Source organism: Bifidobacterium sp. LH_230, assembly GCF_056357555.1.
Window position 1 is genome coordinate 1 of sequence record NZ_JBKEWJ010000008.1, and the last position, 54,435, is coordinate 54,435.

General features: G+C 59.5%; 66 protein-coding genes. 20 read left to right on the forward strand and 46 right to left on the reverse strand.

Features of this window, described 5'->3' with window-relative positions; translation table 11 throughout:
• Both AC1A0G_RS05055 and AC1A0G_RS05060 read left to right on the forward strand, forming a co-directional pair.
• The coding region (locus AC1A0G_RS05055) for a hypothetical protein (RefSeq protein WP_476528033.1) at positions 1–462 on the forward strand (462 nt) is incomplete at its 5' end.
• Between the two features lie 174 nt (positions 463–636).
• Positions 637–1,113 carry a hypothetical protein gene (locus AC1A0G_RS05060; RefSeq protein WP_476528035.1) on the forward strand — a complete coding sequence of 159 codons (477 nt, stop codon included), beginning with the start codon at positions 637–639 and terminating at the stop codon, positions 1,111–1,113.
• Positions 1,114–1,330: 217 nt separating this feature from the next.
• On the opposite strand, the gene AC1A0G_RS05065 is transcribed toward AC1A0G_RS05060, so the two are convergent.
• From AC1A0G_RS05065 to AC1A0G_RS05225, 33 genes are all read right to left on the reverse strand, one after another.
• A complete protein-coding gene (locus AC1A0G_RS05065; protein ID WP_476528037.1) occupies positions 1,331–1,621 on the reverse strand; it encodes a hypothetical protein in 291 nt (96 codons plus the stop codon).
• A gap of 67 nt (positions 1,622–1,688) precedes the next feature.
• Positions 1,689–2,693: a hypothetical protein gene (locus tag AC1A0G_RS05070; RefSeq protein WP_476528039.1), complete on the reverse strand. Its 1,005-nt coding sequence runs from the start codon at positions 2,691–2,693 to the stop codon at positions 1,689–1,691.
• Positions 2,693–2,911 (reverse strand): hypothetical protein, encoded by a 219-nt coding sequence (locus AC1A0G_RS05075; protein ID WP_476528041.1) that lies wholly within the window; start codon positions 2,909–2,911, stop codon positions 2,693–2,695. The genes AC1A0G_RS05070 and AC1A0G_RS05075 overlap by 1 nt, the downstream gene beginning before the upstream one ends.
• Positions 2,908–3,132 (reverse strand): hypothetical protein, encoded by a 225-nt coding sequence (locus tag AC1A0G_RS05080; protein ID WP_476528042.1) that lies wholly within the window; start codon positions 3,130–3,132, stop codon positions 2,908–2,910. Before AC1A0G_RS05080 ends, AC1A0G_RS05075 begins: the two co-directional genes overlap by 4 nt.
• Positions 3,129–3,380, reverse strand: a complete 252-nt coding sequence (locus AC1A0G_RS05085; protein ID WP_476528044.1) for a hypothetical protein — start codon at positions 3,378–3,380, stop codon at positions 3,129–3,131. Before AC1A0G_RS05085 ends, AC1A0G_RS05080 begins: the two co-directional genes overlap by 4 nt.
• Entirely contained in the window at positions 3,377–3,913 is a 537-nt protein-coding gene (locus AC1A0G_RS05090; RefSeq protein ID WP_476528046.1) for a hypothetical protein, read from the reverse strand. The genes AC1A0G_RS05085 and AC1A0G_RS05090 overlap by 4 nt, the downstream gene beginning before the upstream one ends.
• Before the next feature lie 11 nt (positions 3,914–3,924).
• The gene (locus tag AC1A0G_RS05095) at positions 3,925–4,668 is read right to left on the reverse strand and encodes a BRO-N domain-containing protein (RefSeq protein ID WP_476528048.1); all 744 of its coding nucleotides are present in this window, start codon (positions 4,666–4,668) and stop codon (positions 3,925–3,927) included.
• Between the two features lie 2 nt (positions 4,669–4,670).
• A complete protein-coding gene (locus AC1A0G_RS05100) occupies positions 4,671–5,582 on the reverse strand; it encodes a hypothetical protein (protein ID WP_476528050.1) in 912 nt (303 codons plus the stop codon).
• A gap of 50 nt (positions 5,583–5,632) precedes the next feature.
• Complete coding sequence (locus AC1A0G_RS05105) at positions 5,633–6,115, reverse strand: hypothetical protein (protein ID WP_476528051.1); 483 nt, start codon at positions 6,113–6,115, stop codon at positions 5,633–5,635.
• Between the two features lie 69 nt (positions 6,116–6,184).
• Positions 6,185–6,661 (reverse strand): hypothetical protein, encoded by a 477-nt coding sequence (locus AC1A0G_RS05110; RefSeq protein ID WP_476528052.1) that lies wholly within the window; start codon positions 6,659–6,661, stop codon positions 6,185–6,187.
• Positions 6,648–7,595, reverse strand: a complete 948-nt coding sequence (locus AC1A0G_RS05115; protein ID WP_476528053.1) for a hypothetical protein — start codon at positions 7,593–7,595, stop codon at positions 6,648–6,650. Before AC1A0G_RS05115 ends, AC1A0G_RS05110 begins: the two co-directional genes overlap by 14 nt.
• The gene (locus tag AC1A0G_RS05120) at positions 7,576–8,115 is read right to left on the reverse strand and encodes an HNH endonuclease (protein ID WP_476528055.1); all 540 of its coding nucleotides are present in this window, start codon (positions 8,113–8,115) and stop codon (positions 7,576–7,578) included. The genes AC1A0G_RS05115 and AC1A0G_RS05120 overlap by 20 nt, the downstream gene beginning before the upstream one ends.
• Entirely contained in the window at positions 8,108–8,509 is a 402-nt protein-coding gene (locus AC1A0G_RS05125; RefSeq protein ID WP_476528056.1) for a DUF3310 domain-containing protein, read from the reverse strand. Before AC1A0G_RS05125 ends, AC1A0G_RS05120 begins: the two co-directional genes overlap by 8 nt.
• A 416-nt stretch (positions 8,510–8,925) precedes the next feature.
• Positions 8,926–9,318 carry a hypothetical protein gene (locus AC1A0G_RS05130; RefSeq protein WP_476528057.1) on the reverse strand — a complete coding sequence of 131 codons (393 nt, stop codon included), beginning with the start codon at positions 9,316–9,318 and terminating at the stop codon, positions 8,926–8,928.
• 181 nt (positions 9,319–9,499) lie between these two features.
• Positions 9,500–9,685 (reverse strand): hypothetical protein, encoded by a 186-nt coding sequence (locus tag AC1A0G_RS05135; RefSeq protein WP_476528059.1) that lies wholly within the window; start codon positions 9,683–9,685, stop codon positions 9,500–9,502.
• Positions 9,682–10,074, reverse strand: a complete 393-nt coding sequence (locus AC1A0G_RS05140) for a hypothetical protein (RefSeq protein WP_476528061.1) — start codon at positions 10,072–10,074, stop codon at positions 9,682–9,684. The genes AC1A0G_RS05135 and AC1A0G_RS05140 overlap by 4 nt, the downstream gene beginning before the upstream one ends.
• Positions 10,075–10,370: 296 nt before the next feature.
• A complete protein-coding gene (locus tag AC1A0G_RS05145; protein WP_476528063.1) occupies positions 10,371–10,598 on the reverse strand; it encodes a hypothetical protein in 228 nt (75 codons plus the stop codon).
• Positions 10,595–10,831, reverse strand: coding sequence for a hypothetical protein (locus AC1A0G_RS05150; protein WP_476528064.1), 237 nt, complete (start codon positions 10,829–10,831; stop codon positions 10,595–10,597). The genes AC1A0G_RS05145 and AC1A0G_RS05150 overlap by 4 nt, the downstream gene beginning before the upstream one ends.
• Entirely contained in the window at positions 10,825–11,022 is a 198-nt protein-coding gene (locus tag AC1A0G_RS05155) for a hypothetical protein (RefSeq protein ID WP_476528066.1), read from the reverse strand. The genes AC1A0G_RS05150 and AC1A0G_RS05155 overlap by 7 nt, the downstream gene beginning before the upstream one ends.
• Positions 11,016–11,306 carry a hypothetical protein gene (locus AC1A0G_RS05160; RefSeq protein ID WP_476528067.1) on the reverse strand — a complete coding sequence of 97 codons (291 nt, stop codon included), beginning with the start codon at positions 11,304–11,306 and terminating at the stop codon, positions 11,016–11,018. Before AC1A0G_RS05160 ends, AC1A0G_RS05155 begins: the two co-directional genes overlap by 7 nt.
• Positions 11,303–11,482: a hypothetical protein gene (locus tag AC1A0G_RS05165; protein ID WP_476528068.1), complete on the reverse strand. Its 180-nt coding sequence runs from the start codon at positions 11,480–11,482 to the stop codon at positions 11,303–11,305. Before AC1A0G_RS05165 ends, AC1A0G_RS05160 begins: the two co-directional genes overlap by 4 nt.
• The gene (locus tag AC1A0G_RS05170; RefSeq protein WP_476528070.1) at positions 11,475–11,924 is read right to left on the reverse strand and encodes a hypothetical protein; all 450 of its coding nucleotides are present in this window, start codon (positions 11,922–11,924) and stop codon (positions 11,475–11,477) included. Before AC1A0G_RS05170 ends, AC1A0G_RS05165 begins: the two co-directional genes overlap by 8 nt.
• A 455-nt stretch (positions 11,925–12,379) precedes the next feature.
• A complete protein-coding gene (locus tag AC1A0G_RS05175; RefSeq protein ID WP_476528072.1) occupies positions 12,380–12,976 on the reverse strand; it encodes a single-stranded DNA-binding protein in 597 nt (198 codons plus the stop codon).
• A 129-nt stretch (positions 12,977–13,105) separates the two neighbouring features.
• Positions 13,106–13,987: a hypothetical protein gene (locus tag AC1A0G_RS05180; protein WP_476528073.1), complete on the reverse strand. Its 882-nt coding sequence runs from the start codon at positions 13,985–13,987 to the stop codon at positions 13,106–13,108.
• On the reverse strand, positions 13,971–14,531 hold the full coding sequence (locus AC1A0G_RS05185; RefSeq protein ID WP_476528075.1) for an ERF family protein: 561 nt from the start codon (positions 14,529–14,531) through the stop codon (positions 13,971–13,973). Before AC1A0G_RS05185 ends, AC1A0G_RS05180 begins: the two co-directional genes overlap by 17 nt.
• Positions 14,522–15,376, reverse strand: a complete 855-nt coding sequence (locus AC1A0G_RS05190; RefSeq protein ID WP_476528077.1) for a PD-(D/E)XK nuclease family protein — start codon at positions 15,374–15,376, stop codon at positions 14,522–14,524. Before AC1A0G_RS05190 ends, AC1A0G_RS05185 begins: the two co-directional genes overlap by 10 nt.
• Positions 15,354–15,617: a DivIVA domain-containing protein gene (locus AC1A0G_RS05195; protein WP_476528079.1), complete on the reverse strand. Its 264-nt coding sequence runs from the start codon at positions 15,615–15,617 to the stop codon at positions 15,354–15,356. Before AC1A0G_RS05195 ends, AC1A0G_RS05190 begins: the two co-directional genes overlap by 23 nt.
• Positions 15,601–15,879, reverse strand: a complete 279-nt coding sequence (locus AC1A0G_RS05200) for a hypothetical protein (RefSeq protein WP_476528080.1) — start codon at positions 15,877–15,879, stop codon at positions 15,601–15,603. Before AC1A0G_RS05200 ends, AC1A0G_RS05195 begins: the two co-directional genes overlap by 17 nt.
• A 287-nt stretch (positions 15,880–16,166) precedes the next feature.
• On the reverse strand, positions 16,167–16,529 hold the full coding sequence (locus tag AC1A0G_RS05205; protein ID WP_476528082.1) for a hypothetical protein: 363 nt from the start codon (positions 16,527–16,529) through the stop codon (positions 16,167–16,169).
• A 479-nt stretch (positions 16,530–17,008) separates the two neighbouring features.
• Positions 17,009–17,452, reverse strand: coding sequence for a hypothetical protein (locus AC1A0G_RS05210; protein ID WP_476528084.1), 444 nt, complete (start codon positions 17,450–17,452; stop codon positions 17,009–17,011).
• 98 nt (positions 17,453–17,550) lie between these two features.
• Entirely contained in the window at positions 17,551–17,874 is a 324-nt protein-coding gene (locus AC1A0G_RS05215; protein WP_476528085.1) for a hypothetical protein, read from the reverse strand.
• A 22-nt stretch (positions 17,875–17,896) separates the two neighbouring features.
• Entirely contained in the window at positions 17,897–18,097 is a 201-nt protein-coding gene (locus AC1A0G_RS05220) for a hypothetical protein (RefSeq protein WP_476528087.1), read from the reverse strand.
• 3 nt (positions 18,098–18,100) lie between these two features.
• On the reverse strand, positions 18,101–18,370 hold the full coding sequence (locus AC1A0G_RS05225) for a helix-turn-helix domain-containing protein (protein ID WP_476528089.1): 270 nt from the start codon (positions 18,368–18,370) through the stop codon (positions 18,101–18,103).
• Between the two features lie 120 nt (positions 18,371–18,490).
• Between AC1A0G_RS05225 and AC1A0G_RS05230 the strand changes: the two genes are divergently transcribed.
• Positions 18,491–18,763, forward strand: a complete 273-nt coding sequence (locus AC1A0G_RS05230; protein WP_476528091.1) for a hypothetical protein — start codon at positions 18,491–18,493, stop codon at positions 18,761–18,763.
• A gap of 273 nt (positions 18,764–19,036) precedes the next feature.
• Positions 19,037–19,522 (forward strand): hypothetical protein, encoded by a 486-nt coding sequence (locus AC1A0G_RS05235; protein ID WP_476528094.1) that lies wholly within the window; start codon positions 19,037–19,039, stop codon positions 19,520–19,522.
• 48 nt (positions 19,523–19,570) lie between these two features.
• Here AC1A0G_RS05235 and AC1A0G_RS05240 read toward each other — a convergent pair whose 3' ends face one another.
• From AC1A0G_RS05240 to lepB, 4 genes are all read right to left on the reverse strand, one after another.
• Positions 19,571–20,272: a DUF1206 domain-containing protein gene (locus tag AC1A0G_RS05240; protein ID WP_476528096.1), complete on the reverse strand. Its 702-nt coding sequence runs from the start codon at positions 20,270–20,272 to the stop codon at positions 19,571–19,573.
• Complete coding sequence (locus AC1A0G_RS05245; RefSeq protein WP_476528099.1) at positions 20,269–20,640, reverse strand: tyrosine-type recombinase/integrase; 372 nt, start codon at positions 20,638–20,640, stop codon at positions 20,269–20,271. The genes AC1A0G_RS05240 and AC1A0G_RS05245 overlap by 4 nt, the downstream gene beginning before the upstream one ends.
• Positions 20,633–21,595 (reverse strand): hypothetical protein, encoded by a 963-nt coding sequence (locus AC1A0G_RS05250; RefSeq protein ID WP_476528101.1) that lies wholly within the window; start codon positions 21,593–21,595, stop codon positions 20,633–20,635. Before AC1A0G_RS05250 ends, AC1A0G_RS05245 begins: the two co-directional genes overlap by 8 nt.
• A 249-nt stretch (positions 21,596–21,844) precedes the next feature.
• On the reverse strand, positions 21,845–22,465 hold the full coding sequence (gene lepB / locus AC1A0G_RS05255; protein ID WP_476528102.1) for a signal peptidase I: 621 nt from the start codon (positions 22,463–22,465) through the stop codon (positions 21,845–21,847).
• 335 nt (positions 22,466–22,800) lie between these two features.
• On the opposite strand from lepB, the gene gltB reads away from it, so the two are divergent.
• From gltB to AC1A0G_RS05275, 4 genes are all read left to right on the forward strand, one after another.
• Positions 22,801–27,372 (forward strand): glutamate synthase large subunit, encoded by a 4,572-nt coding sequence (gltB, locus tag AC1A0G_RS05260; protein WP_476528221.1) that lies wholly within the window; start codon positions 22,801–22,803, stop codon positions 27,370–27,372.
• A gap of 1 nt (position 27,373) precedes the next feature.
• Positions 27,374–28,906 carry a glutamate synthase subunit beta gene (locus tag AC1A0G_RS05265; RefSeq protein ID WP_476528105.1) on the forward strand — a complete coding sequence of 511 codons (1,533 nt, stop codon included), beginning with the start codon at positions 27,374–27,376 and terminating at the stop codon, positions 28,904–28,906.
• A gap of 162 nt (positions 28,907–29,068) precedes the next feature.
• Positions 29,069–30,004, forward strand: coding sequence for a C39 family peptidase (locus tag AC1A0G_RS05270; protein WP_476528107.1), 936 nt, complete (start codon positions 29,069–29,071; stop codon positions 30,002–30,004).
• Positions 30,005–30,168: 164 nt separating this feature from the next.
• Positions 30,169–30,555, forward strand: a complete 387-nt coding sequence (locus tag AC1A0G_RS05275; protein ID WP_476528109.1) for a hypothetical protein — start codon at positions 30,169–30,171, stop codon at positions 30,553–30,555.
• Positions 30,556–30,651: 96 nt separating this feature from the next.
• Here the strand turns inward: AC1A0G_RS05275 and AC1A0G_RS05280 are convergent, their stop codons facing one another.
• From AC1A0G_RS05280 to AC1A0G_RS05290, 3 genes are all read right to left on the reverse strand, one after another.
• Positions 30,652–31,302, reverse strand: coding sequence for a response regulator (locus AC1A0G_RS05280; protein WP_476528111.1), 651 nt, complete (start codon positions 31,300–31,302; stop codon positions 30,652–30,654).
• The gene (locus AC1A0G_RS05285; RefSeq protein ID WP_476528114.1) at positions 31,302–32,366 is read right to left on the reverse strand and encodes a sensor histidine kinase; all 1,065 of its coding nucleotides are present in this window, start codon (positions 32,364–32,366) and stop codon (positions 31,302–31,304) included. The genes AC1A0G_RS05280 and AC1A0G_RS05285 overlap by 1 nt, the downstream gene beginning before the upstream one ends.
• Positions 32,367–32,742: 376 nt before the next feature.
• A complete protein-coding gene (locus tag AC1A0G_RS05290) occupies positions 32,743–33,570 on the reverse strand; it encodes a hypothetical protein (RefSeq protein WP_476528116.1) in 828 nt (275 codons plus the stop codon).
• Between the two features lie 389 nt (positions 33,571–33,959).
• Here AC1A0G_RS05290 and AC1A0G_RS05295 point away from each other — a divergent pair, with 389 nt between their 5' ends.
• The 5 genes from AC1A0G_RS05295 (at position 33,960) to AC1A0G_RS05315 (ending at position 39,531) form a co-directional block, all read left to right on the forward strand.
• Complete coding sequence (locus AC1A0G_RS05295) at positions 33,960–34,424, forward strand: tripartite tricarboxylate transporter TctB family protein (RefSeq protein ID WP_476528118.1); 465 nt, start codon at positions 33,960–33,962, stop codon at positions 34,422–34,424.
• Between the two features lie 142 nt (positions 34,425–34,566).
• On the forward strand, positions 34,567–35,814 hold the full coding sequence (gene glgA, locus AC1A0G_RS05300) for a glycogen synthase (RefSeq protein WP_476528120.1): 1,248 nt from the start codon (positions 34,567–34,569) through the stop codon (positions 35,812–35,814).
• A 95-nt stretch (positions 35,815–35,909) separates the two neighbouring features.
• On the forward strand, positions 35,910–36,758 hold the full coding sequence (locus AC1A0G_RS05305) for an ABC transporter ATP-binding protein (RefSeq protein ID WP_476528122.1): 849 nt from the start codon (positions 35,910–35,912) through the stop codon (positions 36,756–36,758).
• 164 nt (positions 36,759–36,922) lie between these two features.
• On the forward strand, positions 36,923–38,407 hold the full coding sequence (locus AC1A0G_RS05310; protein WP_476528123.1) for a class I SAM-dependent DNA methyltransferase: 1,485 nt from the start codon (positions 36,923–36,925) through the stop codon (positions 38,405–38,407).
• A complete protein-coding gene (locus AC1A0G_RS05315; RefSeq protein ID WP_476528125.1) occupies positions 38,407–39,531 on the forward strand; it encodes a restriction endonuclease subunit S in 1,125 nt (374 codons plus the stop codon). Before AC1A0G_RS05310 ends, AC1A0G_RS05315 begins: the two co-directional genes overlap by 1 nt.
• A 48-nt stretch (positions 39,532–39,579) precedes the next feature.
• On the opposite strand, the gene AC1A0G_RS05320 is transcribed toward AC1A0G_RS05315, so the two are convergent.
• From AC1A0G_RS05320 to AC1A0G_RS05340, 5 genes are all read right to left on the reverse strand, one after another.
• Entirely contained in the window at positions 39,580–39,924 is a 345-nt protein-coding gene (locus AC1A0G_RS05320; protein ID WP_476528126.1) for a hypothetical protein, read from the reverse strand.
• The gene (locus tag AC1A0G_RS05325; protein WP_476528127.1) at positions 39,921–40,436 is read right to left on the reverse strand and encodes a hypothetical protein; all 516 of its coding nucleotides are present in this window, start codon (positions 40,434–40,436) and stop codon (positions 39,921–39,923) included. Before AC1A0G_RS05325 ends, AC1A0G_RS05320 begins: the two co-directional genes overlap by 4 nt.
• Entirely contained in the window at positions 40,433–41,164 is a 732-nt protein-coding gene (locus AC1A0G_RS05330) for a DUF4417 domain-containing protein (protein WP_476528129.1), read from the reverse strand. Before AC1A0G_RS05330 ends, AC1A0G_RS05325 begins: the two co-directional genes overlap by 4 nt.
• 143 nt (positions 41,165–41,307) lie before the next feature.
• Positions 41,308–42,048 carry a hypothetical protein gene (locus AC1A0G_RS05335; protein WP_476528131.1) on the reverse strand — a complete coding sequence of 247 codons (741 nt, stop codon included), beginning with the start codon at positions 42,046–42,048 and terminating at the stop codon, positions 41,308–41,310.
• A 297-nt stretch (positions 42,049–42,345) separates the two neighbouring features.
• Complete coding sequence (locus AC1A0G_RS05340) at positions 42,346–42,900, reverse strand: hypothetical protein (protein ID WP_476528132.1); 555 nt, start codon at positions 42,898–42,900, stop codon at positions 42,346–42,348.
• Positions 42,901–43,032: 132 nt separating this feature from the next.
• Here AC1A0G_RS05340 and AC1A0G_RS05345 point away from each other — a divergent pair, with 132 nt between their 5' ends.
• Together AC1A0G_RS05345 and AC1A0G_RS05350 are read left to right on the forward strand one after the other, a co-directional pair.
• Complete coding sequence (locus tag AC1A0G_RS05345; protein WP_476528134.1) at positions 43,033–44,331, forward strand: ATP-binding protein; 1,299 nt, start codon at positions 43,033–43,035, stop codon at positions 44,329–44,331.
• A gap of 88 nt (positions 44,332–44,419) precedes the next feature.
• Positions 44,420–47,866 carry a DEAD/DEAH box helicase family protein gene (locus tag AC1A0G_RS05350; RefSeq protein WP_476528136.1) on the forward strand — a complete coding sequence of 1,149 codons (3,447 nt, stop codon included), beginning with the start codon at positions 44,420–44,422 and terminating at the stop codon, positions 47,864–47,866.
• Positions 47,867–47,984: 118 nt separating this feature from the next.
• On the opposite strand, the gene AC1A0G_RS05355 is transcribed toward AC1A0G_RS05350, so the two are convergent.
• Positions 47,985–48,833: an aldo/keto reductase gene (locus tag AC1A0G_RS05355; RefSeq protein WP_476528222.1), complete on the reverse strand. Its 849-nt coding sequence runs from the start codon at positions 48,831–48,833 to the stop codon at positions 47,985–47,987.
• 567 nt (positions 48,834–49,400) lie between these two features.
• Here AC1A0G_RS05355 and AC1A0G_RS05360 point away from each other — a divergent pair.
• From AC1A0G_RS05360 to clpX, 5 genes are all read left to right on the forward strand, one after another.
• Positions 49,401–50,192: a DUF1295 domain-containing protein gene (locus tag AC1A0G_RS05360; RefSeq protein ID WP_476528137.1), complete on the forward strand. Its 792-nt coding sequence runs from the start codon at positions 49,401–49,403 to the stop codon at positions 50,190–50,192.
• Between the two features lie 300 nt (positions 50,193–50,492).
• Positions 50,493–51,323, forward strand: a complete 831-nt coding sequence (locus tag AC1A0G_RS05365) for a nitrilase-related carbon-nitrogen hydrolase (protein WP_476528139.1) — start codon at positions 50,493–50,495, stop codon at positions 51,321–51,323.
• Between the two features lie 266 nt (positions 51,324–51,589).
• Positions 51,590–52,195, forward strand: coding sequence for an ATP-dependent Clp protease proteolytic subunit (locus tag AC1A0G_RS05370; protein ID WP_476528224.1), 606 nt, complete (start codon positions 51,590–51,592; stop codon positions 52,193–52,195).
• 5 nt (positions 52,196–52,200) lie between these two features.
• Complete coding sequence (locus AC1A0G_RS05375) at positions 52,201–52,926, forward strand: ATP-dependent Clp protease proteolytic subunit (RefSeq protein ID WP_476528140.1); 726 nt, start codon at positions 52,201–52,203, stop codon at positions 52,924–52,926.
• A 101-nt stretch (positions 52,927–53,027) separates the two neighbouring features.
• The gene (gene clpX / locus AC1A0G_RS05380) at positions 53,028–54,386 is read left to right on the forward strand and encodes an ATP-dependent Clp protease ATP-binding subunit ClpX (protein ID WP_476528142.1); all 1,359 of its coding nucleotides are present in this window, start codon (positions 53,028–53,030) and stop codon (positions 54,384–54,386) included.
• The last annotated feature ends 49 nt before the right edge of the window (positions 54,387–54,435 follow it).

The window sequence follows — 54,435 nt, forward strand, 5'->3', positions numbered from 1 at the left end:
TCATCAGGCGCTTTTTGGTTGTTTGTTTATCTTGGTCGAAAACATCCTACCCAGGAAGCGCTCTTCTCTTACTCCCTCAACGGCTCAACGACGAACCCACACCCACGAAAACAACACAAGCGCCACATTAGTAATATCAGCCAAGGTGAGTCCGATTGTACGAAACGCCGATTGTTGACAGTGACAACATTTAATATATTATTGTCACTGTCAACGGTTTACCCGCTGGCAATAACTGAAAAACCATCGAAAGGTTCATCCGACATCAAGGACAAACGGATCGAACCGCTCCTTGAAAAGCTCAAGGAACAGGGCTGGCAGGTCAAGCCGATGAAAAAAGGCTGGATGTGCTACCCGCCCGACAAGTCAAAGGCCGGCGTTGCCATCCACAAGACACCTTCGGATGTCCGGTGGTATGACAACTGCCTGAAATACCTGCGACGCGGCGGATTCCAAGAGTGAGCGGCACGGTGGCCTTGCTGTAGACAGTTTCCTAGGCTGCTACGGCAAGGCTACCACAATCATGGTTCGTTTGGCAATCTCTCAATGGCCTAGGAACAGTGCAAAACAAAGCATGCGCCGGCCCCTGCGTGGGGGCCGGCGTCGGCTTTAGTAACGGATAGGCGGGGCATGGGCATGGAATGGCAGGTTTCCCTTGACTTCAAGGCGAAGCTCGATGAGGATACGGCGTTTGATCTGATGGACGCGCTCGGCGGGTACGGTGCGAGCGTTGCCGTCAACCCGGACGGGAACGGCGGTGGCTTGACGCTGGCCGTGAAGGCGGACAGTGGCGAAAGGGCGCTCGATGCGGCCGAAGAGCTGTTGCGCGGCGTGCTGCCCGGTGCAGTCGTCTCAGGCTTCGAGGTGCATGACTGGGATACGGCTATCAGCATGAACCGTGAGCCGCTGTATCCGCCGGTAGTTGGGTATGCTGAGATAGCGAACATGGCAGGGGTGTCGCGGCAGCGGGCGAGGGAGTTCCGCAAGATACCCTCGTTCCCGAAACCGGTCATTGAGACCGCTCAAGGGCCGTTGTATTCCGAGCATGCGGTGCGTGCGTGGGCGCAGACGCGTAACACAAGCGCTGGCCGTCCGTGCGAAAGCGTGCGCTGACATGGTGAAACCCTCGAAACTGGTATGTCGTATACCGTTTTCGAGGGTTTTAACTGATTAGTCGCGGCTTGTTAACGCGTTATGCAGACGTATGAGCCAGAGAGGATCGCTGACTAGCGGGCGCAGGTGGATGTCGTACTGATGCCGGTGGATGATACCGGCCATCATCAGTTTTACCGTCCGAGCGCAGTACGGCAGCATGTCGTCGCTAAATAGGTCAGGCTTCATTTGACGCCAGTCCCAGTTCGGTGATGGCTTTATACCAGAGTTCGAGGTCGGGCAGTTCGACGCTCGTGTTCGCGGCGACGGGGATGCCGTTGTCCACGAACGGGATGCGCCCGTCATCCACGCGCCTGCACGTGAGACGCCTGTATCCTTGTTTGGCGGCTTGGATGAGTTCGCTCAACGGTTTGCCGCTGATCTTCTGCGCCGTGTACAACGCGTTGATCGTGTTGCGGACGATCATCACGTTCTGATAGTCCTGTTGTTTCTGGGTGAGAGTGGTCAACGTTTCCTCGATTCCTCGATGATGATCGCCGCGAGCAGCAGCATGACTAGTGCGAGCGGGATGAGAATCACAGTTCCCCCTTGATCTTGCGCGTATAGTATTCCTTGGCGGGCAGCACGTCGATCACATGATTGGCGGTGATAATGGATTCCCAGTCCGTCCACGCGTTCGGAAACAGGTTCGTTGTGGCGTCCATCCAAGGTTTGTCGTATCCGGCGAAATCTACGAGCATCATTGCCCTGCGGATCAGCTTGCACCATACGCGGGGTTGGTCATAGGTCGGTCCCAGGTCCACTTGCACCCAGTATTCGCCCGGCATTGTCGGTTCCTTGAGGGGCTGCATCGGTTGTTTGGGCGCTGGTCGGGTCGCGTACGCGAAATCGTCGTCCATGACAAAAGACCTAGTGGGGTGTAATCCCGGCGTCTTGACTGTGATGAACTCGTGTTGCCGGCTGTTTGCCGTGTCGTCGTGTTTCTCGAACCTGTACGTGTTCGTAGTGCCCTTGACGTGGATGAGGTCGCCGGGCTGCAAGTCCTTCCATGCGACGCGAATGTTCTTACGGCTCATTACTTCTTCCTCCGTTTCTTGGTGAGTCCGCTGATCTGGATGCTGGGGTATTTGCGGTGGACGGCCGCGCGAACCTTGGCCTTCTCTGTAGGGGTGCCGTGTTGTGCCACCCGCGAGAGAGCCGAAATTGCGTGTGCCCGGTCTTGGATCGGATAAGCGCGTTTCGACGGCAATGCGAACGAGCTGGCCTTCATGCGTTTGCGTCCGCGACTCGTGAGCTTCGCCATCAGTCACCGCCCCCCCCACTCCGACCCACGTGCCGGCGTCGATCTCTTTCGCCGTGTCCAACAGGCCGCGGGTCAGGATGCCGCGCTGATATTCAGGCGTAATGATGTAGATGTTCTCCGTGTCTTCTTTCAGATCGTCCAACGTGCTCGCATCCACGACGAGCACGTACGGTTTCATACCCAACACGGGGGAGAGCGCCTTACGTACCTGTCGGCGCAGCTCCTCGTACGCGGAATCATCGTCGTCGGATTGCGGCGGTTCCTGCATGTCCTGCATCAGTCTTTTACCTCCAGTTTGTAGTCGGTCTTGTCGGCGGACGTGAACCGTGTCGTGGTCATGCCGTCGAATTTCAGGTCGGCCCAATACTCGCCATGCCTAGCGCTTACGTTGATGTCGGTGAGCTGACCGGTGATGTGCGGCAGCCCGTCCCGGTACAGGGTGACGGTATGGCCGACGATCGTCAGTGGAATATCCGGGAGCCGGTACACGCTCATGACATGTCCTTCTGGAACGCGGCTTGGAATGCCTCGCACGCGCTGTTGAACGCGTAGACGAGCCGGCGTGAATCATCCACGTAGCCGGTGGTCCCGTTGATGTCGCAATAGCTGTCCGATGTCTGGCCGTCCGTGATGTACGGCAGGCTCAACGTGAGCGTCCCCGTATGCTCATTTCCAGTAGGGGCGAGGGGGATACTGACCGTACGCTTGAGTTTCATTTTGTCTCCTTGATTTTCATGTCGAACGCGGTCTGGAACGCTTCGACACCGGCCTTGACGGCCGATTCCAACAATCCGTCCGGCAATGGTTCGACTTCGATCCTCGCCCTGTACGGGGTATTGCCGAGCACCAGTTCGTTCGTTACCACGTGTCCTCGTACCGGCACGTCCACGCTGAACGAGGCGAGACTACAGCCCTTGTAGGCGAGGTCAAGGTCGATCTCGACGGTTCCCATATCGACACTCATGCGTTCGCGTCCTCGTCCAGGTCGATGCCGAGCTTGCCGGCGCAGTCATACAGGGCTTCGCGCATTTCGCCGCTGACGCGGATAAGACGGTTCACGACGTCCTCGGGTACGGGCAGCTTGTGTTCCTGCGGGTTGTTGTCGTGCAGCAGGGCGACGCTGTTGAGCCGTTTCCACGCGTCGTCCAACTGCCAGACGGCCTCTTTGATCTGCGTGGCGTCATCGAGCGTGTCCACGAGTTCGCCGGGAACGCGCTGGACGGCACCGATATTGGAGAACGGGACGAGCATGGTGAGCATGCCGTCGGGGTCGTCATCCTGCTCGTAGTCGTCGGAATCGTCACCCCACTGGGTTTCATCCAGCAGCAGACCGACGTTGGGCAGGAGGGACATGCCGGCCGCGAACACGACGCGATGCCCCTTGACGGGCGTGACGAGGTGAACGAGCACGGCTTCCACGTCGTAGTACTTCGGCAGGTCAAACTCTTCGATCTCCGGTCGCGGGGTGATCGTGAGCTGGGGGATGATGGTTGTCATGATGGTTCCTTTCATGCGGTGATTGACAGGGGATTGAGTTCAAACCATGCCTGATCGAAAAGCTGGCGGTCGGCTTCCGTGTAGGCGTAGACCTTGGTGATATGACCGTTCGGTAGTGTCAGATCGGCGCGTTGCGGATCTACGCCGTACTTGGCCTTGTACAATGACTTGAGCTTCTTGCCGAACACGCCGCCCTTGGACTTGGCCTGCTTGCCGCTCAGGTTCTTTTCCTTGAGATAGTCCTGTACATACAAGGGGCGAGTCTTCGGGTCGATCTCCGGTAATTCTCCAAGCTCCTGAGCGATGACGATACGCGCCTTCGCTTCGAGGAAGTCCTTGTGCACGAGTCCTTCCGACGCTTTCAGCAGCTCGATCTTGCCCATGCGCTCATGGTGCTTGGCCTCGAGCAGGTGCTGATCGCGTTGCATCGTGTAGCTGCCGGTCTTGCGGATGGACGGCAGCACGTCATGCTTGACCCAGCGCTTGAACGCCTTGGCTTCCGGCTTGCGTGACTTCCATACCAAGTCGTACAGGCCGGGTTCTGAGATGATGGTCTTGTTGGGGTTGCCGGAGGTTCCGTCGGTAATGGCGACGGTATTCCTTTCGTCGTCGTCAAGCTGGGACACGGCGTCGCGATTGTTGGCGATGCCGAGGATGTCGCATACGTCCTTGGCGATGAACCAGACTTCGCCGTTCTCGTCAGTCAACGCCCTGAGCGCGTAATCGTTGAAATCGTAGGTTTGGATCTGGTTCATGGTTACTCCTTCGTGTTGATCGTTTGCCAGATGTTGTCAGCTTGTGTGGTTGGTGGTGTGGGGCCGTCGGTGGCGAGACGGTAGGCGTCCGCCAATCGGTAGACGGGTTTGGAGAGGCTGTTTTCGCCGGCTTGGGGCAACTGTCCGCGGTGTACCCATTGGCGCATGGTTCCCTTGTTCACGTGCACGCCGCATGCCTTCAACAGTTCCGCCAGTTCCGACTGGGTTCCGAGCTTCGGACTGTGGAGGATGCGTTCGCGTCGTTGCGCAATGAGATAGCCGGTCGCCCATCTGCTGTGGCAGTGGGGGCATTGCACGTCCTTCGCGTCCGCGCGTCCAGACAACGGGGTGCCGCAGTCCTTCGCGGGGCAGGGGCCGAGGATGATGGTCTTCCCGTCGTCGGGTTCGAGGAACCGGCGCAACCGTGTCACCTGCTCGTGCAACTGGCGCGCGTACACGGGGGTCGCGGAGTTCTCCATGAGCCGGTAGCAGGTGCGCAGACGATGCGCCAATGATGCGAGGTCGCATGTGGCGGGCACGTTCAACGCGAGCGATCTTGCCCACTCGTACAGGGTGGGTTGCAATCCCGGATACCCTTGGTCGTCCACCCGGTACAGCAGGTCGGACAGGGTCTCGCGCAATGGTGCGGGCGCGGTGCCGGACGATCCGCCGGCGCCTTGGCTGTGACCGTACGCGCGGTTGATCCGGTAATGCTCGAGGTCGTCGAGGTTGCGGGCGAGCCAGTCGAACTCGTCGCGCACCTGACGCTCATGCACCATGCACATGAGCGACGTGTTCTCGGGGACGATCACCCCGATCAGTGGGGTGGGCGCGTCGGTGACGACCTCGCGCCAGCACGTCGCGTACGCGCAGATACGAGGGGAGGGGGCTTGAATCTGACCTTCAGACAACACGAATCCTAACCTTGTGGTCCAAGGTCAGGCGTTCAACTGAAGTCAGTGTATCACGCCGCCTTCGCTGTTTCGGCGAGTTTCGCCTTCCGTTCCCTGCGGCGCTGGTTGTCCCGTTCGCGGAACTCGGGATGCGTCCGCCGGTATTGCCGCCGGTACTCGTTTCGTTTCGCCCTGTTCTTCCGTTCCCAGCGTTTCTGGTTCTCGCGCTGGCGTGCGCGTTCCTCGGGCGTGGTCTCGTGCGACTGCCGCCATTCGCGCATCCTGTCCAGTTGAGCTTGACGATACTCTGGGTCGGAATTGTATTTCAGACGGCGCTGCTCGTTGCGTTTGTCGTGGTCGAGGTTGCGGAAGTACTCGCGCAGCTCTTCCCTGTGCGCTTCGCGATAAGCGGCCTGCCTACGGCGGATCTTCTCACGGTTCGCCTCGTAATAGGCTTTCTGCCGGATCTTCTTGCGGGCCTTCGCGTCCGGTGGCGCGTCGCGCAGCTGCGACACCATCATCTTGATCTCGGGATCATCCAAGTCGATGTTCACGGTGAAACCTCCAATAGGCTAAAACGTCACGTAATCGGGTCGTGCGCGCGTTCTCGTATGAAACGCGGCTCATTGTTCGCGTCCGTGTCCGATCGTGTCCGTGAGGTTGATTCCGAGCCTCGGATTGAAACCAACACCCGGACGGGGACGCGTCTTCGGTTTCACCGGTTCCAATTGCGGCCGGTAATCGATTGCGATCCGCCCCGCCTCATCCGCGGGCTTGCCCAACATGCGCTGACGCCGGTACATCCACGACTGCAAGCCATCCAAACCCAGTGCCTCGCATTCACGGCCGATCTGAGCCTCGCTCGGTTTCGACTGGTTACGCATGCCGGTGACGATCGCGTTCACGTTGCCGGCCATGCACCAACGGCCGGTCACATCCTGCGAATAGAAGCGCCTGACAGCCTCCAACGCCTCCGCCACGGTCATCGACTCCTTCAACTCGCTGCGGAACTGTTCCACCTGCTGCGCGTCGATCATCGCGTTGCCGTGATGGCTGCGGATCGCGGCGAGAACCACGCCCGCCTCACTAAGCGAAAGCATCCGAATGCTCCTTCCGGTAACGGTCGCGTTCCTCCGGGGTCATCAAATCCCACACGACCTGACGATTGTGATCCAAGTTCTGCTGGCTACGGCTCACGGGCGGTTTCGTGAACGCCGACTGGGGCGGTGGAAGCTGCTTCTGCCAGTTGCGCGCGTACAGCTCCTGCGCGAGGAACCGGCTGAACCGGCACACGTAGCGTTCCTCCGTCGCATCCACGTACGCGCGGCACTTCGCTTCGAAGAACGACACCGGGTCAGCGTCGCCCGCCGCACGGATGACCTTCGGCCACTCGGCCTCCAGATCGAACCTCACCTGGGACACACGGCCGTCGAACCTGTTCGTCGGATAGAACGATTCGATCCGATCCAGCAGCCTGTCGAAATCAGGCCGCGAGGGGGTAGGGGGAGTAAAAGAAGAATGTTCTGTAGTTCTGTTGTTCTGTTGTTCTGTAGTTTGTCCCGAAACGGCGTCGTTTTTCGGCGCTTCGGCGGAGGTTTCCGCACTTTTTTGTACCGTATCGTCCGAATCAGGGAACAAAAGCGGCACTTCGGCGAAGGTTTTCGTGTTTTCCGGTACCGAATCAGCATCATTCGGTGTCTTATTGGCTGAATTGGTGCTGCGCTTCTTCGTTACCTGCTCGTTACTGCGGTTATGGCGCAGGTAATCGTGCACCATGTAATTGTCGCCGGTCTCGTCCCTGACGAGCATTTCGACACCGCACAGGGCGTCGATCTCCTCGTCGGATGCGCCGATCACGTATCGCAGATCGTTGTATGTGATCCAACCGTCCGACAGTTTGAACCCGCAATACGACAGCACCATCGAGAACACGCCCAACGCCGTCGGCGCGGTTTCGCGCAGTCGGCGCACCTTCCAGTTCATGAAATAGCTGTTGACCAGCTGCACATATCCCTCAGTGGGTTTCCGAGCCATTGTTATGTCCTTTTCTGAAGTCGATTACCTTGGTGTGCTTCCACGAGTTGCACGATTGGCATAGCGTCTGGAAGTTGTCGATGTCGTCCCGGCCTCCCATCGACCACGGATAGATGTGATCGATGGTGAGGTTCTTAGTGCTTCCGCAACGAAGACACTTGTACCCGTCGCGGGCATAGACTTTCCTGCGCATATATTTCGGGATTGACGCCCGATTCTCTGATTCAGCACGAGATCGATTCGATTGCCACTCGCTGAAATCGTGTATCACCCATCCGCCGGCGACTGGTTCGAAAAAACCATGAGCCTCCAATAACGACAGGTCTTTCTTCTTCGCCCCAAGGAAACATTTCGCGGCAAACGTCGCGACAAAACCGTTTGTTCTCTCGCTTGTCGCGTACGTGATGGCCTTGACCCACACGATCGCCGCGCGAGGATTTTGTGAAGCGAACGTGCCGAACTTCTCGTTCATCCACAGGAAAGCGCTGAACTTCGCGAAGATTTCCGTTTCGTTAGCCATGTTCCTGAGTCTCCTTGATGAGCTGATCCAATGCTGTTTCGATACCGGGGTGATCATTGAGAAAGACCGCTAGCCAGAAATCTTGCTCCCGTACATCGCTCACACTGTCCGCTTTGATGAGCAGCAGTGTGCGCCAGTCATACTGTGGATGACGCAGTCCGCCTGATTGTGCTTTCACCAAGGGAACTGCCGGCGCAAAGTCCTCGCCGTTGCTGATTGCGCGCAACGCATACCATCGGGCCTTCCGTAAGTCTTCGAGGGGACGGTTTTTGAGCTTGTGCCGCCACACGTATTTCAGACAGTTGCCCACGTTGAACGTGAAGCACTCCACGAGCAGGATGCACTCATACGGGCCGGACTCGTAGTGAGCCGGATGTTCGACGTTATCGGTCATTGTCGTGTCCTTTCAATCGTTGTTTGGTCAAGCCGATCAGGTCGAGCCATTCTCGGTATGCGTCGCCGGGCTGGTTTTTCCAGTTCGTGCTGATATGCCCGCACGGACAGTACATGCGGTAGATGCTTGTCCCGTCGCCGCTCCAGTAATTGCGGTTGACGTGCTCCTGCATTTGTCCCAGTCGCCCGCACATGGGGCAGCGGAGACGACGGTCACGTGTCATGTCAAGCATTCGTATCTCCTGAGTTGCATGATGAGGTTCTTGCGTGCACGCCGATCGGACGGCGTGCCACTGGTGGAGAGAAGAAGCTGGCCCGTCGTGTCGTACACGTGCCAATGCCCGGACCGGGCCTTCATGACCGTGTAGCCTTGACGGGCCAGCAGGTTCCAGAGTTTCCGGTCATCGCCTCGCGCGGTCATGAACGTTCCCGCACCAGATACGTGGGATGGTCGAGACAGTATCGGCGCAGGACGCGCAACCAGTTGGTCGCGCCGGCGACGCTGCCCCAATTGTTCGCGGGATTGTACAAGTCGGCGAGCATGCCCTGATCCTCTTGTTCGATCTCGCGCAATGCGATGTCGATGCGGCTGGCGCATTCCCGGCCGGTCAACCCGTCCAAGTCGCGTATCGGATTCACCTTGTATGCGGTGAGGAACCGGCCGAGATTGTACGTGTAGTTGAAATACGCGCCGGCATCGTAGTCTCCATACGATTCGATGCCGGTGTCGTAGCCGCGCGTGTCAGAACACGCGTCCCACAGATCGTCTTCGCCTACCGTCGCCGGCGCGACGAACAGGTCGTAGCTCATGATTCACTCCTTATATATAAGGTGTCGTTGCCGGTCGATGTACTCCCTGTCGGCGAGCATCAGTTCAACCAGACTCGGATCGGATGTTTTGGGCGCGTGCGGCAGCGGATGATCCGGCGCACGCCTTGAGATGGGGTGACTGCCGCCCATCGGCTGCGGATGATTGCTATACGGCATACGATCACCCGAAGAACAACATGAGAGAGAAGACGATGGCGATGCTGAACAGGAACCACAGGAACGCTCCCAACCAAAGGTCTTCGTCCAGCAGGTAGAAGGCCGGTGCGAACACGAACACCAGTCCCAATCCGACGACTCCCATGTACACGAGCATCGGCAGCAGATAGTTGGTGAGATAGCCGATCATTCGATGTCCTCCATGACCAAAGTGATGATGTGAAGCCCTTTGGGGGCGGGATGGTCGGCTTTGCGATAGTCGGGGCCGACCAGATGCAGACTGTCGTCATCGGGAAAATAGCCGGCGGTGGTGCATGCGTCGATAGCCGCCTTGACCATAGGGGAGGCATTGCCGGGGTCGTATCGCCGTGCGTTGGGCGGGTAGGCGATGTACGCGGTCACATGGCATTGCTCGAACACGGGGGAGCGCAGCTTGTGCTGGGTTTTCAGGTTCCGGGCCATGACCCACGCCAGCTCCTTGACCGCGCGTGTTCGCTTCCATTTCTTCTGCCACGGGCCGCGACTGTTCGACGTCCACCACAAGTCGGAGGGAATCGTCAGTTCCAGTTCGAGCCTCACTCATCCCTCCAACCGTCATACGGGTCCTCATGCAACCGTTCCTCCATGCAATGCCCCCACGCGTTCAACGGACTGCCGCACAAGGGGCAGTATTCGTCGTCGGGTGGCGTCTCATCCGCATACAGGCGCATCATCCGCATCACTCCCATAAGGGTTGAGAGTCGGGTGTTCGATATGGATGCGATCGTGAGCGCCGGCCACATCGTTCAAACACGCCAGATAACCCGCGTTCCACGCGTCACGTTTGGCCTGACGCCAATTCGACACCGGTTTCGGTTCCACGGTCTTCGTCCTGCTCACTGCGACCACCCCTTGTCCGCACCATCCGCATGCGCCCAATCACACGACAAACCAAGTCCGTTCGTGCCTCCCGTATCCCTGATGCAGGTGACGCGACGTCCATCATTAAGCTGGTAGACCCGCTCATAGCCGGTTTTCGGATCGTCGTACGTGCCCGCAGTGCAGCCGCCGAGCGTGGCGAGCATGCCGACCGTGCACAGGCCGGTAATGATTCGTTTCCTCATGAGTTCTCCTTGCCGGTCGGGACGTTGATTTCGATGACGTGCCATGTCATGTTCCGCAGCCTGTCGACCGTCCAGTAGATCCACAATGCGAGGCATATGACCTGAACGGCGAGCGACAGCCAATCCTCCCGGGCCAAAGCACGCCCGGCGAAGAACGCGCACCAGACGATCCAAACCAAGTGCCACCACAAGCCTTTGAAATCAGGGCGTTCCCCATGACGGTAAATCAGCACGATTCCTCCTTGAACAGTCGTTTGGCTTCGATACGGACCACGGATGTGAGCGCCGTGATGATCTCCCGACTCTCCATGTCCTCGGGAATCGACTCGCACTCCCACGACTTCGTGTCACGGTTGTACGTGTACTCGAACACGTCGTTGTCGTCGTAATAGACCTCAATACGATCAATGATCTGGCCTAGCATCGCTTCACCTCGATCGACCTGGCCCAACAGTCAGGGCAGTACCAGTCGTCGTCCTCATCCACCCAACCGGACTCATCATCGGGATGGAATCTGCCGCACGCGTCACACTGCGCATGCCGGCAATCCGGGCAATAATGAGTGCCGTCATGCTCCTGCCAACCGGCATCCACGGCGGCATCCTCGGCCTGCTCCGAGTAAAACCACCAGTCGAAGTCGTCACTCTCATACTTGCGCCCGCACTGGTCGCACACCACGCGGTAGAACAATGAGTTCTCATAGCTCATGAGTCCTCTTTAATGTCGAATGCCTTGCAGCCGGTACGATTCACGCCATCCGCATCGACCGCACGACGCAGCGCGAAGGAAAGTCCCGAGACGTACCCGTCGTTCCACCTGTCGTCAAACCCGTATTTGCTGGCTTTCACGATCTCGTCGTGAATGATCTTCTGCACGTCACTCATGGTCGGTCTCTGGCTTGTACGGACGGAACGGGGCGAAGTTTTCAATCCACTTGCTGCCGATGGGATACGCATTCTCTGAGAACCGGGTGCTGTATTCATTCCCGTCGGTGATTCGTACCATAGCTTCCTTGTCTCGCACCCACAGGTCTCCATCCGTGTCCACCCACAGGCCGGGCTTATCCGGCAGCTGAAGCTTCCGGCGTAGTACGTAGCGGATTTCACTGACGTCGAGGCTAAAGGGTGAACCGGGGTCCTCAAGCGTGCGGCATTTGACGTAGTCACTGCCTTCGCGCGTGGCGAGAACCTTGTATCGGTTCCCGATGAGAGTGACGACGAGGTCACCCTCACGCAGATCATGATGATCGTCGATACGCTCATAGTCAGGATTACTCACCGGTTCGTCACACCTAAGTACATGTTCCGGCGTCAAAAACTCATTCATGTTCCTGCTCCCATTCAGATTTCAATCGGTTGAATACCTCTGGCGGGAGTTGTTCCCACCAGAGGGGATAGAAATGTTGTTCGTGTTTGATGGCTTCTACGTCAACGGGCTTGCACACGGCGTCCACCCGCCCTCGTCGTCCAACAACACCCAGCCGTGCAGTCTGGTCAGGACCGGCACCAGTTCCGGGTGGTCATCGAAACCACTGACGATCCACCCGTACTCCTGTGCCTGTTTGGGATGAGCGTGACACCAGCCATGACAACCCGTGACGCCGCTCCCACACATCAGAATCAGATTCGATGCCTCATGCAACCGGGGGTAGGGGTGACTGCGGTTATGCCGGTGATGACGGGAAAACCCGGACCACTCGTAGGATTTCCCGCATCGCATGCACCGCCAGCCATCCCGCGCGTCCACCAAGTCGCATACGCGCACGCTCGGCTGTCGTGGCACTAGAACTCCGGTTCCTTCACGGGGCCGAAATCGACTTGCGGCGCGGCCCACCGGGTTCCCTGCGCGGTTTGCACCTGACCCCACGGGTCGGATGGCGTGCCCGAAATCGGCTGCTGGACAGTAGGCTGTTGTTGCGGATACTGTTGCACGTCCTGCGCGGGTTGCGCTCCGTTGAACGGATTGGCGTTTGAGAAACCGCCCTGCGACTGGTACTGCTGCGCCTGTTGGAAGCCCTGCTGCTCCTGCTTAGCCTTGGGCAGGTTCTTTGAGATCCGCGCCCACGACACCTGACGGTCGATCTGCGGATGACCGTCCTTATCCGTATAGATGCCGAGCGCCAATACGCCTTCGACGCGAATGCTGTCGCCCTTATGCAACTGCTCGAGATAAGTCTGCATCTGCCGTTCGTCGAACTCGACCGCGCTCCACCACTCGGTCTCCAAGTTCTCATACTGGCCGGTCTGCTTGTTCTTCCGGTACGGAGTGGTCGCGAACCGCAGACTCACGTACGGCTGTCCGCTGTTCTTCCCGGTCTTGCGCTCCGGATCGGCTCCCAACCGGGCGTTCTCGATGATCACTCGTGTTTCGTTAGCCATAGTATTTCCTTATCTTCCTGCGTTTCGCTTCCCGCTCGTCCTCGCACTTCTTGGGACAATCGCAACGTGGGTTGATCGCGTGCGGGCAACGATCCCGCCCCTTGTCGGGACGATGACAGTAATCACAGATCACTCGTCGTCCTCCGGGTGATACGTGCCGACGTTCATGCTGATACGCGCGAACGGGAAACGATGCGCCGCAAGAGACGACTGGTAGAAGTCGTTCGGGGACACCAATGCGGTCTTCTTGCCGACCGGCGCCGGCTTGCCATCATGAGTCAGCACCGGGGCGAACCAGTTATCATCACGCTTCCACACGCTGCCGGATGCGGCACGGTAGAAGCCTCGTTCCTTCGGCAGCTTGTCCTGCGTCCACGAATCGTACGGGCGTCGTTCCGCATAATCGAACGTCCAACCCCACTTGTCCTTCACGAGATAATGGTCGAAATAGGCCGGCTCGTCCGTGAACGCGATGCTCACACCGCCTTCGCCAGGGTTCTCGCCGGACCGCATCGCATCGTACAGGCCCTCGACCTTCACCTCGCCCTTGTGCAGGTGGACGCGGTCGCCCTGACGCAGCTCGTGAATGTCCGTGATACGCAGCATGGCCGGCTCATCATCCCCGGCAACCTGCGGACCATCCTCTTCAGTGTGGCCGAGCGGACGATAGCAGGACAGGAACTGCCAAGAGTCTTCACCCACCCAGTACCCGGTCGTCATCTCCTCGAAGAACACGGCGACCACATCATCGTCCGAACTTTTCCTGATTGATCTCACGATCCCGTTCACCGCGGTCAAACCCTTGCCGATGGACAGCAGGTCGCCCGGCTTCACATCCTCGATACGGTCGATGTGCTCGTTCGTATGCTCATCCGACAGCGGCGGAAGATCATCGGACGAAGGGGCGATGAAGATGCCCTTCATCAGATCGGACAGGCCACTGCCCGGCTCCACGGTATACACGGCCGTAACGGTCGTCTCCCCATAGGTGCTCTCATGCTGCTTGTTCATTGGTTTCCTCCTTGTTGGTGGTTTGCTGAATGTTGTTGTACGAATCGATGAACTGTTGCGCGTCCAAGCCGGTCAACTGCTTGTAGGAGACGCCACGGTTCAACACCTTGCTGATGAACTGGCTCTCGAAACCGGGGGCGACCTTGTACTCGTTGAGAATCCGGTCGATGGCCTCCTGCTGCTCGTCGGTCATGCCGCCCGAACCATGACGCCGATACCCTGAGGTTTCGCCGTCGTCGTCCGTGGTCGCCAAACCGAACGCGGCCAATGTGCTGTACCGTCTCGCGTAGGTGAGCGCCGAGCCGAGCGCCTGCATGACGCTCATCCCGCGACTGTCACCGACCTCGACGGGAATCCAACAACACGTGTCCTCCCATTTGATCTCGCCTTGTCTGCGGATCATCGTGTTGACGTACAGGCGTCCGTCCTTCACGTCGGTCGGCCAACGCAGCTCGTACCCGTGCTCGTCCGCATAGTTCACGACCTGAGCCAACGTCGCATATGTTCCGCGACCGCCTTGGGCTTTCTTCTTGATCACCGCCATGAGTCGATCTCCGTCTCCTCCTCCAACAGCTTCCAATCAGGAAACTGGATGGGCTGCGGGGTCTTGTCGTAACCCCAGTCACGCATCGCCTGTAATGGGTCCTTGTGGTTGTCGCGGAACCATTTGATGCCCTCGAGCGCGTGGTCGATCTGCTTCGTGGCGATCTCCGTGATCTCCGGGGAGTCCTCGTCGAACCGCCACTCCATCCAGTCGTACGGAGCCGTTTTCTCCTGCACGATGAACGAGAAACCAAGCCGCTGCCGGCGCAATTCCGGATAGCACAAGCGCCACAAGCGCAAGTAGAACGCGGCCTGAACGTGATAGCCGAACATCCAGCAGGAACGGGGGAACTCGGTCGCCGGCTTCGACGTGGTCTTGTAGTCGTAGATGCGCAGCACCCCGTCATCGTCCGGCTTGGAGGGCAGCCAATCGGCCTTGCCCTTCAACGGCAACCCCGTCTTCACATCCTCGGCGAACATGGCCTGTTCCGGCCTGCCGTCCAACTTGGCGAAGAAACCACGGGTCATGTCGGCCATCGCATGAACCGCATCCCAATCATCCTGGGACAGCCACACAATGTCCTCGCCCTCATGCTCGGCCAGCAATGCCTCATACTCGGCCTTGCCCGTCTTCGACCGCAAGTTCGGCTTCACCAACACGGCCGGACCGGACCCCAATACGAGACTGTGCGCCGCCTTACCGAACTCCAGCACGCTCGAAGACTTGTGTTCGCCCGTCACGTACTCCGCGTACGCGAGCGGTGAGATGAGGTATTTCTTCAGGCTCGTCTGGTCGATCGCCGGATCAGCGAAATACTCGCTGTCACTCATCGTCAGCACCGGCATCCTGGACTCCTTTCTCCGCTTCCAACACGGTGATCCGATCCTGCAAAACACTGATCTGCCTCAACAGGTCCTTACGCTCCTTCAACAACTCCGTCCGAGCGTTGAGCAACGCTTGCAACGAGTCCGCAACAGCATCCAGAAACTCGTCAACCGGATCAGCGAAATACCATTCACGCCTCGAAAACATTGACGTCCTGCAAGGGAACTCCACCTTTCGAACCTGTTTAGCGGTCACCAACATGACGACCCTCGCTTTCCAACCTGAGCTGTTCACGCCTCTCCAGCAGATCCGACTTCCTGTAGGTCATCGCATTGCCCTGCTTGACGCCGCAGAACGGCTTGTAGTTCTCCTCGAAAAAGATCCTCGAAACCCCTAGAAACTCATAGGCTTTCGCATCGTTGTCATAGATCACGTCGAACAAATCCCGGAGCGTATTGCGCAATACGTCCGCCATGTTGTCCACACGCCGGCCAACCAGCCGGGCAGTCTGATCAACAGCCATCAGTCGTCTCCTTCCTTCCCAAAATCCGCGCGTACACGTCAAACTGTCCCTGGGCGTTCCTCGCCCACGTCGTCTCAACCTCGTACGGTTTGAACGCCGTATTGGAATGCTTCAGGTTGTTCGCCAACGCGTAGGCTTTCTTCACATCGGGCTTCGTGTCAACGACAGCCCACTCGCCCTGTCGTCTGAACAGTTGCGCCGCGGCCTCGTTCCACTTGCTCTTCGCCGTACGCTTCGACGGACGCTGGGGCGGTTCTCACCCTTGATGAACCGGATCTTCATCAAGCTCACTTGTCCGACTCCTGAATGCGTGACCACACCGTCTCCATCAACGGCCGGTCGATCTCGTAATACAAGTACGAACTGCCATGCTTCGGCGGTTCGACGCCATGCGCCTTCTTATATGCGGTCGCCAGCTCGTACCCGAACCGGAGCGCGCTTTTCTTCAACGGTTCCACGCCCTTGCTGCGCATGAACGCGCTGATCGTCAACGTGGGAGACTCCACGTTCGGTTTCGCATCCTCGAGCACGGATTCCACGTACAAGTCGATCAGATGATTCGCGCGACGCTCCAACTCGTCCTGCGGGACAATGCCGCGTGCCACGCCCAGCAATCTCATCTGATCGATCGGATTCAGTTTCTCCGCCATCGTCGGCTCCTTACCTATAGAGGTGGTTGTTGGTTGTCCCATGAGCCGGGAGTTGAACGCCTGACCTTGGAGTTTTTTGAAGACTCCCGGCCGGAACCGACTCTGGGGGATTCAGTTATGCGTGTCGTGGGGGAGAGTCGAACTCCCCGCATCCCGCCCAGTCCATTCGGAAAGCTGGGTTGATGCGGCTTATGCCGGCACCACGACCACCACCCGACCGGCGATAACTATGTACAAGGCTGGAACACGAGGGTTCGGCTGGTGTTCCAAACCCGGTCGGGAAACTTCAGTTATGTTCCCCACACAGGGGAGTGGCCGGTCAAGGATTCGAACCTTGAGCGTCCCTTGTCACCGCGAACCACAAACCAACCCGAGAGAAAGGAAGGCAACCGCAATGTGAATGACGAGTCCATTCCGAAAAGAACGATGACAAGGGGTAGCGCGTCCAGACACCCCATGAGGGGTACCGGCCGGGCGGGCTAAACGCCCGCTCGCCTTCCGAGTAGGCTGGTAATCGCCAAACCACAAGCCACACCCGAAAGGAAGAACAGAACATGATCGATATCAGCGAACTTCAGCGAGCCGCAAGCATCATTAGGGGAGACGCAACCTTCCTGCACTCCAGCAACGACGCCGACACGCTGCTGCGGCATATCAAGTCCTCTCTGAACGCCACGGCCAACGCCATCGAAGCCATCGCCACGAACCAGCGCGAGCTTGACGAGCGTCTTGCGAAGCTTGGCCGTTGAACTGCCGATATGGGCGAGTTCCTTGCGGATGCGTTCGACCTGATCGAACCATTGGCCGGTCACGAGCGCATCCGTATCGTTGACGGACGATTGCATCGACCGCATCCGGTCCAGCGTGCGTGCGATCTGGTCCAGTGAATCAGCCTCATTCGGCGGTGTGATCAGAGTGTTCATGTCGATCTCGATTCATGAAAGGAGGTGAAAAGATGAGTTGGATGATTCACTTCAACGGTGAGGACTACGGTCCTGTCGCCAACGACGAGTACAACCGGCTACGCGTCGTCATGAATCGTGTCGCTGCCAGTGGAACTGGATATGTCGGCTGGCCCGACACAAGCGTAGATTCCGTTGATGCTCCCGCCGGTATAGGAGTAAGGGAATTCTTCTGGACTCCCGGTGCGCCCATCAGCTTCACTCATATCGCTGACTGATTCCGCCTTGTCCGCGAGGTCGTTGATCGCTTTCGCGATCTCGCGGGCTTGGCCGGGAATGAGGGGATTGCGTTCCGTTATGAGTGGAATGTGGAGTATGACCCCACCATTGAGCGACACGTTCCCGGTGAAGATCAGTTCGGATGTCTGCCGTTTGATCTTCATCTCATGCCGCCAGTTTCAGTACTCATTGCAGTCCTTTCAAGTACTCGTGTATTTCCGGGCCGACACGTTTGACGACTGGGAGGGTGATGATCGCGCCGTCATCGAACAGTTCGATCTTCACCGGATCGTCTCTGGACAGATACTCTCCGGGAAACTCCGCCATGTTCATCAGTTTTTCCGCGTCTTCCACGCGGTCAAAACGGCTGATCTCTAAATAAGCCATGCCTCATGCCGCCAGTTTCTGGGGAGAAGCAAGACGCTGCTCCTCCTTGCGTTCCGATTCGGCGAGCTCCATCAGCCCGAACATATCCTCGATGCCGAGCGCGGCTCCTATCTTGTCCGCTACGGTCAGGTTCATCGTCGCCTTCCCGTTGAGCATCCGACTCATGAAGTTCTCGGATACCCCAACCGTCTTCGCAAGGGATGCCTGGGTCATCTTTCTGCGGGCCAGTTGCACGGTGATGGCTTTGCTGACAAAGCGCTGGTTTGTAAGCAATCCTCTCGCCTCCTAGTTCATATTTGTGAACTTGTTGATTTACAGAATACCATATATGTGAACTCAGTCAAGTCGGCGACACGCCGTGAAAAGTTCACATATGTGGGATACTATGTACCTATGAGTGATAAACCATCAGGCAACGCCCTTATCGTTGCCGACTATGTAAGAGCAAGAATGGCGGCGCTCAACATAACGCAGGAGGATATAAGGGCAATCCTCGCCGCCAATACCACCCATGACTCGAAGGGCTATGTCCAAGGCAGGGTCAGCGGCAAATACTCGTGGTCCATAACGGAACTCGAGCTGATCGCGGGCAAGCTCAAATGCGGGGACGCCTTCGATCTCGTCGCCAAGGCCAAACGCTGGAAGGCCAAAAGTGAGTTAGACTAGTTCATGCTGCACCTCCTTCGTGGGGGTGGGGCAATGCATGGGGTGCGCCGGTTCTTGGTCGGATGGGCGCACCCTTTCTCATACGCGAAAGGTCGAACACATGTTCGTGGAATGGATGACTGCATCCATTCTTTCAAACGTATGTTCGACCTCATGTGAATGTTATACAACATTCTGGTGATTCCCGCAATCGAACAAGCCACGTCGCCGACTACGTTGCCGGTATAATCGACCATGACCTTGCAACGAAGAGAGATCACAAGGGAGAGAAATATGACCGAACCACAAGGACAGCCGGAGAAGACCGTTGTCAAAAGACCGAAATGGACACGTTCGGCGATCATCAAGGTTGTCGTAGCGATAGTTCTTGCCGCCGCCGTGCTGGCGGTTGCGGGGTTCGCGGCGAAGGATACGTATGTAAAAGTCACAAAACCGGTGGAGTACGTGGGGGCAAAGTGCGCAAGATATACAGACGGGTATCCCAAACCCGATCCTGAGAAAGCGCAAGATTACGAAAATATACTTTATGCAATCACCGACAAAGATCAGGCCAACAAGCTGATCGGGCTTACTCTCGAAACCAATGTGTCAAAGACCCGTAAGCTGTTTGACTGCGTAGCGAAGTACACGGGCATTCCCAAGGACGTTCAACAACAGATGCTGGTCGCAGATAGCGAAGGAGAGTTGACTGCTGGACACTGGCATGTGAAGTGGTATTACATTTCCGGACTATGGGCAGATTTGACAAGGGTTGATTAGTTTCAGAGAGGGCGGGCACCTAGGTGCCCGCCCTCTCTGTTTGTTCGGTTAGAGTCGTGTCTTGACCATGCCGATCACATCGCTGTTGACCTCGCGCATACGCGGGTCGGCGAGCATTTGGTCCACGGTCATCCACATGCAGTCCTTCGAGTCCACATGGAACCGGTCGGCCTTCCACTCCTCCGGCATACGATGGATCGTGGCCTTGTACAGCGTGTAATCGTAGAAGCGCGTCTCCTTATGTTCGGTGGAGTACTTCTCGTGCGATTCCATCGTGACCCGTTCGAGCGTGAAATCCGTCAGGGGGATGTCGAAACCGTTGGACAGGTAGTCGGCGAGCAGTCGCAGGTTCTCCGACTCGTTCTCGTCGGTCGCATGGTTGGGGAAGAAGTCGCAGTCCCAACCGGTGTCATGGTAGAGGAGATACCGGTTGCCATTGTTGATGGCGATGATGCTGCTGCGTATCTCCGTGCGGTCCAAATCGATCAGCTCCCTGTACAGGTCCTCGGCGTTATAGCCTTTACTCCATGTAATGATAGCGGAAACCAGCGCATACAAGGTGACAAGCAGCGCGACAAGCGTGAAACCGAGTTTCCACCAGTAGCCCATGCTCGTGGTCAACGCGGTCAGGATGAGGAACAGGCCCTCCGCGACGGCGACCAGATGCGTCTCCCTGTGCCCGAAGCCGACGTGTTCGCGATGCTGCAGCAGCAGGTCGTGCAATCGCGTCGAGCTGATCCTGAGCATCATGATTGCTCCTTCCATTCGATCTGTTTCAAGTCCAGTTTCTCGCCGATCGTTTCCATGCCGGCCATCAGTTCGTCCAGGGGCACGCGCCGGTAGTATTCCGACATGGCGAGGCTGGAATGGCCGACGATGCGCTGTATCTTGCCGGGGTCCACGCCCATGCTGAACAGCAGGGATATGGCGCTGTTGCGGCATTCATGCCCGTATCGTTTCTCCGGGTTGGGGACTCCGGCCTTTTCCATGAGATTTCTGAAGTCGGCCAGATCGTCCTTGAAATCGATCGGGGAACCATCGGGGTTCCTGAATATAAGCCCGTACGGGTTCGGTTCGTTCTTGGTCGCCTCGAGGTAACGGCGCATGACTTCAGCCAATGGGGGGAATGATCGGAATGACCCTGCCCGTGTGGCTTTTTGGACGGGTCAACGCCAATGCTCCGTCCAATGGCACGATGTCAAAGCCCGGCGGCGTGTCCAGTCTTCCTTCAGGACATTTCAGGCCCCTCATCCACCCGCATGGGTAACGTCCGTCCTTGCCTTTCTTTCCGCAGCCATGGATCGTCTTGACCCGTTCCAGCTTCCAGTTGACGGTGTAATATCCTTCCCAATAATCAAGACCGTCCTTCGACCGTCGTTCGATGGTCAGATCATCCAATGACGCGCCCAATATCTCTCCCGCTCGCATTCCGGACAAGATGCGCCACCATTGCCGGGCACCATTCCGGAGATCGTCGGTCGACTCTCGGAGCATCGTTATTATCTGCTGGTCCGTGAACGCCTGATGGGGGCGCTCCACAAGCTCGTGATCCTTGCCTGTGGGGGTTTCAACCCCAGAGACCGGGTTGGTGGGGATGATCCGGTCGGCCACCGCGCTTTTGCAGATCATGTTCAGCACTATCTTGAAATGCTTCTTCGTGCCGGGGGATATCGGATCGCCGTTCGTCTTGCGCCGCCCATTGATGATGCGGCGTATGGCGGATGGCGTAAGGTCGGCCATCTTGACGCGGGGATAGTTCGCCGACAGATAGTTGATGTCGGTCATGTAACCGCTGCGGGTGCTTGGGTCGATGTGGTCCTTGTGCGACTCGTACCACTCGCTCGCGTAGGCGGGAAGAGTGACGCTCCTGTCGATCACGATGCCCCACTGGTGTTGTTCCTTGAGCGCCTGTTTGATCTTCTGATCGCACTCCTTATAGGTCTTGCCTCTCACCCATTTGTCTCCGACCTTGGCCCGATATCCCGTGTAGGTTTTTACCGTCCCGTCCTTGAGTGTTTTTCGGTGCTCTTCGAGCATTGGGTAGATCGCCCCGTTGCGTGCCCGCCTGACCATAGCCGTCCTCCATTCCGCAATATTCCGCAACTTCCTTTTGGTTCTCAATGATACTTCAATGGTGCCTCATTGGTCTCTAAAACGTTGGAATTCCGCCATTGTTCAACAGTAAACCTTGAGTTCAATTGTACTAAAGTACTACCACCAGTGACCGGCGGCGGACCGGGAATGAACTGAGAGCAATATGCGTGTGGCCTTCCTCCAGACGGGGAAGGCCACACGCATATGAAAAGTGGAACGAACCGGGCGTCACTGCACGTCGGGCACGTTCGCGAACACCTCGTGATGCGCATCGAGCACGTGGATGCGGTCGAGCGGCCAGAACGTGAACACGGCCACGCCCTCCGAGTTACTGATCGGCACCTGGCCGCCGTTCGCGTCGTCCTGATGGGCGCGGCTGTCGGCGCTGCCCGAACGGTTGTCGCCCATCATCCACATCATCCCGTCCTTGACGGTGACGCTGAACGCCTGATCGGACGGATTCACCCCGGACTTGAGGTACGCCGACTCGTCGATCGCCACGCCGTTGACCTTGAGCGGCGCGCCGTCGCCGTCGCAGCTGACCGTATCGCCCGGCAGGCCGATCACACGCTTGATCAGATACTTGCCCTTGCCGGCCGACAGCCAGTTGCCCGGGTCCTTGAACACGACGATGTCGCCGCGCTGCGGCTTGATCACCTTGACCGCCACCACGCGGTCCTTCAACTGTATCGTGTCGAGCATGCTGCCGGACGGGATCACGTACGTGCCCAGCAGGAACATGCGGACCAGCGCGACCACGACCACCGGCACCACGATCCACGGCAGCCAGTCCATCAGACCTTCAGAAGAGGTTTCCGAGGCATTTGCCTGTACGCTGTGCTTCGCCATATCCGTCACTTCCGTTCCCTGCGGCCGCGCGCCCGCGCGACACGATCTGCCATTGCACTGCCCGCCATTATCCCACAGCCGGTCCGCAGGTTCGCTGGGAGCGTCGCGCCGCAGTCCGTACCCGGGCGGGCAAGCGCGGCCGCGGCCGCGACACCGTGACCTCGCACATCCCTGAAATCCCCTAAAATTGGGTATTGACTTTTGCCCCGACTCGGTATATGGACAGGGAAACCTATTTGACATATGCCAGCGGTACTCTGTCCTACGCATTACCTAAAGAACCGTAGGTTGTCAAGACCTGCCGAAAAAGAAATATAGACATGAAGGTGGTTTCGGTGACTTTCCACGCCCCGCTCGATCTGAGCATCCATTCATCACAAGGTCTGTATGACCCCAGTGCCGAACATGACGCCTGCGGCGTCGGCATGGTCACCACGCTCAACAAGCAGCCCGAACGCAAGATCATCGACGACGCCATCGAGGTGCTGGTCAACCTCAACCACCGCGGCGCGGTCGGCGCCGAGGAGAACACCGGCGACGGCGCGGGCATCCTCATGAGCATGCCCGACGAGTTCATGCGCGCCACGGTCGGCGTCGAACTGCCCGAGGCGGGCCATTACGCGGCCGGCATCGCGTTCCTCGACCGCGACATCGCCACCTCCGGCCAGCAGGAGCAGGCCATCGCCAACATCGTGCGCGAGGAGGGCCTCGAAGTCCTCGCGTGGCGCGTCGTGCCGACCAACCCGGACGGCCTCGGCCTGCAGGCCCTCGCCTCCATGCCGAGCTTCAAGACGCTCGTCGTGGCCGACCCCGACGGCAAGCTCGCCGGCATCGACCTCGACCGCAAGACGTTCCGCATCCGCAAGCGCGTCGAACACGAGGTCGGCATCTACTTCGCATCGCTGTCGGCCCGCACCATCACGTACAAGGGCATGCTCACCACGATGCAGCTCACCCCGTTCTTCCCCGACCTGAGCAACCCGCTCATGAAGGCGAAGATCGCGATCGTGCACTCGCGCTTCTCCACCAACACGTTCCCGAGCTGGCCGCTCGCCCAGCCGTTCCGTCTGCTCGCCCACAACGGCGAGATCAACACCATCCAGGGCAACCGCAACTGGCTGTCCGCGCGCGAGGGCCGCCTGAGCTCCGAACTGCTCGGCGAGTTCAAGCCGCTACTGCCGATCACCACGCCCGGCTATTCGGATTCCGGCACATTCGACGAATGCCTCGAACTGCTGCACCTCGCCGGCCGCTCCCTGCCGCACGCGATCTCGATGATGCTGCCGCCGGCCTGGGAGAACAACGACCAGCTCGACCCGGACGTCAAAGCGTTCTACGAGTACAACAACACGCTGATCGAGCCGTGGGACGGCCCGGCCGACATCATCTTCACCGACGGTACGCAGGTCGGCGCGCTGCTCGACCGCAACGGCTTCCGCCCCGGCCGCTGGCAGCTCACCGACGACGGCTATCTCGTGCTCGCCTCCGAGGCGGGCGTGCTGCCCGAGATCGACGACGCGCACGTGGTCGAGAAGGGGCGCCTGGAGCCGGGCAAGATGTTCCTCGTCGACACCGACGAAGGCCGCATCATCCCCGACGAGGAGATCAAGAAGAGCCTCGCCTCGCAGCACCCGTACCGCCAGTGGGTCGAAGGCAACTCGGTCGAGATGAGCGACCTGCCGCAGCGCGAGCACGTGAGCCACTCCGGCCAGTCCGTGCAGCGCCGCCAGCGCGCGTTCGGCTACACCGAGGAGGATCTGAAGCTCCTGCTCGCCCCGATGGCCAACACCGGCAAGGAGCCGCTCGGCTCGATGGGCAACGACAACCCGCTGCCGGTGCTTTCCAAGCGCAGCCGCATGCTGTTCGACTACTTCCACCAGAAGTTCGCGCAGGTCACCAACCCGCCGCTGGACTGGGAACGCGAGGAGATCGTCACCTCGCTCGAATCCGCGATCGGCCCGGAGCCGAACCTGCTCGAGGATTCCGAACTGCACGCCAAGAAGATCCTCATCCCGCTGCCGGTCATCAACTCCGACGAGATGGCCCAACTCAAGCGCCTCGACAAGGCCAAGGTGCTCGGCGGCTACTACCGTCCGTTCGTCGTCAAGGGCCTCTACCAGGTCGCCGGCGGCGGCAAGGCGCTCGAGGAGCGTCTCGAGGAGATCTTCTCCGAAGTCGACGAGGCGATCGCGAACGGCTGCAACTTCATCGTGCTGTCCGACCGCGAGTCGAACCACACGTGGGGCCCGATCCCGTCGCTGCTGCTCACCGCGGCCGTGCAGCACCACCTGCTGCGCCGCCACACCCGCACACAGATCTCGATGGCCGTCGAGGCCGGCGACGTGCGCGAGATCCACCATGTCGCCCTGCTCATCGCCTACGGCGCGGCCTGCGTGAACCCGTACCTCGCGTTCGAGTCCGTCGAGAACCTCGCCCGCACCGGCTACCTCAAGGTCGATGCGCCCACCGCCGTGAAGAACCTCACCAAGGCGCTGTCCATTGGCGTGCTCAAGATCATGGCCAAGATGGGCGTCTCCACGATCATGAGCTACCGCGGCGCACAGCTGTTCGAGGCCGTGGGTCTGAGCAAGGAAACGGTCGACAAGTACTTCACCGGCACCGTCTCCCAGGTCGGCGGCGTCGGCCTCGACGAGATCGCCGAGGAGGTCGCCATCCGCCACCGTGTCGCCTATCCGAACCAGTGGACGGCCACCCCGCACATGAACCTCGAGACCGGCGGCGAATACAAGTGGCGTCGCACCGGCGAGGACCATCTCAACGACCCCGAGGCGATCTTCCTGCTCCAGCAGTCCACCGCACGCGGCGACTACCAGATGTTCAAGAAGTACTCGCACCACATCAACGACACGTCGAACCGCATCATGACCCTGCGCGGCCTGATGAAGTTCAAGCACGACCGCAAGCCGATCGACATCTCCGAGGTCGAGCCGGCCTCCGAGATCGTCAAGCGCTTCTCCACCGGTGCGATGAGCTACGGCTCCATCTCGCAGGAGGCGCACGAGACGCTCGCCATCGCCATGAACACGCTTGGTGCGCGTTCCAACTCCGGTGAGGGCGGCGAATCCGACGACCGCATCGAGGACCCGCTGCGCTACAGCCGCATCAAGCAGATCGCGTCCGCCCGATTCGGCGTGACCTCCGATTACCTCGTGCACGCCACTGACCTGCAGATCAAGCTCGCGCAGGGCGCCAAGCCCGGCGAGGGCGGTCACCTGCCCGGCGCGAAGGTCCCGCCGTGGATCGCCAAGGTCCGTCACGCGACCCCGGGCGTGGAACTCATCTCCCCGCCGCCGCACCACGACATCTACTCGATCGAGGATCTGAAGCAGCTCATCAACGACGCGAAGATGGCGAACCCGAAGGCGCGCATCCACGTCAAGCTCGTCTCCGAGTTCGGCGTCGGCACCATCGCCGCCGGCGTGGCCAAGTGCCATGCCGACGTGGTGCTGATCTCCGGCTACGACGGCGGCACCGGCGCGGCCCCGCTCAACGCGATCCGCCACGCGGGCACCCCGTGGGAGATCGGTCTGTCCGAGACCCAGCAGACGCTGATCCTCAACGGTCTGCGCTCCCGCATCGTCGTGCAGTGCGACGGCGAGCTGAAGACCGGCCGCGACGTGGTCATCGCCGCGCTGCTCGGCGCCGAGGAATTCGGCTTCGCGACCGCCGCTCTGATCGTCGAGGGCTGCGTCATGATGCGCGCCTGCCAGAAGAACACCTGCCCGCAGGGCATCGCCACCCAGGACCCGGAGCTGCGTGCCCGCTTCCGCGGCAAGCCCGAGTCGGTCATCAACTTCTTCATGTACATCGCCGAGGAAGTGCGCGAGATCCTCGCCGAGCTCGGCTTCCGCACGCTCGAGGAGGCCGTCGGCCACGTCGAGTGCCTCGACCAGAACGAGGCCATCAAGCGCTGGAAGGCGGACGGCGTCGACCTGACCAACGTGCTCATGCAGCCCGGCCCGGTCCCCGGCACCATCCTGCACAACACCGAGCCGCAGAACCACGAGCTCGACAAGGCGCTCGACAACAAGCTCATCGAGCTTGCCCAGCCCGCGCTCGAGCACCAGGAACCGGTGACGATCGACCTGCCGATCCGCAACGTGAACCGTACGCTCGGCACGATGGTCGGCTACGAGATCACCCGCCGTTACGGCGCCGCCGGTCTGCCGGACAACACGATCGACATGACGTTCCACGGTGCCGGCGGCCAGTCCATCGGCGCGTTCATCCCGAGCGGCGAGACGATCCGCGTGATCGGCGAGGTCAACGACTACGCCGGCAAGGGCCTGTCGGGCGGCCGCCTGATCGTGCGTCCGAACGACGACGTGACCTTCGACCCGCACGAGAACGTCATCGCAGGCAACGTGACCGGCTTCGGCGCGACCTCCGGCCAGATGTTCGTCGCGGGCCGCGCGGGCGAGCGCTTCGCCGTGCGCAACTCCGGCGCGACGTTCGTCGTCGAAGGCGTGGGCGACCACGGCTGCGAGTACATGACCGGCGGCACCGTCGTCGTGCTCGGCTCCACCGGACGCAACTTCGGCGCCGGCTTCTCGGGCGGCAACGCCTACGTGCTCGACCTCGACATGAACCAGGTCAACCCGGAGGGACGCAAGAACGGCTCGCTGCTGTTCCAGCCGCTCGACGAGACGACCGCGCCGATCGTGCGCGATCTGGTCGAGCAGCACGCCAAGGAGACCGGCTCCGCGTTCGCCAAGGAACTGCTCGAGAACTGGGACGAGAACGTGCTGCGCTTCACCCGCGTGGTGCCCGAACACTTCCTCGCCATGACCGCGGCCATGAAGCAGGCCGAAGAGGACAACATCGATTTCAATGCGCCCGGCGCCTGGGAACAGGTGTACGAGCACGTGATGGAAGGAGCGCGCTGACATGGGAGATCCTCGTGGATTCCTGAAGGTCCGTACCCGCCGAGAACTCGCCGAACGCCCGGTCGCCGAGCGCATCAAGGACTGGCTTGACGTACACGCCGAATCCGGCCTGCAGCCGTGGACCACCGAACAGGCGGCCCGCTGCATGGACTGCGGCACCCCGTTCTGCATGACCGGCTGCCCGCTCGGCAACATCATCCCCGAATTCAACGACCTCGTGCGCCAGGAGAAGTGGGAGGACGCGTACAACCGCCTGTCCACCACCAACAACTTCCCCGAGGTCACCGGCCGCATCTGCCCGGCCCTGTGCGAACAGGCCTGCGTGCTCGGCATCCACCAGCCGCCGACGATGATCAAGAACGACGAGTGCACGATCATCGACCAGGCGTGGGATCTCGACTACGTCAAGCCCCTGCCGCCGCAGAGGCTCACCGACCAGACCGTCGCGGTCGTCGGCTCCGGCCCTGCAGGCCTCGCCTGCGCCCAGCAGCTGACCCGTGCTGGCCACACCGTCGTCGTGTACGAGCGCGACGACGCGATCGGCGGCCTGATGCGCTACGGCATCCCGAACTTCAAGCTCGACAAGCGACTGCTCGACCGCCGCGTCAAGCAGATGGAGGTCGAAGGTACGCGCTTCCGCACCGGCGTGGAGATCGGCAAGGACATCACGTGGGACGATCTGCGCTCCCGCTACGATGCCGTCGTCGTCGCGATCGGCTCGCGTGTGCCGCGCGACATGAAGCTGCCCGGCCGCGAGCTCAAGGGCATCCACTTCGCGATGGACTTCCTGCCCGACGCGACCCGCCGCGTGTACGGTGTCAAGCCGGTCAACGACATCACCGCCAAGGACAAGCACGTCATCGTCATCGGCGGCGGCGACACCGGCTCCGACTGCCTCGGCACGTCCATCCGTCAGGGCGCGAAGGACGTGACCGTGCTGCAGATCATGCCGAAGGAGCCGAGCCAGCGCCCGGACAACCAGCCGTGGCCGACCTTCGCACGCCTGTACCAGAAGACCTCCTCGATGGAGGAGGGCGGCACCTACATGTACAGCACCGATTCGGTCAACTTCATCGGTTCCGAAGAGGAGCAGGCGAAGGTGCACGTCGAGAACTCGACCGCGACCGAAGGCTTCATCGCCGACGAGAACGGCCACGTGACCGGTCTGAAGGTCGTCGACGTGGCGCCCGGCGAGAATGGCCCGTTCACCCGCCAGCCCGGCACCGAGCGCGTGCTGCCCGCCGACCTCGTGCTCATCTCTGTCGGCTTCCTGCACCCGGACACCACGTCGCTGATGGACCAGCTGCCGGTCGAGCTCGACAAGCGCGGTAACGTGGCGCGCAACGACAAGTTCGCCACCTCGCAGGACGGCGTGTTCGTCGCCGGCGACGCCGGTCGCGGCCAGAGCCTTGTCGTGTGGGCCATCTCGGAGGGGCGCGCCTGCGCCGCCGCCGTGGACGAGTACCTGACTGGCTCCACCGAGCTGCCCGCGCCGATCGTCGCCTCCCAGCGTCCGATGATGCTGCCGCGCTGACCGGTTGCGTTGCATCGTCCTCGGTCTTACGAGCGATGATGACATGATCGCCAAGCCCTTCCGTCGACGAGACGGAAGGGCTTTTCACATACCGGGCACGGTTGATTCGCGTGGCGCATGAGCTTGACGGATACCCTAGACATATAGGGAAGGCGGTGCGCGATGAGGCGACGTGAACTTACCGTGATCATTGGTTCGCTGTCCGTCATGGCGATGCTGGCGGCGGGCGGTGCGGCGTTGCACGCGAAGATGACCGATGCGAATCATCATGCGGCTCAGGCCGGGCCATCATCCTCGCGGCATGTGAGCGAACCCGATCATGGCGATCTTGACAGGATCGCCGTGCCGCCGTTTGCAGATGTCCCGACGGAAAATACTGCGGAACTGGTCGATCCGAGCGTGCTCGCCGGACTGAACATGGGCGTGGATGATACGTATCCCGGCGACGCATGGTTCCGCGAAGCAAGTGGCGGGAACACCGTCGACACGTCGGGTGAAGCCGATCATCCGCAGAAACCGGACGATCCCACAGCGACGGATGCGGCGAGCGTCCGCCTCGACGTGCCGTACAGCGTGCAGGAAACCGGATACTGGTGCGTGCCGGCCTCCGTGCAGATGGTGCTGCGGTACCAGGGGATCGACGTCAGCCAAACCGTGCTCGCCGCCGACATGAACGCCAAGCCGCAGACCGGCACCGAATACGTCGACCTGGCACGCGTCGTCAACCGGTACCTGTTCGGCGTCGACGACGCGAACCCGAGCGGCGCCGGCTACCGCGTGCAGACCGTCGGGATAGGGGATACGGACCCCGCCGTGGCGCGCACGTTCGCACAGCGTGCGAAAACGGATATCGACGACGGATATCCGGTCTTCGTCGCCATCGACGTGCACGCGCTCTACCCGTCGTTCGGCCACGCCAACCATATGATCGTCATCACCGGATACGACGCCGACGCCACCGGTGCCGTCACGCACTGGACATACCGCGACCCGTGGTACCGGGTGCAGGACGAAACGGGAAACAACCTGAAAACGGCAACCGCCGGCGCGATGATCGCCGCGCTCATATCCAACGAGGAACCGGCCTATATTTGGTGAGGTGTTGTCTTCTGGCTCCCCTTGTCAGGGGAGTCGTCACGTAGTGACTGAGGGGTAGTCGGAGGACGTCGCATGAAGCGCGGCAAAGCGTGGTGATTCATGAGCGATGCCGATTATAGTGGAGATGATCGGGAACGCGTTGGGGGAGCGTGAACGGAACGATGATGACGAAACGCACGGCCACGCGCGTCCTGTGGTGGGTCGGTCTGATCTGCCAGCTGCCGGTCGCATGGTGCTGGATCGACGACCGGACCGTCTCGAACGTGTTCTCCGGACTGCCGCTGTCCTGCGACCTCACCCAACCCAATTGCGATACCATGACCGGCATATGGCGACTGCTGCTGCTCACCATCGTCGGATATGCGGTCTGGATCGCCGTCGCCATACTGCATATCATCGCGTTAAGTACGCAAGATGTGCCGCAAGGCAACGCGGCAAGGCCGCTTCCTCTGCGCATCGCCGTTGCCGCCGCCACCATCGCCATGCCGCTCATCACCTTGCCGGTCGTCGGCATCATGACGCTCACCGTCATACTCGGCATGGGATGGTGATATCCGGCCCGAAGGAGAACCACGATTGGCGCGGTGGAGCCAATATGGTCTGGTTTCCATGCGGGTTGCTCCGTACCTCACCATGCGAGAGGCTGACTAGAGCAGATGCTCCCGCACGCAGATGCGAATCGCTTCGGCACGTGTATGCACGTTCATCTTCTTGTACGCGTTGTTCATATGCGTTTTGATCGTGCCTTCGCTCATATGCATCACCCGCGCGGTCGCCGCCGTCGTACGCCCCTTGAGATACTCGCGCAGCACTGCGATCTCCGTATCGGTGAGCATCATCCGCTCGAACGCAAGCGTATGCTCCCGCCATTCGAGCATCCTGGGACGGCCGAGAATACGTCCGATCAACTGCACGTACTCCTGCGTATCGGCCTCCTTGCGGATTACCCCGCCCATGCCGGACGCACGGAGTTCTTCGGTCGTATAACCGAGCTGGAACGCGCTCATGCCCAGCACCGCCAATCCCGGATGTTCGGCCAATAGCCGTTCGGTCAATTCCTTGCCATCCATGCCCGGCATACGCAGATCGGTGAGCACCAGATCGGGGCGCATCATCGCGTCCGAGCACAACCGCAGCGCCTCATCCGCGGATTGCACGTTCCACAGCACGCGCAGCGGAGTCGGACGGTCGGCAAACATCGATTCGAGTGCCTTCGACACCAGCGGATCGTTGTCCACGATGCCGATGACGGCGTAATCCTTATCGGCATCCTTGGCATGCATGTCGGTCCTGTTCATCAGCGGTCATCCTCTCCGGTTCTGCACGCATCGGGAATGCAGACGTACACGGTCCATTCTCCATCCTCGGCACTGGCCGACATGCTGCCGTGCACGGAACGCAGCTCGTTGCGCAGCAAGGTCAGTCCGCTGTTGGTCGGCAGCATCGGCAACTGCTTCGGCTCGTTCGTCTGGACACGGCATTGATTGGACGACACGATGGTGACGATCCCGTCGGCGGACACGTCCACGACGAACGCGTATTCGCCGGGCCGCCCATACTTGATGATGTTGCCGCCCAGCTCGTGCACGCACAGATCGACGATGCCGAGAACATCCTCCCGCACCGCGGCAAGGTCGCCGTCGACCTGCGGATTGCCGACGAATCCGCTTTGTCGCAGACGTTGCCCGATCGTCTGCACCGTGCGACGAAGCTGTATCGAGGGATCGACTCGAGGCTCCGGAGCGTAACGTTTCCCATTGAACGGGGCTTGCGGTTCGGCGACCTCAAGTTTCGTTGGTTCGATGATCTGCTGACGGAGCTGCGCGAGACTGGACTCCAACACGGCGATGACATCATCGCTCTGCGCAATGGCGGTGTCGTCTGTGAGCCGATCGCGCAGCGTCTTGCCCTGCGCAATCGCATACACCAGATCGTTGGCCACCGAATCATGCAGAATGTGCAGTATGCGCAACTGCTTGGCTCGGTACCGGGCATGTTCCTCGGCGACGGTTTTCATGCGCTGCGCATCAACGGCATATCCGAGGAACGTTCCGATTGCCCACGCGACTATTAACGGCTGATAACTCAGCATCAGTATGCGCAATTCCTCGTTATGCATGAGTGTGCCTATGGAGGCGAGAAGCTGCATGGCACAGAACACGATCGCCGTGGGAACCGGCTGCTTGACGCTTCTTCCCAAGAGGATCAACGCCAACAGGCATGGCGCGGAAAACAGCCAGTAGATGTTGGCCGTGGGAAGTATATAGGCCATTGCCAGCGACATGAGTACAATGACGATGCTGCATACGTTCGGATTGAGCGGAATCAGCAGCGTGAATATCATCAGCAATGCGTTTTGCATGTGTTCCTGTGAAGTCAATCCGATGCTGTTGATCCAATCCAAACAGAACAGGGCGGCACCCATCCCCGACATCGCTACGTCGACGACATGTATGCGACCGTGAAGACGCCTCATAATAGAGCTACCTTGACAACCGTGACGGGACCACCGGAGATTACGATTCTTGCCCTGTGCGAATATTTCGGCGAGGTGTCGCCTGTGCCATTTGGACTGGAACGGCGAATCCCGTAACGCAAAACACTACGGAAACCAAGCCGCAGAATAACCGATGCATGATGACTCCTTCTCGTCTCGTCGATGAGATTCGCAGAACACTCTACAGGAAAAAGAGGCTGATCATGTTCATTTGGCCTCATACGAATGGGTAGGAGTCTGCTTATTCGATGTAGACGGGGACGTTGGGAACCAGCCAGCCGGTTTGTCCACTGTCGTAAGTGACGTGTAGGAATGGGCGGAATATCGTCCGGGAGCAACGAGCGGACAGATGGATGGTCGCCGTGTACACCAGATCTCCGTTATCGCCTTGTGATGGTTCGGAGAACGAATATGAGTCAATGTCGATGTATTGTTGCGCATACTGCAGGCTCATGCTGTTGACTGTATGGGAGGAGACGCCGTAATTGATGGTGGCTGTATGGTTGTCCCGGAGCTGTGAACCGATGCTGGACAGGGAAACGGAAATCAAATCGTCCGCAATGGTATCGTGCTGTTCAACAAGATATTGCTGCATTTCATAACGCTTGGTATCTTCTTTTGTGATCAGCTCGATGGATTCCAACTCCAATGTGCCGTTGAAAGGCAACTCCTGAAGTGTCGGATTCAAGACCAGCGTCAGGTTGTGGACCGTGCCGCCGGACAAAGCTGAGCTCCAGACCAGATTCGTCGTCCGATATACGACTTGTCCACCGGCGTATACGGCTGCCGATGAGAACGTTCTGCCCAGAGATCTCTCTACATCCTCATCGTTGATGTCAACGCCCGGATCGAATTTGAAATAAAATGGCAGCCACCGGTTATATCCGGTGTCGTCGTTCTTGCTAATTGCGATATATGCGTTAGCCTGATCCAGCGTCAGCTGTGACGAGACTGCGGTGTCATGACCATTGATGGAGTGGATGGGTAGGTTATGATGCAGGTAGAGAGCAATCATGCCGCAAAAACACGCCAGAACAATGAATACGATGCTTAGGTTCTTTTTCTTCATGACGATCTCCAGCTACGGTTTATCGGGAGGTGCACTGTACAAAACATGCATCTCCCGATAAAGAACTACGGTAAATTATTGGGCCTATATGCTGCGTGTCTCTGGTCGTGGTGCTCCCTTTCTTGGTCGGCAATACTGCTGTCCTTAGTGTCGTCGTTGACCTGTGCTATTTGCCACATGATGCATGCGATCTGGGGTAATCGCTGTCATGTGGCTATAACGATACCGGTAGTTACACGCGCTATGGCCGAACGTACTCATACGATCGGCCAGAACATGGTTGGGGTGCGTGTCCCATCTCTGCATGTGGCGCTTCGCGATGAGTGAAGGTAGATGCCGCGGTACACTGGCACACAGTGTTATCCGTCTCGCAGTAGAGGAGTAGTGGAATGCCGAACCGTGCAGAACGTCGCAAGGCCGCGAAGGACCAGCGTAGGGGAGTGCCGCAGCAGTACGATCAGACGCGTGGCCGTGGTCGTGCGCATATGGTCGACGAGTATGCGCTGCAGGAGAAGTCCCGTCGTATCCAGGAGGGCACCGACGGCCCGTGGAAGCCGACCGCGCACTTCGACTCCGAAGAGGTCGCCTCCACGTTCGAGGCCGACCCGAACTATCGCGATCCGAAGGCGTTCAAGGCCCCGCATTCCGTGCACCAGTGGTTCCGCGTGGTCAGCTGGACGCTGATCGTGCTCGCCGCTGTCGCGTTCTGCGTGGTCATGTGGCTGCCGCAGCATCCGATCTGGCTGATCGCGACCGTCGCGGTCGTGTTCATCATCGGCGTGCTCAGCCTGTTCTTTACGGCCGGCGATTCCAAGCACAATCCGAACCTCGACCAGAACGGCACCGCCATCTGATCGGTCCGGCCGCACGCATCATCAGGAAAACGCACAGCCTGACGCAACACGAACGCGTCGGTTGTGCGTTTTTTCTTGCCCGATGGCTTACAGTTGACTTGGTGGCAATAACACTGTCTACACAGATTGGAGAGGTGTACCAATGAAGGTCGATATTCTCACCCGCGAATACCCGCCGCACGTCTATGGTGGTGCCGGCGTGCACGCCGAACAGTTGTCCAAGGCGCTGGCCGAGCGCATCGACGTGACCGTGCGCGCGTTCGACGGCCCGCGCACCGAAGCCGATGTTCCCGCGATCCCGAACGCGGCCGAGGCCAAGGGCAGCCTCAAGGTCGTTGGATACAACACGCCCGCCGAACTGGCCGACGCGAATCCGGCGCTCAAGACCTTCGGCGTCGACCTGCAGATCGCCAACGACGTGGACGCCGACATCATCCACGCGCACACGTGGTACGCGTGCCTCGCCGGCTACCTCGCGAAGATGTTGCACGGCACGCCGCTGGTCATCACCGCGCACTCGCTCGAACCGTTCCGCCCGTGGAAGCGCGAGCAGCTCGGCGGCGGCTACAACCTGAGCTCCTGGGCCGAGAAGGACGCCTACGAGCACGCCGACCGCGTGATCGCCGTCTCCAAGGGCATGCGCAACGACATCCTCACCGCCTATCCGAACCTTGATCCGGACAAGGTCGTCGTCGTGTACAACGGCATCACCATGTCCGAATTCGCCACGCCGGCCGCCGACGATCCGGGCTGGGGCGTGTTCGACCGCTACCACATCGACCGCAGCAAGCCGACCCTCCTGTTCGTCGGCCGCATCACCCGCCAAAAGGGCCTGCCGTACCTGCTCAAGGCGCTGCACTTCGTCGATCCGGGCATCCAGATCGTGCTGTGCGCCGGCGCGCCCGACACCCCGGAGATCATGGAGGAGGTCAAGAACGCCTTCGCCGAACTCGACAAGGAGCGCGGCAACATCGTCTGGATCGAGGAGATGCTGCCGAAGAATGAGCTGAGCGCGCTCGAACACGGCTGCGACGCGTTCATCTGCCCGTCGATCTACGAGCCGCTCGGCATCGTGAACCTCGAGGCGATGGCCTGCGGTCTGCCGGTCGTCGCATCCGCCACCGGCGGCATCCCCGAGGTCGTCGTGGACGGCGAGACCGGCTATCTGGTGCCGATCGAACAGCTGCACGACGGCACCGGCACGCCGACCAACCCGGACAAGTTCGTGCACGACATGGCCGACGCGATCAACAGGATCATGGCCGACCCCGAGCTGCGTAAGAAGATGGGCCAGGCCGGCTACGAGCGCGCCCGCGACGTGTTCAGCTGGGAGTCGATCGCCGACGAGACCGTCAAGGTCTACCAGTCCGTGCTCGACGAGCAGAAGTAATCCGACGGCGGCAAGCCGCGCATCATCGGGTCTGCTCTCCACCGGGGAGCAGACCCACTGTTTTATGTAGTATGCATCAGCAAAGGAATCTTCCCATGCCCACCGAAGTCCTCAAACTCGACAACGTCGAATTCCGTCGCAACCGACGCGTCATCATCACCGACGTGAACCTCACGATCAACGCGGGCGAACGCTGGGTGCTGTTCGGTCCGAACGGCATCGGCAAATCGACCGCAGTGGGCATGCTCGCCACACGCACCTTCCCGTCCGAAGGCCGCGTGTTCATCCTCGGCCACCAGCTCGGCAAATACGACGTGTTCAAACTGCGCACGCGCATCGGCCTCGCCTCCGCCGACCTCGGCCGCCAGTTCCCCGACTTCGAGGACCCGCTCGACGCGGTCGTCACCGGACTGAGCGCCGTGACCGGCCGCTGGCAGGACACGTACACGGACGAGGGATACGCCCGCGCCCGTCAGCTGTTGCGCGACTTCCGCGTCAGCTACCTTGAAGGCAAACAGATGTGGAGACTGTCGGAAGGCGAGCGCACGCGCGTGCTCATCGCCCGAGCGCTCATGGGCAATCCCGAACTGCTCATCATGGACGAACCCACCACAGGTCTCGATCTCGGCGGACGCGAACAGGTCATGCGCACGCTGAGCCGCATCGGCGAAGAGGACTCCAACCGCGCCGTCGTGCTCGTGACGCACCGGCTCGAGGAGATCCCGGCCGGATTCGACCACATCGCCATCATGGGCCGCAAGCCGATTCCGGTCGAGGATGCCACCGACGAGGGCGTCGACGTCATGGGCAACCCCGGCGCCGGTACCATCATCTACTCCGGTCCGCTCGAAGACGGCCTGACGAACGAACGCCTGTCCAGCCTGTTCGGCATGCCCATCGAAGTCCAGCACACCCACGGCCGCTGGTCCGCCTACGCGGTGTGAGGGCTCACGCAAACGTCTGCGTCCGTATCTGCTCGCACGTTGATTCGAAAGCGTACAGATACGGATGCGTGCAACTGTTGATAGCGTGGCGTTGGTCAACGGGACGGTAGAGTTGGGAAAGATTCAACCGTAATGGAATAGACGAGACTGACGGAAGGGACGCGATGATCACCGGAGCCGTGAAGAACAAGGTCGACGACATCTGGCAGCGCATGTGGGAGGGCGGCATCACCAACCCGCTCGAGGTGATCAGCCAGCTCACCTACCTCATGTTCATGAAGTCGCTCGACGACCGCCAGCTCGAGGCCGAGCAGATGGAGCAGCTCACCGGCGCGCCGCTCGCCAACCCGGTGTTCCCGGACACGCCCGAAGGCCAGCGGCTGCGCTGGCACAACTTCAAGAACGAGCCGGCCGAACAGATGTTCGCCACCGTGTCCCAGCAGGTGTTCCCGTTCCTGAAGACCCTGCACACCGGCAACGCGTTCGCCGACAGCATGGAGGACGCCTCGTTCGGCTTCAACAAGCCGAAGACGCTCGAACGTGCGGTCGCCGGCATCGACGACCTGCTCACGAACATCGTCAAGGATCAGGACGATCTGGGCGACCTGTACGAATACATGCTGAGCAAGCTCAACACGGCCGGCGCGAACGGCCAGTTCCGCACACCCAAGCACATCCGTGATCTCATGGTCGGCTTGCTTGACCCGAAGCCCGGCCAGTTGATCGGCGACCCGGCGTGCGGCACGGCCGGATTCCTGATCTCCGCGGCCGAATGGATTCGCCGCACCTATGGCGAGACGATGAGCGCCGACCAGTGGAACCTGTTCGAAGGCGACCAGTTCGCCGGTTTTGACACCGATCAGACGATGGTGCGCATCGCCGCGATGAACATGCTGCTGCACGGAGTCGAACACCCGGACATCCGCAACCAGGACAGCCTGTCACGCCTGAACACGATCCGCGGCAGGTTCGACGTGATCCTCGCCAACCCGCCGTTCACCGGCTCGCTCGACGTGGAGGACATCGACGACTCGCTCAAGGCCATCGTGGAGACCAAGCAGACCGAACTGCTGTTCGTGGCCCTGTTTTTGCGCATGCTCAAGCTCGGCGGCCGTTGCGCGTGCATCGTACCCAACGGCGTGCTGTTCCGCTCCAACGCGAAGGCGTATCGTGAACTGCGCCGCGAACTGGTGGACCATCAGCGGCTCGAGGCGATCATCTACATGCCGTCCGGCGTGTTCAAACCGTATTCGGGAGTGAGCACCGCGATCCTCGTGTTCACCAAAACCGACGCGCCGAACAGCACCGACAAGGTCTGGCTGTACAACATGGAGCACGACGGCTACACGCTCGACGACAAACGCGACGAAGACCCGGCGCACAACGACATTCCCGACATTCTTGCGCGTTGGAAGAACCTTGACGCCGAAGGCGCTCGCGAGCGCACCGAGCAGAGCTTCATGGTGACGCGCGACGACATCGCCGCGAACGACTACGACTTCAGCTTCAACAAGTACGTGAAGGTCGAATACGAACGCAAGGAATACCCGCCGACGAGCCAGCTCATGGCCGAACTGCGCGACTTGAACGCGCAGTTCGTGAACGGTCTCAACGCCCTCGACGCCATGCTTGCCAAGGATGGTGAGTGATGGTTGCGGTCAAGCCTCTAGGTGATCTGTGCCAGATTACTCTCGGACAATCTCCTTCTTCAACTTCGTATAACCAGAACGAGGAAGGACTCCCGTTCTTTCAGGGGAATGCCGATTTTGGAGTTGATCATCCGATTGCTCGTACGTGGTGTACGGAGCCGAAGAAAATTGCTCAGCCAGGAGATCTGTTGATTTCTGTCCGTGCTCCTATTGGCGCGATCAACGTTGCTGATTGCGAGTGTTGTATTGGACGAGGTGTCGCGTCTCTTCGAGTTAAGAACGATGTTCTCGATATGAATTATCTGAGGCAATGCTTGACTGCCAAGAGTGATGATCTTGCGGCGCTTGGTACTGGAAGCACTTTTACCGCAGTTGGGAAAGCCGTCCTCAACTCATTTGAGATACCGGTATACGAAATAGAAGAGCAACGGGAGATTGCCCAACGTTTTGGTGAGATTATTCGACTTCGGCGTTATGCCGAGCAGATGCTCGCCAAAGCCGACGAACTCATCCAATCCCGCTTCGTCGAGATGTTCGAGAATAGCAAGGTTCGGCATGTAGCAATCAAGGATATCTGCTTGGCAATAGTGGATTGCCCGCATTCGACGCCAAAGTATCGAGGAACCAATAAAGTATTCCCTGCTATTCGTACGTCTGAATTATCTAACGGTTCCATCATATGGGATTCAATGAAATACGTAGACGAGCAGGAGTATTTACTGCGAGTAAAACGTTTGGTCCCAGAAGCTGGAGATATTGTATATGCCAGAGAGGGAACGTATGGAGAAGCAGCTGTATTGCCAGCAGGGTATAGGTTCTGTCTTGGGCAACGTGTAATGCTGTTTCGGCCTGATCCGAAGCTATGTACTTCTGAGTATTTGCTTCATGCGATATTGTCCGATTCTGTCAGACGTCAAGCTGACAGTTTGAATATGGGTTCAACGGTTCCTCACGTCAATGTACGAGATGCAATGCAGTTTGATATTCCGGCGCCGCCTCTCGCCCTACAGAACGAGTTCGCCGAGTTCGTCACGTCGGTGGAATCCCTCAAATCCACCACGCGCCAGCAGCTCGACTACCTCAACACCCTCTACGCCAGCCTCACCCAGCGCTACTTCGCGTAAAAGTCTGGGGTGTGGAACTTCATTCCGCTCCCCAGACTTCGCCCATATTCACAACGCTTCGACTCTGGCGGTTTCTCGGTCGTCGATCACGAACGATCCGTCGTTGATTTCGTTCAGCCGGTTCTTGAGCTGGCCGAGCAGTTTCAGCATGCGTTGCTTATCTGCTTTCTCCTTCTCGGCGTTGAACCAGCAAGCTTGACCATGCGAGTCGAATTCGTAGTACGAGGTGTATAAGTCGCCGATTTCCTTATTCAAGGCCCAGATTTTCTTGTCCGAGTTGACGATTTCACTATCGGTGATTGGTTCGCCGGTCTCGGAAAAGGAAAGCCAGATAGGGCCTTGTGCCCAGTCGAGTTGAATCCGGATCACATCTTTTCCTCTCTTCGCATTCATTGCGCATACTCCTTAATTCGTTTTTGAGCCTCTTGGTCGCTGGTCGGATATGCCGAAATGATGAACCCATTGGACCCTATGCCTGTAATCAGATAATATCGCCGCTTGAACAGATACAGTCTCTCGAATCCGCCGTTGGTTCCGGGTTTGATTATGTTATAGCAGACCTTTCCGTTTTGGAAAATCGAATGCAGTGTCGAGACTATCTGTTCTTCGGGGATGCCTATTGCGCGTTGGAAATCCTCCTTATGGCGGTTGATGATGTGGGTGAGACCTGCGCCACCATTCCCGGTTTCCAGCCAGACGATTTGTCCGGTTCGGTCTCTGGTGATGAACTGGATGTCTCTTTCGGTGAACTTCACATTACGCTCCCTGAGCTCGTTGATGAGTTCCACGCGTTCCGCAAGGTCCTGCTCGTTTGAACGAGCCTGATCTTGGTAGAAAGATTGATCAACTGTCTGTTGCGGGGAGCCGGAAGTTCCTGATACCTGTCCTGAGTTACCGCCGTTCATGAGCGTTGTGCTCCCTTCTGGCAGTTGCGTATTTTCAGGGTGTTGTCAGGTATGACCAACTTGATGCCATGTTGTCTCGCATAGTCGAATACTTCCAGGGCCTGTTTGTTGTCGCCGCAGCAGTCGTAGACCACGATGGCACCCAAATCGAGCGTGTCGACTGTGAGCTTGACCATACGGCGAAGTCGTTCTCGCTCATCCTTGCTGGTCATGTGACCTTTGGTGCTGAATGCGACGACGCTACAATCCTTGAGAGATTCCAGTAGAGTCATCAGCATCTTCTCGTCGGCTCCCGTGATATTGGGAATGACCACAGCATGGAGTTCGTCGGTCAGCCATAGTGAGACGATGGCCATTTTGAACAGGCGGTACAGGTTCTCGACTTCGTGGACGTCTCCGAACTGCGAGTAATCCGGGCTGATGAAGATCCTGACACCGGCAAAACGGCGTCGATAATAGTCGAGCAAGGTCTTTTCTTTGTAATAGATCGCGTTGAAGAGACCGTTGATGCCGTCGAACTTCTTGTCGTAGGTATAGAAGCAGATGCCGGTTTCCGCGCCGGCCTCCTGATATCGACCGGGTTCCCCGTACAGTGCAAGGAATTTCGGCATGATCCTCGTATGGCAGGAGAGCTTCGGGATATCGAATTCTCCTACACTTGCGGTCGTATTGGTCAACTCCGCCCAACCAAGGTTGAGCAGGATGTCTAGGTCCGGCTTGTTCTTCATGAACAAGCTCCTTTCCCCGATATAGAATCGGATAGGAATCATGTTGGTTCCGTTCCCGAACGCCGATATCTGTGGAAAGTGACGCAGCGGTCGGGAAAACTGGGTGGCGGTTGCCTTGGTGCGGCCGCCACCTATTGATTGATCTACTGCTCGTTCTCCTTCCTTTTATTAGGACGCTGGCCTTTGGCTATAGGGGCCAGGAACCCACGTTTGCGGGCGGCGGCGATCCACCGCTGTGCGTTGGGCAGCTTCGTCTCGTTGTGCTCGGCGAGGAGTTTGGCGATGCTTTTGCCGGGATATGCGTTTTCGAGGGCGTCATATTGACGGCCGACGAGGGCGAGGAATCGGTCGGAGCCACTGGCTTTGGGAAGTTTTTCCATCGGATCGGTTTTTATGTCCTCGCCGAGGACGAACGCCCGGTTGAGCGCGATGATGTTCTGAACTTCATGACGCGAATAGGCGGAGGCGATGGCCGCTACCGGAATGTCTCGAAGGTCGTTGCCGCTGAGTTCCCGTCCTTGATCGAACGGGACGATGATGGACGAAATATAGATTTCGCGTGATTCCGGCATCCTGGATTGCAGGCGAAGCAGCACTTCGAGATCGGTTTCCATATTGCGTATGCGTACCCAGCGGTGTCCCATAACATAGTAGGAACGAACTGATCTGGGCGAGGTCATCAGATTGTCACGGCTCACGTCCGCATCGGTCATATCGGCATAGGTGAGAGGACACCCTGCAAGTTGTTCCAGCAGGGAATCCATGCTTACCGGTTGCGAGTGTGGATCGACCGATACGCCGACTCTGTCCAGCTCGGTGGTCATGTCGTCCGTTGCCGCGCCGGAAATCTCTTTCCAGGGGAATGGCAGTTCTATAGTGCTCATGGTATGAATAATACCATCAAGCAAATTCTTATGTCAAAAATTATTAAAATGTGATGTTCTTACAACCACATCATTTAGTGCGTCTGGCGATGTCGCCGATGAAAGGTTGTTGGCGCGTTGCCTTTCGAGTACTGCATTGCTGACGGTATCGCATCGGTGGAGTCCCTCAAGTTTGCCACCCGCCAGCAGCTCGACCGCTTCACCGCCCTTTACACCGGCCTTGCTCAACGTTACTTTGTTCGGTAGTGGTAGTGGTGGCGGATGAATTCGTCCATTTGCTGCCACTGCCACTATGATTTACAGCTCGATGAACTGTCGTTTTACAGTCGCGGAATCCGGATCGTCGCTCCAGTCGGATTTCACTTGTTCGACGGGTCGGAGAAACCGTCGGTAATCATCATGCTGTACTACGGTGATCATCTCGTCGAAATGCCATCCACGCAGAAAGGCGATCTCCCCGGTATCGGTATCCAAAATCACGGCCATAGACAGTTGGATATCGTAGTTCTCCTTCGGCAGCGACACATTGTCGTTGACGATGAATACCTTGTTGACCTTTCCTAATAACGGGTACTTCATTGGCTGCTCGCCCATGACGAACTGGTGGAATCGCTCATCGGGGTCAAGTCTTTGGCAAGTGAAATGTGAGATGTCCTCGGTGTCTCCGAAGTAATCCGTAGGTTCTTCCTCGTTGACGAGTTCCACTCTTTGCGATTCGGTAGTGATGAGCAGATTCCCATAGGTTTCCCGAGTCTGCTCCAATCGCTCGCATTCCAGAGACGCCAAGCGTTGCCCGATCAGAGATTTGAGAATCGCACACATGTTTGGCGTGAATGTAGCATCTACTGTCATAATTGACTCCATGCTGTTCAACTATCGTTTAACGAATCAGTAAAACACAACCTAGTAGAAAAGATAAAATGCTTAACGAAAATGGTGTAAAATGTATAATGAAAATGGTCTAGAATGATAAATGTATAGGCGGTGAGACTAGTGGTGCTTCGTCCTGAAACGTACAGGCCACGTTTGCTGGATGCTCAAGTGTCCAAGTTGCTTGACATATTCGGCGCCGTTCAGATCGATGGGGCGAAATGGTGCGGAAAGACGTGGTGCGCGTTGTCCCATGCCAATAGCGTCACCGGTCTGGATGATTACCGTGTCCGGCCATTGGCCGAAGCCGATCCCACGATGCCTCTTCTCGGCGACCAGCCGCATCTGATCGATGAATGGCAAACCGTCCCCGCCGTCCGTGATGCGGTCCGGCATGCGATCGATCGGGAATCCAATCGTCCTGGGCAATATCTGCTTACCGGTTCCAGCGCCCCGCCATTGGAACAATACGAACATAGTGGTGCCGGCAGAATCGCGCATCTGCGTATGCGCCCCATGAGCCTCTATGAGCAAGGATTATCGACTGGCGCAGTATCCCTGCGCAGACTCTTTGACGGAGAGTTCTCCCCGGCCGTCACGCAGGTGTCGCTGGCACAGATTGCGGAATGGGTCTGCCGTGGCGGATGGCCGGCCGCCTTGGACCGCGATCTTGAAAGTACCCTGTATATTCCCCGACAGTATTTGGAAGCGGTTTGTGAGGACAACGCCCCACGCATGGGCAAGAATCCCGCCATGACCCGACGGATCATCATGTCGTTAGCGAGAAACAACGCCAAAGCGGCCACGATTAAGACCATCAGCCGGGACATGTATGCCGATGATGAGACCGCGGATACGGAACCCGCGCGCGCAACCACCACCAGTTACGTAGACATGCTGATCCGTGAGTTCCTCATCGAGGAACTGCCCAGCTGGGATGCTCCTATCAAAGCCCGCAACCGAATGAGGGTCAAGCCGAAACGGTATTTCGTTGATCCTTCTCTTGCCGTCTCATCCCTCGGCATCAATCCCACGCGGCTGCTCGCCAACGGTCAGATATTCGGTGACGCATTCGAGAACCTGGTCATACGTGATCTCATGGTGTATGCCTCCGCATGGGTCGGTCTCGAACATCCCAAGGTGTATTTCTATCGTGACGACAAAGGACTGGAAGCCGATACCATCATCGAACTCGAAGATGGCAGATGGGGAGCCATCGAGATCAAACTCGGTGAAAACAAGGCACAGGAAGGCATCGATTCGCTCATCAGGGTCCGCAATACGGTCATGGCGAATCCCTATTCCCAACAGCGGGAGCCATCATTCCTCATGGTGGTCGTCGGCAACGGCATGTATGCGCGGAGAACGACGGAGGGTGTGTACGTGGTCCCCATCACCGTACTGGGTGCCTGAGTTTGGCGCATCAGTCGTTTTGCGTTGTACGATATCGTTGGATCGGCAACGACGGGATGCCGCGACGTGGCGCATAAGGGAGACGGATATGGCCAACTTTTCGTTTCTGCAAGGTCAGGACAACTACGAGATGTTCGCCGACGCATGCGTGGAAGCGGAACGGGCGATGTCGATATCGCCTACATTCTGTGCATTCGCCACGCGCCGCGCGTTCGAGCTCGCCGTCAAATGGGTGTACGCCGCCGACGAAACCATCAAGCCTCCATACAAGGACAACCTGCAATCCCTCGTCCACGAACCCACCTTCAGCGCCGCACTCGCCGACAACCACCTGTGGAAATCACTGCAATACGTCATCAAAGCCGGCAACATGGCCGCACATCGCAACGCACGTCTCAAGGTAGAAGACGCGATGTTCTCCCTGAACATCCTTTTCACGTTCGTCCAATGGATCGACTACAGCTACGGCCTCCGCTATATCAAACGCACTTTCGATCCCGAACAGGTCCCTGCGGTCAGCAATGCGCTCACCGCCAAGGAGCGCAAAGCGCGGGAAGACGCCGCGCGCAAGGAATACGAAGCACGACTCAACGAACAGACCACGCGCATAGGCGAACTTGAGGCGCAGGTACGCGCCCTGAGCGACCAGCTCGCCGCCCGCAAGGCCGAACAACCCGCCATCGAACACGTGCCGGCCGACGAATTCAACGAATACCAGACCCGCAAACGCTTCATCGACCTCGACCTGCAGCTGGTCGGCTGGAACATGGCGCACGACATCATCACCGAATACCCCGTCACCGGCATGGAAGGCAACCCCGGCCAGCAAGGCTACGTCGACTACCTGCTCAACGGGCGCGACGGCAAACCGCTCGCCATCATCGAAGCCAAACGCACCGCCTACGACCCCGCCAAAGGACTCCAACAGGCACGCCTCTACGCCGACTGCCTCGAACGGCAATTCGGCTACCGGCCGCTCATCTTCCTATCCAACGGCTACCAGACCTACTTCGTCGACGACGACAACGGCTCCTACCGGCAGGTCGGCGAAGTCTTCGCCCAGGACGACCTGCAGCGCATCATCGACCGTCGACGCACCGCCATCGACCCGTCCATGGTCCCGGTCAACCTCAACGTCGCCGGCGGCAACGGCCGCGCCTACCAACTCGAAGCCATCCAGGCCGTGTGCGACAACCTCAACCAAGGCCAGCGACGCAGCCTGCTCGTCATGGCCACCGGCACCGGCAAGACCCGCGTCTCCGCCGCGCTCGCCGACGTGCTCATGCGCGCCGGACTCGTCAAGAACGTACTGTTCCTCGCCGACCGCATCGAACTCGTCTCGCAGGCGAACAGCGCATACGGCGAATACTTCCCCGACTGGTCGTTGTGCAACCTGTGCTCCAACAAGCACGATACGGACGCTCGCGTCGTGTTCTCCACCTACCAGACCATGATCAACGCCATCGACATGGAAACCGGCGCGGACGGCAAACCCGCGTTCTCCGCGGGGCATTTCGATCTCATCATCGTGGACGAGGCGCACCGGTCCATCTTCAAGAAATACAAGGTCATCTTCGACCACTTCGACGCACTCATGGTGGGGCTCACCGCCACGCCGCGCGACGACGTGGACCGCAACACCTACGACTTCTTCCACGTGCAGCACGGCGTCCCCACTTTCGTATACGAATACGCGAAGGCATTGCACGACCATGTGCTCGTCCCGTTCGTCAACGTCGAAGCCAAGACCAAGTTCGTGGACGAAGGCATCACCTACGACGACCTGTCCGACGAGGACAAGGAACGTTACGAGGAGGACTTCGGCGATGGCGATGGCGCCGGTTCCGGAGACGATGCCGGTGACGAGACAAACCTGCCCGCGCACATCGACGCGGCCGCGATCAACACCTACGTGATGAACCCCTCCACCGTGGACGCCGTCCTTGAAGACCTGCACGACCACGGCATCAAGACCAACGGCGGCGAACGGCTCGGCAAAACCATCATCTTCGCCGCCAACCAGACGCACGCACGCTACATCGTCGAACGCTATACGGCACTCTATCCCAAGGAATCCGCGCACGGATTCATCAAAACCGTGCTGCACGGCGACGACTACGCGCACAGCATCATCGCCGAATTCAAACGCAAACCATTGCCGGTCATCACCGTATCCGTCGACATGATGGACACCGGCGTCGACGTGCCCGACGTCGTCAACCTCGTGTTTTTCAAGAAAGTACGCTCCAAGATCAAGTTCTGGCAGATGATCGGACGCGGCACCAGACTCAGCCCGGAACTCGACTGCATCGACAATATCGACGGCGAATACGTCGGCAAACGCCGTTTCAAGATCTTCGACTACTGCGGCAACTTCGCGTTCTTCCGCGAGCAGACCAATCCGGTCGAAGACAAGCTCGCCGCATCCGTCAGCGAGCGCATCTTCGCGCGCAAGGCCGAGCTCGTACAGGCATTTCAGTCAAGCGATTTCGCCGACGATCCGCAGGCCACCCAGTGGCGCGCCGACCTGGTCTCAGACCTGACCGGACAGATCGGCTCATGGAACGCGAGCGCAGTCGCGGTACGTCTCAAACGCGAATATGTGGAACGGTACCGCTCGGCCGACGCGTACACGTTCCTCAACGACCTGAACGTGCGCGAGCTCACCCACGAACTCGCACCGTTGGCCCACTGGGATGAACCGGACACGTATGCACTGCGCTTCGACGCGCTCATGTACGGCATGATGGTCGACCGTGCAGCCGGTGAAACCGCGAACGCCTACGCGGCCAAACTGCGTACGATCGCCAAGCAACTGGGCGAACGCATGACCATCCCGCAAGTGCGGCAACACCGCGAACTGGTCACGACGATCATCGATAATGACGACTACCTCGCCGAACTTCCCGTAACCGAACTGGAACACGTACGTATTCGGCTACGTGGCCTCATCCGATTCATCGCAGACACCGGCAGACGCAAAACCGTCATCACCGACCTGACCGACCCGCTCGTCGAACGCGCCGAAAACCAACCATTCGACATCACCGAACACTACGACGACTACAAACTCAAAGTCAACCGATACGTCACCGAACACCAGGACGACGGGGCGATACGCAAACTGCGGCACAACGAACCGTTGACCGCCGCGGACTACAGCGAACTCGAACGCGTGCTCGTCCACGAACTCGGCACACAAGACGAATACGAAACCACATACGGGCCGCTGCCGTTCGGACTGCTCGTGCGCAGCATCGCCAAGCTTGACCACACCGCGGTGATGAACGCATTCGCCGAATTCATCAACACGCACACGCTCAACCAGGCGCAGATCGGCTTCCTGAATACCGTCATCGACTACATCGAACGCAACGGATACCTCGACCCCGAACGACTCGCCAAACCGCCGTTCGACCGGCCGAGGCCGCTTATCAAACTCTTCGACGCCAAACAGGCAATGGACCTGATCCTATGCATCCGACGCGTGCGCGACAACGCCATGCCGCCGGACCGTGTGCGGAACGCGGTGTGAGGCGCCGGACGTTGAAAGACGATGAGCCGGTACCCTCTGCCGTGCGAACCGGAATCTGAACGACTCCAAGGCAGAGGGCGCCCGCTCATCAATCCATGATCCGGGGCTTGCTCCGGATTCAGGCTTCCTCGTGCCAGCGGGGGTTCTGGCCGAACGTGTAGCCTTCGGGGTTGTCCATCGCGGCGATGTCGCGCATGTCCTGCTCGTCGAGCGTGAAGCCGGTCAGGTCGAGGTTGGCGCGCTGGCGGTCGCGGTGCATGGACTTCGGAATCGCCACGTCGCCCAACTGCAGATGCCAGCGCAGGATCGCGGCCACTGGGGACACCTGATGCTTGGCGGCGATGCGCGTGATGGTCGGGTCCTTGAGCATCTGGTTGGCGCGGCCCAGCGGGCTCCACGCCTCGGTGATGATGCCGTGCGCTTCGTCGTAGTCGCGCAGCTCGTTCTGCTGGAGGAACGGGTGCAGTTCGATCTGGTTGACCGCCGGCGTGACCCCGGTGGCGCGGATGAGCAGATCGATGTGGCCGGGCAGGAAGTTGCTCACGCCGATGTGCTTGACGATGCCCTGCCGCTGCGCGTCGACGAGCGCCTGCCACGCCTCGACGAACTGGCCCTGCGACGGGTTCGGCCAATGGATGAGGTACAGGTCGATGTAGTCGAGTCCCATGCGCGCCACGGACTCCTCGATGGTGGCGCGCGCCTGGTCGTACTGGTGGTGGCGCCCGGGCAGCTTCGACGCGACGATGATCTGTTCGCGAGGCACGTCGGATTCGCGGATCGCCTTGCCGACGATGCCCTCGTTCTCGTAGTTGAACGCGGAGTCGATGAGCCGGTAACCGACCTCCAACGCCGATCTGATCGCCTCGGCGCCGGCGAACCCGTTCACCTTGTACGTGCCGAATCCGATGGCCGGCAGTTCGAGTCCGTCGTGCGCACGGCGTACCGGAATGGACGGCGGTTCCATCAATGTCATGATCGCTCCTTATCGAACCGATGAAGTACTGCACTGCCCACTATAAGGGCACCGCGGCCATCGAAGACCAACACGCACTCGGCCACTGATCCGCGTCTACGTGATGTGAGATCTCCTTACGTGCAACTGCGTCCGTATTTGCCCACTTTGTGAGCCTTGGTGGGCGAATGCGGACGCGAAAAACGATAAGTGGGCGTTCGCCTACCATGAAAACCGGGATTCAGGCGTTTTCGTGGTAGGCGAACGCCCACTTATTTTCTGGTGGTATGCATTCGCCCACTTACGCAGGTTCTTCGTGGTAGGTGGACACCCACTTACAAATCCTTGTGTCCGTATTCACCCACTGACGCCACGCCTCATGGTATGTCTCCACCCACTTATGGAATCCGTGCCGGAGCATCGTTCCTCATGGGGCTGACCCGGTTGAATCATGGTTCGATTCGTTGCCCTGTTTTGTTATGGGGGCATGCGTTGGATTTTCCAGTCGCGGAGGAGAATAGTACTGGCGACGATTGATCTGTACCGCTCGAATGATCGAGCACTGGAGGAAAGGACGGGCCGGTGTATTTTCTCGTCATGTTTGCCGTGGCGCTGGCGATCAGTGCCGTTGGATTCAGGAAATTCGTGTGGTTCATCTCGTTGGGATACGGGTTTTCCGTTGCGGGCATAGGGGTGGTGACGCTGGCCGTATTCGCCCGTGATCTGGAGCCGATCACCGCAATCATGGCGGTGCTGCTGATCGTATACGGCTGCCGGCTTGGCGGCTATCTGCTGATCCGTGAGCGGCGTAGCACGTCATATCAGGCCACGATGAAGCATGAGATCAAGGATGGTTCCAGTACACCGTTCGCCGTCAAGATATTGGTGTGGATGTCTTGTGCTCTGCTGTACGCGTGTGAGACGTCGCCGATATTGTTCCGGCTCGCCAATCATGCAGGTACGGATATGGCGGCCGTCATCGGCGCGGTGATCATGGCATGTGGCATCGCGCTCGAATCGGTCGCGGACCAGACCAAGAACCGGTTCAAGCAGACGCATCCGAGGCGGTTCTGCGACGTGGGCGTATTCCGTTGGGTGCGATGCCCGAATTACCTCGGCGAAGTGTTGACATGGACCGGCGTGTTCATATCCGGTCTGACTGCCGTTCACGGCGTATGGCAGTGGCTGGCGGCGACAGCCGGCTGGATATGCATCGTGTGGATCATGTTCGGCGGAGCGCGGCGGTTGGAAATCCGGCAAACCAGAAATTACGGGGATGACCCGCAATATCAAGCGTATGCGAGCCATACGCCGATCCTCATCCCGTTCGTTCCGCTGTATTCCGTCGCCAAGTATCGATGGCTGGTAGGGTGATCGAATATGGACGAACGATGGATACGGGCGTTGCGAGCCAAAGGCATCAATGCCGGCGAACGGATCGAGGGAGACGGAACGCGTTCCCGGTCGGAGTCGCATGCCGCACTGTCGGGGAATGCATTGCGCCAAGGACGACCGGCTGCGGCACGGACCAAGCCGTTCAAAGCGACCGGTCACAAAGGCGGCATCAGCCGGCAAGGCAACTGACGGCAAAGCACGATGCCTGATAACGCATCCGGTGTCTCGCGGCTCTACCGTATTGCAAGTAGATGCCCTACCCGGACGGAAGGAACGACGATGAGCAATGAGTATCTGCCGGTGGCGATCGCGCAATTCACCGTGGGACGGGACCCGGAACGCAATCTGACGATGATCGATACGCTCGCCCGAGATGCGGCGAACGGCGGTGCGAAACTATTGGTACTGCCGGAAGGACTGATCGCCCGCGACGGCGACGACGACTCATTCGCGGCCGCGCACGCGCAGCCCATCGACGACATGTTCGTGACCGGACTTCGCCGGATCGGCGCCGACCGCCACATCACGCTGATGGGCACGGTCCATATCCGACCAGCCGTCTGGAATGACGGAAAACGATCCGACAGGCGAGTATCCAACATGTTCCTCGTCATCCGCGACGGCAAGATCGCGGCATCCTACAGCAAACTGCATCTGTACGATGCGTTTTCCGCACACGAATCCGATACGGTGATACCCGGCACCGAACTGCCGCCCATCGTGGACGTCGACGGCTGGAAACTCGGCGTGATGACCTGCTACGACCTGAGGTTCCCGGAAACCGCGCGCTCGCTGGCCGTACGCGGCGCGGACGCGATCGTGGTCAGCGCCGCATGGGTGCGCGGCACGCTCAAGGAAGAACACTGGAGGACGCTGACGGCCGCACGGGCGGTGGAAAACACCTGCTACATGCTGGCCTGCAGCGAACTCAGCACACGCAACATCGGCTGCAGCCGCATCGTCTCGCCGATGGGAGAGACCATCGCGGACGCCGACAATGAACACGCCGAACTCATCACCGCGAACCTGTCCCGGGAGAGGCTCGACGCCACGCGCCGCACACTGCCGGTGCTGACCAACCGCAGATTCGACGACCCACGGTTGCGTTGATCTCAAATCGGCTGCGGGAAATCCGGATATCGGCGGACCTCCTCATATGCGACAGGCATCCGCGTTGCGGGAGCTACGAGTGCGACGGGACACCATGCCGCCGCGGCACGCGTGGATCACGGCGCTCGCCGGCTGACGGCGGCCAGCCGACGCTCCGCTATGCGGGTAGCCGAAAACGGGCTGCGCGGGCGGCGGCAGTCGCTTTGAACGGGTAATGTAGCTAGACGTAATGTTGTATGAGTCAAGGAGATAAGGTGGCAGGTTTCATGACACCCTCACCCACGATGGCCGAGGGCGACGCCCCGTCCATGGTGGATCCGATTTTCAACCGGTTGCTCAAGGACCGCATCATCTGGATGGGCGAAGAGGTCAAGGACGATATGGCCAACCGCATCTGCGCGCAGATGCTGATGCTCGCGGCCGAGGACCCGAAGAAGGACATCTGGCTGTACATCAACTCGCCGGGCGGTTCGATCACCGCCGGCATGGCCATCTACGACACCATGCAGCTCATCGAGCCCGACGTGGCGACCGTGGGCCTGGGCATGTGCGCGTCGATGGGCCAGTTCCTGCTGAGCTCCGGCACCCCGGGCAAGCGGTTCCTGACCTCGCACGCGCGCGTGCTCATGCACCAGCCGTCCGGCGGCATCGGCGGCACCACCACCGACGTGCGCATCAACGCCGAACTCATCATGGACATGAAGAAGACCCTCGCCGAGCTGACGGCCAAGCAGACCGGCCACACCGTCGAGGAGATCTACCGCGACAACGAATACGACCACTGGTTCACGGCGCAGGAGGCGCTCGAATACGGGTTCGTCGACAAGATCGTGTCCACGCACGACACGATGAGCGCCGGGGAAGGGGAGTGAGCATCATGGCATCCGAAGAAGCGAAGTTCATCCAGCGTGCCGAACGTCTGGCCGGTAACGCCGGCGTCGTCGGCTTCATGCCGGCCGCCGCGCGCGAAGCCGCGCTCGCGGGCCGTGGCATGGTCCCGGTGATGCCGCAGGACCGTTACATCCTGCCGCAGTTTTCCGAGAAGACGCCGTACGGCATGAAGACGCAGGACCCGTACACCAAGCTGTTCGAGGACCGCATCATCTTCATGGGCGTGCAGGTCGACGACACCTCGGCCGACGACATCATGGCCCAGCTGCTCGTGCTCGAAAGCATGGACCCGAACCGCGACGTGATGATGTACATCAACTCGCCCGGCGGCTCCATGACCGCGATGACCGCGATCTACGACACCATGCAGTACATCAAGCCCGACGTGCAGACCGTGTGCCTCGGCCAGGCCGCGTCCGCCGCGGCGATCCTGCTCGCCGCAGGCGCCAAGGGCAAGCGTCTGATCCTGCCGAACGCGCGTGTGCTCATCCACCAGCCGGCCATCGACCAGGGCTTCGGCAAGGCCACCGAGATCGAGATCCAGGCCAAGGAGATGCTGCGCATGCGTGCATGGCTCGAGAACACGCTCGCCAAGCACACCGGCCAGGACGTCGAGAAGATCCGCAAGGACATCGAGGTCGACACGTTCCTGACGGCCCAGGAGGCCAAGGAGTACGGCATCGTGGACGAGGTGCTCGAGCACCGTTCGTGATGCCCAGATGAGATACCCTCAGCCGGTTCGGTTGGGGGTATCTTTGTATGGTTCCGGTCGATGATGGCCGGTGTCGGTGTATGGACGACGAAGGAGCGGATATGGGTCGCGTGGTGAGCTACAACGAGGAAGTACCCCGCTGCACGTTCTGCGGCAAGACCGAGCATCAGGTGCGCAAGCTGGTGGCCGGGCCGTCCGCCGCGATCTGCGACGAATGCATCGAGCTGTGCGTCGAGATCATCTCCGAGGAGCGCCGCCGCAGCGCCGACGTCAACGCGCTGTCGCTGCCCAGGCCGGCCGACATCAACGCGTACCTCGACCAGTTCGTCGTCGGCCAGCAGGCGGCCAAACGCACGTTGTCGGTCGCCGTATACAACCATTACAAGCGCGTCAACATGGAGCTGCGCGAGGCTGCGGGCCAGCTCGGCGGTGGATCGGGAGGACCCGGCCGTTCCGGATTGGGAACGTCGTCCGCCCGTCGCGCGGGCGGCGATCCGTTGGACGACGTCGAGGTCGCCAAGTCGAACATCCTGCTGCTCGGGCCGACCGGCGTGGGCAAGACGTATCTCGCGCAGTCGCTCGCCAAGGTCATGAACGTGCCGTTCGTCATCACCGACGCCACCACGCTCACCGAGGCCGGCTATGTGGGCGACGACGTGGAGACCGTGCTCCAGCGGCTCATAGCGGCCGCCGACGGCGATGTCGAACGTGCCCAGCACGGCATCATCTACATCGACGAGATCGACAAGATCGCCCGCAAGTCGGGCGAGAACACGTCCATTACGCGCGACGTGTCCGGTGAGGGCGTGCAGCAGGCGCTGCTCAAGATCCTCGAAGGCACGATCGCGTCCGTGCCGGTCGAGGGCGGGCGCAAGCACAAGGAGCAGGAGACCGTGCAGATCGACACGCGCGGCGTCCTGTTCATCTGCGGCGGCGCGTTCGTCGGGTTGGACGACATCATCGGACGGCGTCTTGGCACGCGCGAGAGCGGGTTCGGCACCGCGTGGCACGACCGCGACATCACGTCGGGGGAGCTGCTGGCGCAGGTCAACGCCGATGATCTGGCCGAATTCGGCCTGTTGCCGGAGTTCATCGGCCGTTTGCCGGTCATCAGCGTATTGGACGAGCTGACCGAGGACGATCTGGCGCGCATTCTCGTGGAGCCTCGCAACGCGCTGACCAAACAGTACCGCAAGATGTTCGCGGAGGACGGCGTGGATCTCGCGTTCACCGAGGAGGCGGTGCATGAGATCGCCGCGACGGCCATCAAGCGGGGAACCGGAGCGCGCGGACTGCGTTCGATCATCGAGAAGACGCTGGAAGAGACGATGTTCGACCTGCCGAGCATGGACGACGTCGGCCAGGTGATCGTGGACGCGGCGTCGGTACGGGGCGAAAGCCGGCCGAAACTGGTCCGCGCGGAAGGAACGGTGCGATTGCCGAGAAGGCGCGAGGCCTAGAAAAACAACGCGACGCGCCGATATTTGCATTTTAAACGACACTGTTGTA

Coding starts and splice junctions, on each gene's coding strand:
- AC1A0G_RS05060 (WP_476528035.1), top strand. CDS start 637: ATGGAATGGCAGGTTTCCCTTGACTTCAAGGCGAAGCTCGATGAGGAT.
- AC1A0G_RS05070 (WP_476528039.1), bottom strand. CDS start 2,693: ATGCAGGACATGCAGGAACCGCCGCAATCCGACGACGATGATTCCGCG.
- AC1A0G_RS05075 (WP_476528041.1), bottom strand. CDS start 2,911: ATGAGCGTGTACCGGCTCCCGGATATTCCACTGACGATCGTCGGCCAT.
- AC1A0G_RS05080 (WP_476528042.1), bottom strand. CDS start 3,132: ATGAAACTCAAGCGTACGGTCAGTATCCCCCTCGCCCCTACTGGAAAT.
- AC1A0G_RS05085 (WP_476528044.1), bottom strand. CDS start 3,380: ATGAGTGTCGATATGGGAACCGTCGAGATCGACCTTGACCTCGCCTAC.
- AC1A0G_RS05090 (WP_476528046.1), bottom strand. CDS start 3,913: ATGACAACCATCATCCCCCAGCTCACGATCACCCCGCGACCGGAGATC.
- AC1A0G_RS05095 (WP_476528048.1), bottom strand. CDS start 4,668: ATGAACCAGATCCAAACCTACGATTTCAACGATTACGCGCTCAGGGCG.
- AC1A0G_RS05110 (WP_476528052.1), bottom strand. CDS start 6,661: ATGCTTTCGCTTAGTGAGGCGGGCGTGGTTCTCGCCGCGATCCGCAGC.
- AC1A0G_RS05115 (WP_476528053.1), bottom strand. CDS start 7,595: ATGGCTCGGAAACCCACTGAGGGATATGTGCAGCTGGTCAACAGCTAT.
- AC1A0G_RS05120 (WP_476528055.1), bottom strand. CDS start 8,115: ATGGCTAACGAAACGGAAATCTTCGCGAAGTTCAGCGCTTTCCTGTGG.
- AC1A0G_RS05125 (WP_476528056.1), bottom strand. CDS start 8,509: ATGACCGATAACGTCGAACATCCGGCTCACTACGAGTCCGGCCCGTAT.
- AC1A0G_RS05130 (WP_476528057.1), bottom strand. CDS start 9,318: ATGAGCTACGACCTGTTCGTCGCGCCGGCGACGGTAGGCGAAGACGAT.
- AC1A0G_RS05135 (WP_476528059.1), bottom strand. CDS start 9,685: ATGATCGGCTATCTCACCAACTATCTGCTGCCGATGCTCGTGTACATG.
- AC1A0G_RS05145 (WP_476528063.1), bottom strand. CDS start 10,598: ATGAGGAAACGAATCATTACCGGCCTGTGCACGGTCGGCATGCTCGCC.
- AC1A0G_RS05155 (WP_476528066.1), bottom strand. CDS start 11,022: ATGCTAGGCCAGATCATTGATCGTATTGAGGTCTATTACGACGACAAC.
- AC1A0G_RS05160 (WP_476528067.1), bottom strand. CDS start 11,306: ATGAGCTATGAGAACTCATTGTTCTACCGCGTGGTGTGCGACCAGTGC.
- AC1A0G_RS05165 (WP_476528068.1), bottom strand. CDS start 11,482: ATGAGTGACGTGCAGAAGATCATTCACGACGAGATCGTGAAAGCCAGC.
- AC1A0G_RS05170 (WP_476528070.1), bottom strand. CDS start 11,924: ATGAATGAGTTTTTGACGCCGGAACATGTACTTAGGTGTGACGAACCG.
- AC1A0G_RS05175 (WP_476528072.1), bottom strand. CDS start 12,976: ATGGCTAACGAAACACGAGTGATCATCGAGAACGCCCGGTTGGGAGCC.
- AC1A0G_RS05180 (WP_476528073.1), bottom strand. CDS start 13,987: ATGAACAAGCAGCATGAGAGCACCTATGGGGAGACGACCGTTACGGCC.
- AC1A0G_RS05185 (WP_476528075.1), bottom strand. CDS start 14,531: ATGGCGGTGATCAAGAAGAAAGCCCAAGGCGGTCGCGGAACATATGCG.
- AC1A0G_RS05190 (WP_476528077.1), bottom strand. CDS start 15,376: ATGCCGGTGCTGACGATGAGTGACAGCGAGTATTTCGCTGATCCGGCG.
- AC1A0G_RS05195 (WP_476528079.1), bottom strand. CDS start 15,617: ATGTTGGTGACCGCTAAACAGGTTCGAAAGGTGGAGTTCCCTTGCAGG.
- AC1A0G_RS05200 (WP_476528080.1), bottom strand. CDS start 15,879: ATGGCTGTTGATCAGACTGCCCGGCTGGTTGGCCGGCGTGTGGACAAC.
- AC1A0G_RS05205 (WP_476528082.1), bottom strand. CDS start 16,529: ATGGCGGAGAAACTGAATCCGATCGATCAGATGAGATTGCTGGGCGTG.
- AC1A0G_RS05210 (WP_476528084.1), bottom strand. CDS start 17,452: ATGAACACTCTGATCACACCGCCGAATGAGGCTGATTCACTGGACCAG.
- AC1A0G_RS05215 (WP_476528085.1), bottom strand. CDS start 17,874: ATGAAGATCAAACGGCAGACATCCGAACTGATCTTCACCGGGAACGTG.
- AC1A0G_RS05220 (WP_476528087.1), bottom strand. CDS start 18,097: ATGGCTTATTTAGAGATCAGCCGTTTTGACCGCGTGGAAGACGCGGAA.
- AC1A0G_RS05230 (WP_476528091.1), top strand. CDS start 18,491: ATGAGTGATAAACCATCAGGCAACGCCCTTATCGTTGCCGACTATGTA.
- AC1A0G_RS05235 (WP_476528094.1), top strand. CDS start 19,037: ATGACCGAACCACAAGGACAGCCGGAGAAGACCGTTGTCAAAAGACCG.
- AC1A0G_RS05240 (WP_476528096.1), bottom strand. CDS start 20,272: ATGATGCTCAGGATCAGCTCGACGCGATTGCACGACCTGCTGCTGCAG.
- AC1A0G_RS05250 (WP_476528101.1), bottom strand. CDS start 21,595: ATGGTCAGGCGGGCACGCAACGGGGCGATCTACCCAATGCTCGAAGAG.
- lepB (WP_476528102.1), bottom strand. CDS start 22,465: ATGGCGAAGCACAGCGTACAGGCAAATGCCTCGGAAACCTCTTCTGAA.
- AC1A0G_RS05265 (WP_476528105.1), top strand. CDS start 27,374: ATGGGAGATCCTCGTGGATTCCTGAAGGTCCGTACCCGCCGAGAACTC.
- AC1A0G_RS05270 (WP_476528107.1), top strand. CDS start 29,069: ATGAGGCGACGTGAACTTACCGTGATCATTGGTTCGCTGTCCGTCATG.
- AC1A0G_RS05275 (WP_476528109.1), top strand. CDS start 30,169: ATGACGAAACGCACGGCCACGCGCGTCCTGTGGTGGGTCGGTCTGATC.
- AC1A0G_RS05280 (WP_476528111.1), bottom strand. CDS start 31,302: ATGAACAGGACCGACATGCATGCCAAGGATGCCGATAAGGATTACGCC.
- AC1A0G_RS05285 (WP_476528114.1), bottom strand. CDS start 32,366: ATGCAAAACGCATTGCTGATGATATTCACGCTGCTGATTCCGCTCAAT.
- AC1A0G_RS05290 (WP_476528116.1), bottom strand. CDS start 33,570: ATGAAGAAAAAGAACCTAAGCATCGTATTCATTGTTCTGGCGTGTTTT.
- AC1A0G_RS05295 (WP_476528118.1), top strand. CDS start 33,960: ATGCCGAACCGTGCAGAACGTCGCAAGGCCGCGAAGGACCAGCGTAGG.
- glgA (WP_476528120.1), top strand. CDS start 34,567: ATGAAGGTCGATATTCTCACCCGCGAATACCCGCCGCACGTCTATGGT.
- AC1A0G_RS05305 (WP_476528122.1), top strand. CDS start 35,910: ATGCCCACCGAAGTCCTCAAACTCGACAACGTCGAATTCCGTCGCAAC.
- AC1A0G_RS05310 (WP_476528123.1), top strand. CDS start 36,923: ATGATCACCGGAGCCGTGAAGAACAAGGTCGACGACATCTGGCAGCGC.
- AC1A0G_RS05315 (WP_476528125.1), top strand. CDS start 38,407: ATGGTTGCGGTCAAGCCTCTAGGTGATCTGTGCCAGATTACTCTCGGA.
- AC1A0G_RS05320 (WP_476528126.1), bottom strand. CDS start 39,924: ATGAATGCGAAGAGAGGAAAAGATGTGATCCGGATTCAACTCGACTGG.
- AC1A0G_RS05325 (WP_476528127.1), bottom strand. CDS start 40,436: ATGAACGGCGGTAACTCAGGACAGGTATCAGGAACTTCCGGCTCCCCG.
- AC1A0G_RS05330 (WP_476528129.1), bottom strand. CDS start 41,164: ATGAAGAACAAGCCGGACCTAGACATCCTGCTCAACCTTGGTTGGGCG.
- AC1A0G_RS05335 (WP_476528131.1), bottom strand. CDS start 42,048: ATGAGCACTATAGAACTGCCATTCCCCTGGAAAGAGATTTCCGGCGCG.
- AC1A0G_RS05340 (WP_476528132.1), bottom strand. CDS start 42,900: ATGACAGTAGATGCTACATTCACGCCAAACATGTGTGCGATTCTCAAA.
- AC1A0G_RS05350 (WP_476528136.1), top strand. CDS start 44,420: ATGGCCAACTTTTCGTTTCTGCAAGGTCAGGACAACTACGAGATGTTC.
- AC1A0G_RS05365 (WP_476528139.1), top strand. CDS start 50,493: ATGAGCAATGAGTATCTGCCGGTGGCGATCGCGCAATTCACCGTGGGA.
- AC1A0G_RS05370 (WP_476528224.1), top strand. CDS start 51,590: ATGACACCCTCACCCACGATGGCCGAGGGCGACGCCCCGTCCATGGTG.
- AC1A0G_RS05375 (WP_476528140.1), top strand. CDS start 52,201: ATGGCATCCGAAGAAGCGAAGTTCATCCAGCGTGCCGAACGTCTGGCC.
- clpX (WP_476528142.1), top strand. CDS start 53,028: ATGGGTCGCGTGGTGAGCTACAACGAGGAAGTACCCCGCTGCACGTTC.